Genomic DNA, 50221 nt, shown 5'->3' on the forward strand with positions numbered 1-50221 from the left:
TCGGTAATCTTTGGTGTCTGTTCTGCCCTCATCAAGGGCCGGGCCCATGATATGGTTTCCCTCTGTCCGCACAGCCTCAAGGATGTCCAATGCCGCACGCAAACCCACTCCTTCCGGGATTCATGGTGGTCCACGGCAATCGCCTGGACGAACTGCGCAGCCTGGTGGTGAGCTGGATGCGCCTGCATCCTCTGGCACCTCTGGAAAATGAAATAGTCCTGGTGCAAAGCAACGGCATCGCCCAATGGCTCAAACTGGCCCTGGCCGAAGACCCTGAAGACGACGACCAGGGTGGTTGTGGCATTGCCGCTGCTATCGAGGTGCAACTGCCCGGCAGCTTCATGTGGCAGTTGTACCGGCGTGTGCTGGGACGCGACGAAATCCCGGAAGTGTCCCTGCTCGACAAGGCCCCGCTGACCTGGCGCTTGATGCGCTTGCTCCCCGAAGTCATCGACAAACCTCACTTCGAGCCCCTGCAGCGCTTTCTCACCGACGACACCGACCTGCGCAAGCGCTACCAGCTGGCCGAGCGCCTGGCCGACCTGTTTGACCAATACCAGGTCTACCGTGCCGACTGGCTCAAGGACTGGGCTGCCGGACGCCATGTATTGAACACCGCCCGCGGCGACGCCAAGCCGTTGCCCCCGGCCAATTGCTGGCAAGCCGAATTGTGGCGTGCGCTGTTGCTGGATGTCGGTGAGGAAGGCATGGCCCAGAGTCGTGCCGGGGTGCATCAGCGTTTTATCGAGCGGATCAACAGCCTCGAGCAGGCACCTGCCGGGCTCCCTTCCCGGGTGATCGTCTTCGGTATTTCTTCCTTGCCTGCCCAGGCGCTGGAAGCTCTGGCCGGCCTGGCCCGTTTTAGCCAGGTACTGCTCTGTGTGCACAACCCCTGCCGTCATCACTGGGCGGATATCGTTGCCGACAAGGACCTGCTGCGCCACCAGTACAAGCGCCAGCAACGCAAGCAAGGCATGCCCAGTTTGATCGATGCGCAATCCCTGCATCAGCACGCGCACCCGCTGTTGGCTGCCTGGGGCAAGCAGGGCCGTGACTACATCAACCTGCTCGACAGTTACGATGATCCCGGTAGTTACCGCACAGCGTTCACCGACGGGCGCATTGACCTGTTCAGCGAAAGTCAGCCGCAAAACCTGCTCAATCAACTGCAGGACGACATTCTTGAATTGCGTCCGCTGGCCGAGACCCGCGAATTGTGGCCGGCAGTCGACCCGGGCAAGGATCGCTCGGTACGCTTCCATGTCGCCCACAGCCCGCAGCGCGAAGTGGAGATCCTGCACGACCAGTTGCTCGCCCGCTTCAGCGCCGATCCACACCTGCGCCCGCGGGACGTGATTGTCATGCTCCCGGACATCAACACCTACGCCCCGCATATACGCGCGGTGTTTGGCCAGTTGGGCCGCGATGACCCACGCTTCATTCCCTTCACCCTGACCGACCAAGGCCAGCGTGGCCGCGATCCGCTGCTGATTGCTCTGGAGCATCTGCTGAAATTGCCGGACAGCCGTTTCGCGGTCAGCGAGATTCTCGACCTGCTCGATGTGCCGGCCTTGCGCGCCCGCTTCGCCATCAAGGAAAGCGACCTGCCGACCCTGCACCGCTGGATCGAAGGTGCCGGTATCCGCTGGGGCCTGAACGCCGAACAGCGCGCGAGCCTGGGCTTGCCGGCTGATCTGGAACAGAACAGCTGGCGATTTGGCCTGCGGCGCATGCTGCTTGGCTATGCCGTGGGTGTCGGCGAAGGTTGCGACGGGATCGAGCCGTTCGACGAAATCGGCGGCCTGGACGCCGCATTGATCGGTCCGCTGGTGGCCTTGCTCGACGCCTTGGAAGTCGCCTATCAACAGCTGTCCAGGGCGGCGACCGCCGCGCAATGGGGCGAGCGTCTGCATGCGCTGCTGCAGGTGTTCTTCCTCGCCGAAACCGAGCACGACGACTACCTGCTGGTACAGCTGCAGACCTTGCGCGAGACCTGGTTGCAGACCTGTGAGTCGGTCGCGCTCGAAGATCTGCTGCCGCTGACCGTGGTCCGTGAAGCCTGGCTGGCCGGGCTCGATCAAGGACGTCTGTCGCAACGGTTCCTGGCCGGCTCGGTGAATTTCTGCACCCTGATGCCCATGCGTGCGATCCCCTTCAAGGTGGTCTGCCTGCTGGGCATGAACGATGGCGATTACCCGCGCGCGCAACCGCCGCTGGATTTCGACCTTATGGGCAGCGACTACCGCCCCGGTGATCGCTCACGTCGCGAGGATGATCGCTACCTGCTGCTTGAAGCGTTGCTCTCGGCGCGCGACCAGTTGTATGTCAGCTGGGTCGGCCGCAGCATTCGTGACAACAGCGAACGTCCTGCCTCGGTGCTGGTCGGGCAGTTACGTGATCATCTCGCCGGCGGTTGGCGGCTGGCGGCTGCCAAGGAGCGTGACAAGCTCGATGCCGGCGAACAGTTGCTGCGTGCCCTGACCGTTGAACACCCGTTGCAGCCCTTCAGTGCCCGCTACTTCCACAAGGGCAGCAGCCTGTTCAGCTACGCCCGCGAATGGCGAACGCTGCACCTGCCAGCCGAGGCGCAAGCCAAGGCCGAGGATGACCTGCCGCCTTACAGCAGCGATGAAGCCTTGAGTCTGACCTTGCTGCAGGATTTCCTCCGCCATCCGGTGCGGCACTTCTTCAGTCAGCGTCTGAAGGTGTTCTTCGAGGCGGTGCAAGCGCCGCTGGCCGATGAAGAACCCTTCGTGCTCGACGCCTTGCAGCGCTACAGCCTCAGTGAAAGCCTGTTGTCTGCGGCGCTGGCAAGCCCCGACGATGCCAGCCAGGCACTTGGCACTCAGGCGCGGCGTCTGCAGGGCAGCGGCATGTTGCCATTGGCGGGGTTCGGCCAATGCCTGCAAGCTGAGTTGATCGAGCCATTACCGGATCTGCTGCAGCGCCATCAACAGTTGCTGCGCCAGTGGCCCAACGCCCTGGACAGTGCGTTACCGATCCGCTTCGAATACCGCCAGCTCAAACTTGAAGGCTGGCTAGGCCGGGTCTATCAGCGTGATGATCAATCCCTGCTGAGTATTACCACCTTGCCTAACGGCATCAGCAGCGGTCGCTCGCTGAAATGGCAGCGGCTGACCTCGACCTGGGTCATGCACCTGGCCGCCTGTGCCGTCGGCCTGCCGTTGCACAGTGCGGTGGTGGCCACGGATATCACCCTGTTGCTCGCTCCGATCGAGCAAGCGCGTGCCGCGGACATGCTCGGTGACCTGCTCCTGGCCCGTCAGGCAGGCATGAGTGCACCGCTGCCTGTGGCGACCAAGACCGCCTTCGCCTGGCTGGCCCAGAACGACCCCGATAAAGCGTTGGCTGCCGCGGCCAAGGCTTATGAAGGCGATGGCCAGAACAGTTTTGGCGAACGTAGCGAAAGCACCGCGCTGGCACGGCAGTTCAGCGATTTCGCGGCGTTGACGGCCAGTGAAGAGTTCGAGGGCTGGTGTGAAGCCTTGTACCGCCCGATGTTCGATGCGCCCTGGCAGACCTTGGGCAATGAAGAGGACGCCCAATGAGTTCCAATGCACCGCTGGCACTGACTTTTCCGCTGCACGGCAGTCAGTTGATCGAAGCCAGTGCCGGTACCGGCAAGACCTTCACCATCTCCGCCCTGTACCTGCGTCTGGTGCTTGGTCATGGCGGCGAGCAGGGCTTCGGCCGCGAACTGCTGCCACCTCAGGTGCTGGTGGTGACCTTCACCGATGCCGCCACCAAGGAGCTGCGTGAGCGCATCCGTACCCGCCTGGCGGAAGCGGCACGCTTCTTCCGTGGTGAACTGGATGACGCCGACCCGTTACTGCAGCAGCTGCGCGACGACTATCAACAAGACCTGTGGCCAGCGTGCGCCAATCGCCTGGATGTGGCCGCGCAATGGATGGACGAGGCGGCCGTCTCGACCATTCACAGCTGGTGTCAGCGCATGTTGCGCGAGCATGCGTTCGACAGTGGCAGCCTGTTTACCCAGACCCTGGAAACCGACCACAGTGAGTTGCTCGGTCAGGTCATGCGCGATTACTGGCGGCGCTTTTGCTACAGCATGCACGGCGATGCTCTGGCCTGGGTGCGCAGTCATTGGGTCAGCCCTGATGCACTACTGCCTCGGGTACGCGCGCTGTTTGGGCGGCAATATATCGAGAACAGCGCAGAAGAGCCGCAGGCACTGATCGATTCAGTGTTGCAACAGCGCGCCGAGCAGTTGCGCACGATCAAGGCGCCCTGGGCCCAGTGGTCCGGCGAACTGCTGCAGATCTGCCGTGAAGGGCTGGCTGCCAAGCAAGTGGACGGACGCAAGATGCAGGCGCGTTACTTCGAGCCCTGGTGTGAGAAGCTGGCCGTCTGGGCCGCAGATGAACTGGCGCTGGAACTTGATCTGGGCACCGGCTTCACCCGTCTGACCCGTGCCGGTATGGCTGAAGCCTGGAAAGGTGAACCACCGAGCCACCCGGCACTGCAGGCGATGGAAGGCCTGCAGGATCAACTGAAAGCCTTGCCGACACCTGATGCCTGCTTGCTGGAACACGCCGCCGCCTGGGTGGGGGCACGCTTTGAACAGGAAAAGCGCCGGCGGGCGGAAATGGGCTTTGACGACATGCTCCTGCGCCTCGATCATGCCCTGCACGGCGATGCCGGCGAGCGTCTGGCAGGCTTGATCCGTGAGCAGTTCCCGGTCGCCCTGATCGATGAATTCCAGGACACCGACCCGGTCCAGTACCGGATCTTTCAGCGCATCTACCGCATTGAAGAGAATGTTCAGGACACCGGCCTGTTCATGATCGGTGACCCCAAACAGGCGATCTATGCGTTCCGCGGCGCCGATATCTTTACGTACCTGGGCGCCCGTCGCGCCACCGCCGGGCGCCTGCACAGCCTGGACACCAACTACCGCTCCAGCCAGGCCATGGTCAGCGCGGTCAATCATGTATTCATGCAGGCCGAACTGCGTGAGCAGGGACGTGGCGCCTTCCTGTTTCGCGACGGTGATGACAACCCGGTGCCCTTTGTCGAGGTCAAAGCCAAAGACCGTAGTGAGCAGTTTCAGGTCGACGGACAGGCGCTCGCTGCCCTGAATCTGTGGCAGTTGCACAGCGACGAACCGGTCTCCACGGCGGTTTACCGTCAGCAGCTGGCCGCCAGCTGTGCCAGTCAGATTGTCGCGCTGCTCAATGGCGGAAAACAGGGCCGCAGCGGCTTTCTCCAGGCGGATCAGACGCTGCGTGGCTGTCTGCCTTCGGACATCGCCATCCTGGTGCGCGATGGTCGTGAAGCCCAATTGATTCGCGCCGAACTGGCGGCCCGCGATGTCCGCAGTGTGTACCTGTCCGACAAGGACTCGGTGTTTGCCGCCCAGGAAGCTCAGGACCTGCTGGCCTGGCTCAAGGCCTGTGCCGAGCCGGATGTCGAGCGTCTGCTGAAGGCGGCACTGGCGAGTATCACCCTGAACCTGCCGCTGTCGGCGCTGGAGCAGTTGAACCAGAACGAACGGGTGTGGGAACGCTGGGTCATGCAGTTCCGCCAGTACCGGCTGATCTGGCGCAGCCAGGGGGTGTTGCCGATGCTGCGCCGCTTGCTCCATGACTTTGACCTGCCGCAGGTGTTGATGACCCGCAGTGATGGTGAGCGCGTGCTGACCAACCTGTTGCACCTGGCCGAATTGCTGCAGCAGGCGGCCACCGAACTCGATGGCGAGCAAGCGCTGATCCGCCACCTCGGCGAGCATCTGGCCAGCGCCGGTCAGGCCGGTGAAGAGCAGATCCTGCGCCTGGAAAGCGATGAGCAACTGGTCAAGGTAGTGACCATCCACAAGTCCAAAGGCCTGGAATACCCGCTGGTGTTCCTGCCGTTCATCTGCACCAGCAAACCGGTGGATGGCCAGCGCTTGCCACTGGGCTGGCACGACAGCGATGGTCAGGCGCACCTGACCCTGACCCCGGATGCCGGGCAGATTGCGATGGCCGACGATGAGCGTCTGGCCGAAGATCTGCGTCTGCTCTACGTTGCCCTGACCCGCGCCCAGCACGCTTGCTGGCTGGGGGTTGCCGACCTCAAGCGTGGCACTGGCAAGACGTCGCTGCTGCACCGTTCGGCGCTGGGCTACCTGCTCGGCGGCGGCACGCCTTTAGCGGCTTCCAGTCAGTTGAGTGACTGGCTGCAGGCTTTGCAAGCGGGTTGCCCGGCGATTGCCAGCAACGCCATGCCTGAGGCCAACGAACAAAGCTATAGCGCACCCGCTAATCAGGCCGAGCTGCTGCCTGCGCGCCAGCCCAAACGCCGTGCGGCCGAGAACTGGTGGATCGCTTCCTACAGTGCACTGCGCATTGGCGAGGAGTCGCTGACCCTGGATGCTGACAGCTCACAAGCCCAGCAACTGCTCGATGACGAGCGCCCCGATCCGCAACAGCTGCGCGAAGTGATGCCTGGCAGCGGCGATATCCATCGTTTCCCTCGCGGTCCGAACCCTGGGACCTTCCTCCACGGCCTGCTCGAATGGGCGGGGCTTGAAGGTTTTGCCCAGGTGACGGTGAACGACGAAGCACTCAAGCGCACGGTTGGCCAGCGCTGCAACCGCCGCGACTGGACCGGCTGGATCGACACACTGAGCCACTGGTTGCAGCAGTTGCTGGTGCAACCCATGGCCCTGGCGCCGGACAGTCCACCCCTGGTCTTGAATCAGCTGAGTCAGTATCAGATCGAAATGGAGTTCTGGTTTGCCAGCCACAAGGTCGATGTCGGCCAGCTTGATCGCCTGGTGGCAGAACACACCCATCAAGGCGCTGCACGGGTTGCCGCCCAACCGGCTCAGCTCAACGGCATGTTCAAGGGCTTTATCGACCTTGCCTTTGAACATGACGGGCGCTACTACGTGGCCGACTACAAATCCAACTGGCTCGGCCCTGACGATCTGGCCTACAGCGAACTGGCCATGGAATCGGCGATCCTCAGTCACCGCTACGACCTGCAGTACGTGCTCTACCTGCTGGCCCTGCATCGCCAGCTCCGCGCACGGCTGGCGGATTACGACTACGACCAGCATGTCGGCGGCGCCGTGTTCATCTTTTTACGCGGTGTGCATTCGGCGTCCGGCGGTGTGTATTTCGTCAAGCCACCACGGGAATTGATCGAGCGCCTTGACGCACTGTTCCGTGGCTTCAGTGCACCGCAGCAACACGACCTGTTCCTGGGAGATACACCATGAGCCGTACCCTCGACGACCTGCTGCCGACGCCACTGGATGCCGGGCATCTGGCCGCACTTGAGCCCTTGAGTGACAGTGCCGACCTGCTGGCGTTGCTCGATCGTTGGGTCGAGCGTGGCTGGCTGCGCGCCCTGGACCGGGCCTTCGTCGGCTTTCTCGAAGAGCGCGACCCGGGAGGCGACCCATTGGTGCTACTGGCCGCAGCATTGGCCAGCCACCAGTTGGGTCATGGTCATGTCTGCCTGGATCTGGGTGAAACCCTGGCCGAACCTGACTTTGCCCTGTCGTTGCCGCCTGAGGGCGATGCCCTGGCGGGCCCTTTGTTGCTACCGTCGCAACTGCTTGAGCAACTGGCATTGAGTACCTGGTTACAGCGCCTGGCCAGCAGTCGCCTGGTCGCCAATGGTGCTTGCGTCGAAGAGGCTTCGCGGCCTTTGGTGCTCAGTGCTCGGCGTTTGTACTTGCGCCGTTACTGGGCCTATGAGCGGCAGATCGACAGTGCCTTGCGTCTACGTCTGGAGCAGGCCGAACCGGCCCCGACAGACCTGGCGGCGCGCCTGGCGCAACTGTTCGATGGAGGCAGCCAAGCGGGGCAGGTGGACTGGCAAAAGCTGGCTTGTGCCCTGGCTACCCGTGGCGCTTTCAGCATCATTACCGGCGGCCCAGGCACCGGCAAGACCACCACGGTGGTGCGCTTGCTGGCCTTGCTCCAGGCACCCGCCGTCGAGGCCGGGCGTCCATTGCGCATTCGCCTGGCGGCGCCTACTGGCAAGGCGGCGGCACGCTTGACCGAATCCATCGGTCAACAGGTTGAGCGCTTGGCGGTCGAAGCCCAGGTGCGCGAAAACATTCCCACCGATGTCTCGACGGTGCACCGTCTGCTGGGCAGCCGTCCGGGCTCGCGGCATTTTCGTCACCATGCGGGCAACCCCTTGCCCCTGGATGTGCTGGTGGTCGACGAAGCTTCGATGATTGACCTGGAAATGATGGCCAACTTGCTCGCCGCGCTACCGCCTCACGCCCGTCTGGTGTTGCTCGGAGACAAGGATCAACTGGCCTCGGTGGAGGCCGGCGCGGTGCTCGGTGACTTGTGCCGGGACGCCGAGGCTGGCCGTTATAGCGCCCAGACCCAGGCCTGGCTGGAGCAGGTCAGCGGTGAAACCCTGGCGGGTAGCGAACTGCTGGCGGGCACTGCCGAGCAGTATCCTCTGGCGCAGCAAGTGGTGATGCTGCGCTTTTCCCGGCGCTTCGGCGAGACCAGCGGCATTGGCCGGCTGGCGCGCCTGGTCAACCTGCAGGATGCCGAACAGGCACGGGCCCTGTTGCAACAGACACAGGATGACGTGTTCGGCCTGACCCTGCGCGGTGAGCAGGATCGTGCCCTCGACCGTTTGCTGCTCGATGGCCTTGGCCGTGGTAACGAGGGGCCTCAGGGGTATCGCAGCTATCTGCAGATCATCGGTCGGCAGCGTCCACCATTGACCACTGCGGTTGATGATCCACGCTGGGAAGCCTGGGCCATGGCGGTGTTACAGGGTTTTGAAACCTTCCAGCTGCTTTGCGCCGTACGTAAAGGCCCATGGGGCGTTGAAGGGCTGAACCAACGGGTCGGCCGGGTGTTGGGCGCTGCTGGCCTGATCGATGTCGAGCAACCTTGGTATGAGGGCCGGCCAGTCCTGATGACCCGCAACGACTACGGCCTGGGTCTGATGAACGGTGACATCGGCATTGCCTTGCGCCTGCCCGATGAGCAGCAACCCGGCCAGCAGGTGTTGCGGGTGGCCTTTGCTCGCAACGATGGCCGGGGCGGCGTGCGTTTTGTATTGCCCAGCCGTCTCAACGAGGTGGAAACCGTGTACGCCATGACCGTGCACAAATCCCAGGGCTCGGAGTTCACCCATACTGCCCTGGTGTTGCCCGATGCCTTGAACCCGGTGTTGACCAAGGAGTTGATCTACACCGGCATCACCCGGGCGAAAAGCTGCTTCACTTTGATCGAACCGCGCCACGGAGTGTTCGAAGACGCGGTGCGGCGCAAGGTCAAACGGATTTCCGGATTGATGCTGGAGCAGGTATGAAGGCGGCGATTCGGCCTTTCACCGGATGGGCAGCGGCCTGCTCCCTCGCTGGGAAATCGGCCACTGTGCTATCGTTGCGACATTATCCCGCTAGTTTGTAAGAGATTTCCTTGATGACAGTGGCCGCCCCGACATCGGGACGTATGACGCGTCGGGGGCGCTCGCTGATGGCTGCGTTGCCGCTGCTGTTCGGCGCGCTGGCCTCTGCCGAAACCAAACCGACCCCGACCCTGGCCGAGCAGCGGGCCACTGCCGTGACGCAGGTGGTCCAGGGTATTCTCAGCTACGCCCGCTGGCCGGTGGAGCCGGCGCAGTTGCGTTTGTGTCTGGTCGGTCCCACCGAATACGCCGATGATCTGGTCAAAGGCACCACGCAAGCCACTGGCCGGCCGGTAGTGGTGCGGCGCTTGCTGGCCGGTGACCCGCGTATCGCCAATGAGTGCGACGCGATCTATCTGGGCCAGTTGAACCCGGACGAACGCAATCAGTTGTTCAGCGCTGTCAGTGGTCATCCGATATTGAGCATCAGCGAAGCCGGCGACCCCTGCACAGTGGGCAGTGTGTTTTGCCTGCGGGTCAGTGACCGTCAGGTGGCGTTCGAGGTCAACCTTGATTCGGTAGCCCGCAGCGGCGTGCGCATCCATCCCTCGGTGCTGCAGTTGTCGCGGCGACGGGCGACACAGCCATGATCGGCTTTGGCTGGGGGCGTCAGCGTCCGACCCTGCGCGCAGTGCTGGGGCGTCGCCACTTGAGCGTGGCCTTGCTGGCGGTGGGCCTGGCCGGTGTTGCCCTGACCGTGCTGGGCGTGCTGGCGCTGCGGGTTTATGCCAATCACAACCTGCACCTGATCGCCCGCTCGATCAACTACACCGTTGAAGCTGCCGTGGTCTTCAACGACAGCAGCGCAGCCAATGAGGCCCTGGCCCTGATTGCCTCCACCGAAGAGGTGGCCGACGTCAAAGTGTTCGACGACAGCAACCAGTTGCTCGCCCGTTGGCAGCGCAGTAATGACAGCTTGCTCGCACAGATGGAGCAGCAGATGGCTCGCAGCCTGTTGGCGGAGCCGATCGTCATGCCGGTGCTGCATCAGGGCCAGCAGGTTGGTCATATCGAGTTGGTGGGGCAGGGCGGCAGCCTGGTGCGCTTTCTGCTCAGTGGCCTGGCGGGCATCCTCCTCTGTACCGTGCTCAGCGCCGTCGGCGCCTTGTACCTGTCGCGGCGGATGTTCGGTGATATCGTCGGCCCGTTGCGCAGCCTGGCCGCAGTGGCTCACGCCGCGCGGCGTGAACGCAGCTTCGACCGCCGTGTGCCTGAGGCGCAGATCGCCGAGCTCAACGAGCTGGGCAATGACTTCAATGCCTTGCTCGACGAACTGGAAAGTTGGCAAAGCCATCTGCAGAGCGAGAACGAAAGCCTCGCCCATCAGGCCAGTCATGACAGTCTGACCGGCTTACCCAATCGGGCCTTTTTCGAAGGCAGGCTCAGCCGCACGCTGCGTAATGCCAGCAAGTATCGGGAACACATGGCGCTGCTGTTTCTTGACAGTGACAATTTCAAGGACATCAACGACAGCCATGGCCATGCGGCCGGCGATGAAGTACTGGTCAGTGTCGCCACCCGCGTGCGCGCGCAGCTGCGCGAGCATGACCTGGTAGCGCGCCTGGGTGGTGACGAATTTGCCGTGTTGCTCACCCCTCTGCACAGCCGCGAGGATGCCCAGCGCATTGCCGAGAAAATCATTGCCAGCATGCGTCTGCCTGTTCGTCTGGGGCAAGGGCAGAGCGTCGTCACGTCGCTGAGTGTCGGTATCGCGTTCTTCCCGGATGACGGTCTGACGCCGTCGGATTTGTTGAGTGCCGCTGATGCGGCGATGTACCAGGCCAAGCGCAATACCCGTGGCCAGTGGCAAACGGCAGAGACGGAACGCTCTGCCAATCATGTAAAAAACAGGAGCTGAACCGTGACACACCTGAGTCGATACCTGCGTTTTCACTTTGCCTGGCTGGCGCTGATGCTGCTGGCCCTGAGCGGTTGCCAAAGCGTGCCGCCCAAAGGCCTGACGGCTGAACAGATTGCCCTGCTCAAGCAGGAAGGTTTCCGTTTGACCGACGAAGGCTGGGAGTTCGGCCTGTCGGGCAAGGTGCTGTTCGGCAGTGACCTGGACGCGCTCAACAGTGAAAGTCAGGCGATTGTCGAGCGGGTCGGCAAGTCACTGCTGTCGGTGGATATCCAGCGGGTGCGGGTGGACGGGCATACCGATGCTTCGGGCAGAGTCGCCTATAACGAGCAGCTGTCGCTGCGCCGGGCCAAGAGCGTGGCCAACGCCCTGACCGCCGTCGGCATGCGCCCGGAGAACGTCGAAACCCGCGGGCTGGGCAGCCGCGAGCCGGTGGCCAGCAATGACACCCGCGCCGGGCGCATGGAAAACCGCCGGGTGGCTATCGTGGTCGCGTCCGACTGATCGGCGAAGCCCATCGTGCGTGATTCACTCATCAACAGGGGCGAGTTGCGCTCGGTTAAATCCAAATCTGAGGCGCTCTCTCTAACGGTGGAACCAGGGCAGGGCTAATTCTACAAATCTAGTTTTGTGGAGCAGCCCCTAGAAGGTATTTAGCTAGGCGCACCGTACCATTCCCCAGTTTTTGATGGCATCGCTTACTCGCCTTTGAAACCGGGCAAGCCATTAGCAGCGCGCCATTCTTTCACTGTCTGGGTGATGCCTTCGTTTGAGTTGTCCGCACCATCCTCAGGATAGTAAATGAGGTCAGAACCCGCTGGATGCTCCGTGATGCGTTCGAACTCCTCCAGTAGCGGATCAAGAACTTCATCAGACGCGTGTTTATTTGCCTCCCGTATCTCTCGCATGAACTGGATGAACTCGGCTTCTGTGTAGTCAGAGAAGTGGTTTTTCATGGATTTATGTTCCGGTGAAGATCAATACGGTTTTTTGAAGTGTTTACTCGGAGCATAGGCCGGGGATGTCTACCTTTCCGGGGGCAGTCCAGTCACATCTGCTCCCTGGCACTGGTCATCAGTCACCTTTGAATCCCGGCAAGCCATTAGCAGCGCGCCATTCTTTTACAATCTGCGTCACGCCCTCAGGGGAGCTATCTGCTCCCTGCTCTGGGTAGTAGATCAAGTCTGACCCTGCCGGGTGTTCGCTTACCTTCTCGAAGTGCAACAAAAGCAAGTCTGCACGATCATCGTTTTCGGCTTGTTCGTCTTCCTTGGCGAGTTCTTGCAGCAGCTTGATGAACTCCGCTTCGGTGTACTCAGAGAAGCTGTTTTTCAGTAGTGTATCCGTCATGTTTGGCCTATTCGTTCCGGTGAAGATCGATGTGGTTTTTCGGTGTGTTAACTCGCAGGTTATCCACGTCGTACACGCCACCGCCTTCTGATACTTTTTCGAGGTGGTGAAGCTCGTAAGACAATCTGCCTCCGACTCTATCGGCTTTTCGAACACGCGGAGCCCGACCTGTACGCATACGACCAACACTTTGTTTGACGAACTGATCCGCTGCTGCTGATCCTGAGACAGCTTTCCAAAGTGCGGCTCTGAATGTGTCGAAGCTTTTGAATTCACGTCCCCTCAATGCGTCCGCCACGTCCATAGGTATCGGAACTCCCACTCCCGAACTCGCCCCGACAAGCCAGATACCAACCACATCCTCGCCTTGACCTGTTACTGTTCCGGGGGTCTTGCGAACATTCATCACGATGTACAACGGCTGCACACCGGAGTCGGCCGGGAACACAAGGATGAAGTCCTTGTACTCAGGCGGATAGATCGGGTTGACGATGATGTTATCAGCCTGCTCCGTAGGCGGATAAATCCAGATATGCGGGGCTTGTGGAGCACCTTCTAGCGGTGGAATTCCCGACGTGCTGGAAGGGCCAGCGGCAGGCGTCCATATCAAGGTTACGCCGTCGCCAAAGTCAGCCACTTGCTGGGAGCCTTGAGCAGCGAACTTCACTACGGGGATCATTTCCCAGTCGCGGTGCTTCTGGGTGTTGTACCCGTATCCCTTCAAGGTGCCGTCTGCCTGCTGTTCGACATGTATACGAACACGTGTGCGGGCTTTTTCAAGTGATTGAAGCTGCTCCTCTGTGTACAGGCTGCTATCGCCCAGACTAGAAGGCCACAGCAATGCAACAAAGCCAGTCAAAGCACCAGCAGCTACGCCAGCAGTGAGCACTCCAGCAGAAGCACCCGCACCCGTTGCAGCACTCCCACTGGCAGCAGCAACGCCAGCAGTGCACAAACCACCGCAAGACGCTCCAGCCGTCGCAGCAGCTCCACCCAATACAAGCGTTCCCAGCGTTGCCGGTATTGCACCGCTGACTTTCTTAAGGGGAATGTTCCCTTGTACATCCGTTTCACGGCCACCAAGAATGGCGAACTCGCCGTAGTTCCGCACCATCTCGACCGGGACAAATCCGCCTGGTTTCTGGTGATCGATTATGCCGTCAGGAAGATCGCAGCTCTTGGCGAAGACGCATCCGGTTAGCCTGATTTCCTCCCGCTTCTTGATAGCCCTGCTACGTGCCTCGGCTGCCTGCTCGTTCCTTTCGTTCGCCGCCACTGCTCTATCCCAAGCCGCCTGTGCTGCCTTTACCGCCTCGGCATGTAGCTTATTGTCATCTTGCCCACTTACCCCCAGATAATTTGGGAAAAGGTTTTTAATCGGCATAACATCCCCTGTACAAACTGACGATCCATGTTTCGCGATCTAAGTGTGACAGGACGCTACCTCATGCTCGCCTGGCATGCTTGTAGGACAATTCTCAAATACCATACTGAATGTTCATTTGTTGTGGCTGGCATTTGCCCGCTCAGTAGCGGTGCGGGTTTGAAAGTAGGTGTCACAAGTTGGGTGTCCAGCGCTGGAGCTGCTGACCTCGTTAGGATTCCCCTACCTGATGCCTTGAAGAACTGTCAGTCGGAGAACAGCATTTTCCGACTGCCACCCATCAACAAGTGCTGATTCAGCTCGGTGACCTCGCGGATGTAATCCCACAACAAGGTAATCCGCTTCAACTTGCGCAAATCCTCGCGGCAGTACATCCAGAACTGCCGGGTAATCTCCACCTCTTCAGGCAGAATCGCCACCAGGCGCGGATCCTGCGCGGCCAGAAAGCACGGCAGAATCGCCAGCCCGCGACCCTGCTGAGCCGCCACGTACTGGGCGATCACACTGGTACTGCGCAAGTTGGCGCTGGCCGCCGGGATCAGGTTGGCCAGGTACAGCAGCTCTGAACTGAAGGCCAGGTCGTCGACATAACTGATGAACTGATGACGCGCCAGGTCGCTGCTGCGGGTGATCGGTTCGTGGCTGTCCAGGTACTCCTGGGTGGCGTACAGGCGCAGGCGGTAGTCGCACAGTTTGCAGCACACGTACGGGCCATGTTCCGGGCGCTCCAGGGCGATGACGATGTCCGCTTCGCGCTTGGACAGGCTGATGAAGTGCGGCAGCGGCAGGATGTCCACGGAGATGGCCGGATAGGCATCGACAAAGCGGCTCAGCTGCGGGGTGATGAAGAAGCTGCCAAAGCCCTCGGTGCAGCCCATGCGCACATGCCCGGAAAGCGCCACGCCGGAGCCTGAAACCTGCTCGCAGGCCATGTGCAGGGTGCTTTCGATCGACTCGGCATAACTGAGCAGGCGCTGGCCTTCGGCGGTCAGGATAAAGCCGTTGGTCCGCGACTTTTCGAACAGCAAGGTGCCCAGCGCCAGCTCCAGCGAGCTGATCCGCCGCGACACCGTGGTGTAGTCCACCCCCAGGCGTTTGGCCGCGCTGCTGGCCTTGCGGGTACGGGCCACCTCAAGAAAAAACTTCAGGTCATCCCAGTTCAATGCGCCCAGCGAGGTGATGTTTTTTTGCATGTTGGTCCGGCTTTTATGTGCGTTTTTATTGGATCTTTGCACATCTATACTCCAAAACAAGCCCTAGACCCAAGCGTCCGTCGAGGCTACCCCGGCGACGTCGATCTCTCCCTAACAACAATTTCAGGAGAACGCACATGAACGCATCCCTTACTCCCGGCCAGACCAAGGTCGAGCAGGTCAAGCTGCTGATTGACGGCCAGTGGGTCGAATCGAAAACCAGCGAATGGCGCGACGTGGTCAACCCGGCCACCCAGGAAGTACTCGCCCGCGTGCCGTTCGCTACAGCTGAAGAAGTTGATGCGGCCATTGCCGCCGGTCAACGTGCCTTCGCAACCTGGCGCGACACCCCGATCGGCGCGCGCATGCGCATCATGCTCAAGCTGCAAGCGCTGATCCGTGAACACTCCAAGCGCATCGCCGTGGTCCTCAGCGCCGAGCAGGGCAAGACCATTGCCGACGCCGAAGGCGATATCTTCCGCGGCCTGGAAGTGGTCGAGCATGCGTGCAGCATCGGCAGCCTGAAGATGGGCGAGTTCGCCGAGAACGTCGCCAGTGGTGTCGATACCTACACCCTGCGCCAACCAATCGGCGTCTGCGCCGGTATCACTCCGTTCAACTTCCCGGCGATGATCCCGCTGTGGATGTTCCCGATGGCCATCGTCTGCGGCAACACCTTCGTGCTCAAGCCGTCCGAGCAGGATCCGCTGTCGACCATGATGCTGGTGGAGCTGGCGCTGGAAGCCGGTGTGCCGGCCGGTGTACTGAACGTCGTACACGGTGGCAAGCAGGTGGTCGATGCCCTGTGCACGCACCCGGACATCAAGGCGATTTCCTTTGTCGGTTCCACCGAAGTCGGCACCCACGTCTACAACCTCGCCGGTCAGCATGGCAAGCGCGTGCAGTCGATGATGGGCGCCAAGAACCATGCGGTGGTGCTGCCGGATGCCAACCGTACCCAGACCCTCAATGCCCTGGTCGGTGCCGGCTTCGGCGCGGCTGGTCAGCGTTGCATGGCCACTTCGGTGGCGGTGCTGGTGGGCAAGGCGCGCGAGTGGCTGCCGGAGCTCAAAGCGCTGGCGGCCAACCTCAAGGTCAACGCCGGTAATGAGCCGGGCACCGATGTCGGCCCGCTGATTTCCAAGCGCGCCAAGGAGCGTGTGCTGGGCCTGATCGAAAGCGGGATCAAGGAAGGCGCCAAGCTTGAACTCGATGGCCGCGATGTCAGCGTGCCAGGCTACGAGCAAGGCAACTTCGTTGGCCCGACCCTGTTCTCCGGGGTGACCACCGACATGCAGATCTACACCCAGGAAATTTTCGGCCCGGTGCTGGTGGTGCTGGAAGTCGATACTCTTGACGAGGCCATCGCCCTGGTCAACCGCAACCCCTTCGGTAACGGCACCGGCCTGTTCACCCAGAGTGGCGCTGCGGCGCGCAAGTTCCAGAACGAAATCGATGTCGGTCAGGTCGGCATCAACATTCCGATTCCGGTACCGGTTCCGTTCTTCAGCTTCACCGGTTCCCGTGGCTCCAAGCTCGGTGATCTGGGCCCGTACGGCAAGCAAGTGGTGCAGTTCTACACGCAGACCAAGACCGTCACCAGCCGCTGGTTCGATGACGACAGCGTCAACGACGGTGTGAACACCACCATCAGCCTGCGCTAAGGAGTTGATCATGCGTATTGCATTTATCGGTCTGGGCAACATGGGCGCGCCGATGGCGCGCAACCTGATCAAGGCCGGGCATCAACTGAGTCTGTTCGACCTGAATAAAACCGTACTGGCCGAGCTGGCCGAACTCGGTGGGCAGATCAGCACTTCACCGCGCGATGCGGCGCAGAACAGCGACATGGTCATCACCATGCTGCCGGCTGCCGCCCATGTGCGCGGTGTGTACCTGAACGAAGACGGTGTGCTGGCGGGTGTGCGCGCTGGTACGCCAGTGGTCGACTGCAGCACGATTGATCCGCAGACCGCCCGTGAGGTCTCGGCAGCGGCGGCGAAGCAAGGCGTGGACCTGGCCGATGCGCCAGTGTCCGGCGGCACCGGGGGGGCGGCGGCGGGCACCCTGACGTTCATGGTCGGCGCCAGCGATGAACTGTTCGCCACATTGCAGCCAGTGCTGGCGCAGATGGGCCGCAACATCGTGCATTGCGGTGCGGTGGGCACCGGGCAGATTGCCAAGATCTGCAACAACCTGCTGCTGGGCATCTCGATGATCGGTGTGTCGGAAGCCATGGCCCTGGGCAATGCCCTGGGCATCGACACCAAAGTGCTGGCAGGCGTCATCAACAGCTCCACCGGGCGTTGCTGGAGTTCGGATACCTACAACCCGTGGCCGGGCATCATCGAAACCGCTCCGGCCTCGCGGGGCTACACCGGCGGCTTTGGTGCCGAACTGATGCTCAAGGACCTGGGCCTGGCAACCGAGGCGGCGCGTCAGGCGCACCAGCCGGTGATCCTCGGTGCCGTGGCGCAACAGCTGTACCAGGCGATGAGCCTGCGCGGTGACGGTGGCAAGGATTTCTCGGCGATTGTCGAAGGCTATCGCAAGCCCGAGTAAACGTGCATCGCCAGCAAGGCTGGCTCCCACAGGTACTGCGCACACCTGATTCTGTGGGAGCTGGCCTTGCCAGCGATAAGCTGCGACGCAGGTCAGGCAAAAACGAAGTACTTGCGCACCGTCTCCACCACCTCCCAGGTGCCCTTCATCCCCGGTTCGATGACGAACACGTCACCCGCTTTCAGATGCACCGGCTGCTCACCTTCAGGGGTGATCACGCAGTAGCCGTCGAGGAAATGGCAGTACTCCCATTTCTCGTAATTCACTTCGAACTTGCCCGGAGTACAGATCCAGGTGCCCATGATCTTGCTGCCATCCTCGGACAGGTAGGCATTGAGGTTCACCGTGTGCGGGTCGCCGCCGATTCGCTTCCACTTGGTTGCGTTCAGCACGGGAGTAGGGCAGGTGTCGCGTAGAACGGTGATGAAGTCGGACATGTCAGCTCCAGATGATCGGATCAGAGGTCCGTCACCATAGGTCCGATCTAAGCGGGGGAGTTGTCTGGGGTCGACGTCGAGCGCTCGATCTGCGCCTCCTGCAGATAGCGCACCAGCGCCTGAGCATGCCCCGGCAAGCGCGTGAAGTCGCGGGAGCACAGCAGCAACTGGCGCTGCGCCCAGGGTTCCTCCAGCTTCATGCTGTGCAAGGCCAGCACGCCCTGCCAACGCCGGACGGCTGCCAGTGGCACCACACCCAGCCCGGCACCGTGGGCGACCATGCGAATCACCCCGTCAAAGCTTTCGGCCCGGACCCGCGTCTGCATCCGCTGCCCCAGGTGCAGGGCTTGTTCTTCCAGATGCAGGGCCAGGGCGCTGTCGCTCGACAAGCCGACGAAGCCATGCGTGAGTGCGTCGGCAAAGCGCATGGCGGATGTTGTCGCCAGGGGATGAGCGGGTGGCATGATCAGCACCAGGGGATCGTCGCGAAACGGCAGGGTTTGCAGGTGCTCGCTACTGACCGCGGTGGAGACGATGCCGATATCCGCCGCACCCTGGGTGATCGCCTGGACGATGCGCAGGCTCGGCAGTTCCTGGATGTCGAGGGTGATCTCCCGGTAGTCGGCGAGAAAGCCGGCGAGCAATTCCGGCAGGTATTCGCTCAGCGCCGCAGTGTTGCACAGCAGGCGTACCTGACCTTGCAAGCCTTGGGCGTATTGGCCCAGGTCGTACTGCAGGCGCTCGACCTGCTGGCTGATCAGGCGCGCATGTTGCAGCAGAGCCTGGCCGGCGGGCGTCGCTTGCACGCCACGGCGATTGCGCTCCAGCAAGGGCGTACCGAGAGAGGCTTCCATGGCGCGGATCCGCGCACTGGCGGCCGGTAGCGACAGGTGGCTGCGCTGGGCCCCCGCCGTGATGTTGCCGCACTCCAGGGTGTGCTGGAACAGCCGCAGGTCGATCAGATCAAAATGCATGAGCCTCTGCCTGAGCAATAGTCTGGCTCAGTATATGGCAGATTTTCAGGCGCCCGTCGCGCAGGCAGCATGGATGCATGACGACTCTATTTGGTTTTTATCAGGAAATCGGTCCGGCGCTGTCGCTGCTGGTGGTGTTCACCTTTCTGCTCGCGGGGGCGGTGAAAGGTGTCATCGGTCTGGGCTTGCCGACCATTGCCATGGGCCTGCTCGGGCTGGCTATGTCACCGGCGCAGGCTGCGGCCTTGCTGATCGTGCCCTCTACCCTGACCAATCTCTGGCAGTTGGCGGCGGGCGGGCATCTGCCGGCCTTGCTGCGGCGGCTGTGGCCGATGCTGGCGATGATCTTCATCGGCACGCTGCTGGGCAGTGCCTGGCTGGGCATCAACAGCGGCGAGTGGGCGGCACACGCACTGGGCGGCGCATTGCTGGTCTATGCGCTGTACGGATTGTTCGGGCGTGGTTTCAGTGTGCCGTTGGCGTGGGAGCGCTGGTTGGGGCCCCTATGCGGACTGCTGACCGGTCTGATCACCGCTGCCACCGGTGTCTTTGTCCTTCCAGCGGTGCCCTACTTGCAGGGGCTGGGCCTGAACCGCGACGAGATGGTCCAGGCACTCGGCCTGTCCTTCACCATTTCGACTCTGGCCCTGGCGCTGGGCCTGGCCGGCCAGGACGCGCTCGGCGCCGAGGCGTTGGGCGCGTCGCTGCTGGTGCTGGCGCCAGCGCTGCTGGGCATGCTTTGCGGTCAGTGGCTGCGCCAGCGCATCAGTGCGGCTCTGTTCAAGCGCTGCTTTTTTGCCGGCCTGGCAGTGCTAGGCGTGCACTTGTTGCTCAACGGCTAGCGGACGACGGGCTGAGCATTTCGATCAGTTGAATGTCGAAGTCACGCTCCAGGTAGTCCATGCGCTTTTCGAAGAACGCTTGCATGTGCGGCAGGGCCGAGTGCACGTCCAGCGCGGCCTTGCTGGCCCAGATCTCATAGAACACGAACAGGCTTGGGTCTTCCTTGTCGCGCAACATGTGGTACTCGATGCAGCCAGGCTCGGCGCGGCTTGGTTCGACATAGGCGCGAAACAGCGCTTCGAAGGCTTCGGCTTGTTCCGGGCGGGTTTTGGCTTTGAGAATGAAGCCGTAGGGTTCGCTCATGAGGTCGACCTCTGGTGGGGGAGAGCCTGATTTTATTTCAATAATGTAGGTTTGATTCGTGCTTTTCAGTCAAAAGTATTTTGCCCCGACGACGGTTTTTCCAGCGCTGTGCATGCCCTAATCTGCCGCCATCCAAATTCAACCGGTCCCGGGCCGTCGCAGACAGCACAGCGGATCGTACGACAGATGAGGCAAGTGATGAAAAAAGTCCTGTTGCTCAACGGCGGTAAAAAATTCGCCCACTCCGATGGCCGCCTGAACGAGACCCTGCACGAAGCCGCCCTGGCATTTCTCGATCGCGCCGGTTTCGACATCAAGACCACCTACATCGATGGCGGTTACGACAATGCCGAAGAAGTGCAGAAATTCCTCTGGGCCGACGTGATCATCTATCAGATGCCGGGCTGGTGGATGGGCGCACCCTGGACCGTCAAGCAGTACCTGGATGAAGTCTTCACCGCCGGTCACGGTAGCCTTTACGCCAACGACGGCCGCACCCGCTCCGATGCGTCGCAGAAGTACGGCAGCGGCGGTCTGATCCACGGCAAGCAATACATGCTGTCGCTGACCTGGAACGCACCGCAGCAGGCGTTTGATGACCCGAGCGATTTCTTCGAAGGCAAAGGTGTGGATGCGGTGTACTTCCCGTTCCACAAGGCCAACCAGTTCCTCGGCATGAGCGGTCTGCCCACCTACCTGGCCGTGGATGTGATGAAACGTCCGAATGTCGAAGCCGCAGTGGCCGCCTACGAGCAGCACCTGGCCCGGGTTTTCCAGATCCAGGCCTGATGAAACCTTGCGCTGGCCGCGCCAAGCGGCTATCTATCACGGCTGTTGCTCACCCCGGGGTACAGCCGTGAAAGCCAGGTCCGATGAATTGCAGGTGTTCGTCTCGGTGATCGAGTGCGGCTCGATTTCCGCCGCCGCCGAGCAGAGCGAGCAGACGCCTTCGGCGATCAGCCGGACCCTGTCGCGCCTGGAGGCCAAGCTCGGCACGACGCTGATCAACCGTACCACCCGGCGCATGGACCTGACCGAAGAAGGGCGGTTCTTCTTCGAACGGGCCAAGGCGATCCTGCAACAGATGGATGAGCTGGAAGAGCACCTGTCGGTGCATCACCAGACGCCTTCCGGACGCCTGCGCATCAATGCCGCCTTGCCCTTCATGCTGCATGCCATCGTGCCCTGGGTCGGCGAGTTTCGTGCGTTGTACCCACAGATTCAGCTTGAACTCAACACCAGCGACCTGATCATCGACCTGATCGAACAGAGCACTGATGTCGCCATTCGCATCGGCGAGCTGGCCGACTCCAGCCTGCATGCCCGTTCCCTCGGCTGCAGCCCGTTGAATGTACTGGCCAGTCCCGAGTACCTGGCGCGCCATGGCACACCGGAGCGGGTTGAAGACCTGCAGGCACATTCGCTGCTCGGTTTTACCCAGACCGAAACCCTCAACCATTGGCCATTGCGCCATGTCGAAGGTGATCGCCTGCTGATCCGCCCGAGCCTGTCGGCTTCCAGCGGCGAAACCTTGCGTGAGCTGGCCCTGGCTGGCGAGGGTATCGCCTGCCTGTCGCACTTCATGACTCACGAAGATATTCGTGCCGGCCGTCTGCAGGTGATTTTGCCCGAGCACAATAGCGGCTATCGGCAACCGATCAACGCGGTGTATTACCGCAACTCGCAGCTGGCCCTGCGCATTCAGTGCTTCCTCGATTTCATCCAGCACAAGCTGGCGGTCTATGCCTGCTGATCGCTCCCGGTGCGACAAAGCCTTCCTGCGCGCGGCGATTTTTTCTGCGGTGTTTGATTAGTTTTCTGACATCAGCCTTAATGGCTGTTCAACGAAAACAACACCAAGGAAGCTCTCATGCGCGTTGTGATGTTCCGAACCCTGGGCCTGAGTGCCGCGATACTCGCCAGTTCATCGGCTTACGCTGTGACGTTGGAAGGCGGCGCGGTGGCCGCACCCGATCAATATGGTGCACAGGTGGCCGCCGAAGTTCTCAAGAAGGGTGGTAACGCGGTAGACGCCGCAGTCGCCACCGCCTTCACCCTGGCCGTGACCTACCCCGAAGCCGGCAACATCGGCGGCGGTGGTTTCATGACCCTGTACATGGACGGCAAACCCTACTTCCTCGACTACCGCGAAGTGGCGCCCAAGGCTGCCAGCCGCAACATGTACCTGGACGAAAAGGGCGAGATCATCGAGAACCTGAGCCTGGTCGGTGCCCGCGCCGCTGGCGTGCCGGGTACGGTGATGGGCTTGTGGGAGGCGCATCAGAAGTTCGGCAAGCTGCCTTGGGCGGAACTGATCACCCCGGCAGTGGGCTACGCGAAGAACGGTTTCAAGATTGCTGCCAAGCAGTATCAATACCGCGAAGATGCGCTGGGCCTGTTCAAGGACAGCACCAACTTCAACGACTACTTCGGCAGCATGAAAGTCGGCGAGACCTTCAAGCAGCCGGAGCTGGCGCAAACCCTGGAACGCATTGCCGACAAAGGCGTCAGCGAGTTCTACCAGGGCAAGACCGCCGACCTGCTGGTCGCGCAGATGCAGGCCGACAACGGCCTGATCAGCAAAGACGACCTCAAGGATTACAAAGCGGTTTGGCGTGAGCCGATGGGCATCGAGTGGCGCGGCAATATGGTGTATACCGCGCCGCTGCCAAGCTCTGGCGGTGTCGCTCTGGCGCAGTTGCTGGGCATCAAGGAAAACCGTGCGGCGGACTTCAAGGGTGTCGAGCTGAACTCGGCGCGCTATATCCACCTGCTGGCGGAAATCGAGAAGCGCGTGTTCGCTGACCGTGCCGACTACCTGGGCGACCCGGATTTTTCCAAGGTGCCGGTCGATAAGCTGATCGCCAAAGATTACATCGCCAAGCGGGCCCAGGAGGTCAATCCGAGCGCCATCTCCGACACCGAGAAAGTCCGTCCGGGCCTGGAGCCGCATCAGACCACGCACTTCTCCATTGTCGACAAGCAGGGTAACGCGGTCAGCAACACTTACACCCTGAACTGGGACTACGGCAGTGGTGTGGTGGTCAAAGGCGCAGGCTTCCTGCTCAACGACGAGATGGACGACTTCAGTTCCAAGCCGGGTGTGGCCAACGCCTTCGGCGTGGTCGGCGGTGATGCCAACGCCATCGAGCCGGGCAAGCGTATGCTTTCGTCCATGGCGCCGACCCTGGTTACCCGTGACGGCCAGGTTACCCTGGTGCTGGGCACGCCGGGCGGATCGCGGATCTTTACCTCGATCTTCCAGGTGCTGAACAACCTGTATGACTACAACCTGCCGCTGGAAAAGGCTGTAGCCGCGCAGCGCGTGCATCACCAGTTGCTGCCTAAGGACACCATTTACTTTGACGCTTATGCGCCGCTGACCGGCAAGGTTGCGGATGAGCTGAAGAAGATGGGCTACACCCTGGAAGATCAGGGTTGGGAGATGGGCGATATCCAGGCGATCCGTGTGAACGGTGCAGCGCTGGAGACTGCTTCCGATCCGCGTGGGCGTGGGGTAGGGCAGGTCGTTAAGTAAGCGAAGCTTGGTTAACCTGTGGAAGCCGGCATTGCCGGCGATGGGGCGCTTGGCGCCCCTGGTCCGGCTACGTCGGGAATCGCCGGCAAGGCCGGCTCCCACAGGGATTTGACTACCTCAAGCAACAGTCAGACGCGGAAGTGGCTGACCATGGTCTGCAACTGATTACCCAGACGCGCCAGCTCAACACTGGAGGCCGCGGTTTCATCGCTGGCCGCCGCCGTCTGTTCCGACACATCGCGCACATTGATGATGCTGCGGCTGATCTGTTCGGCCACCGCACTCTGCTGCTCGGCCGCCGCGGCGATCTGCTGGTTCATCGACTGGATGTTCGACACCGTGCGGGTGATGCTTTCCAGCGAGGCACCCGCCTTGCGGGTCAGCTCGACGCTGCTGTCGGTCAGGTTGCGGCTGCCGAGCATCACATTGGCCACCTGCTGAGTACCGCTCTGCAGGCCGGCGACCAGCTCTTCGATCTCTTCGGTGGACTTCTGTGTGCGCTGGGCCAGGCCGCGAACTTCGTCGGCAACCACGGCAAAACCACGTCCGGCTTCACCGGCACGGGCCGCTTCGATGGCGGCGTTGAGCGCCAGCAGGTTGGTCTGTTCAGCCACCGACTTGATAACGTCCATGACGCTGCCGATCTTCTGGCTTTCCTGCTGCAGCAGGCCCATGGCTTCAGTGGAGCGGTGCACTTCTTCGGCCAGGCGTTCGATCTGGCTGATCGCCTCGGCAACTACCTGGTCACCGGCTCGCGCTTGCGCATCGGCGTCGGTTGCAGCAGATGAAGCGTGTTCGGCGTTACGCGCGACTTCCTGCACGGTGGCGGCCATTTCGTGCATGGCGGTGGCGACCTGGTCGGTCTCGACTTTCTGGCTGTTGACCCCGGCGCTGGTTTCTTCGGTCACCGCCGACAGCTCTTCGGCGGCGCTGGCGATCTGGGTGACACCATCACGGATGCCGCTGATCAGGTCGCGCAGGGTCGAACCCATGCGCTGGATGCCCTGTTGCAGCACGCCAAGCTCGTCGCGACGGGTGACGCGCAGGTTGTGGGTAAGGTCGCCGGCGGCGATCTTTTCCACCACGGCCAGGGTTTCGCGCAGCGGGCGGGTGATCTGGCGGGTGATGATCACTGCGGCCAGCACACCGACCAGCAACGCCAGCAACGTAGCGGTGAGCTGCAGGGTACGGGCCTGGGCACTTTCGTTGTCACGGCGTTCGAGCTGGATCTTGTACAGCGCATCGCTGATCTTGACGATGGTCGCGCCTTGTACGGTCATTTCCTGGCGGGCGACGGCAACATCGGCAGTGGCATCGCGGAACTGACGCACGGCGTCACGGTAGGCCAGCACTGCGCTTTCGAACTGCTGAATGCGTGCGGCTTCGTTCGGCATCTGACGGTTCAGGCTGGCGATCTCGGCCAGGGCACCATCGAGCTGGCGCAGCGCCAGTTGCTCGGTTTCGCTGCTGATGTCGGCGATATAGCTGCGCACGGCCAGGCGTACCTGGAACAACTGTTCCTTGGCCTGGGTGATGGTGCGGAACTGCTCCAGGCGGCTGGCGTCACCTTCAGGCAGGGCGAGGATGTCGCGGTTGATCGCCTCGACCAGCTCGATGGCGCGCGCAGCGGCCAGGTTCATCGCATCCCGCGCAGCCAGGCTGGTTTTGTAGCCGGCGCGCATCTTGTTGATCGAGATCTGATACGCGCTGATGGTCTGGCCCAGTTCCTGGAGCAACTTGACGTTTTCCGGGCTTTTGAAGGTCTTGAGCAGTTTTTGCTGCTGTTCGCTGAAGGCATTCAACTTGACCTGGACAGCGCCGGCAGCGGCATCGTCGCCGTTGGTCAGCATGTACTGCAGGCGGGTGATACGCAGGTCGGTCAGGTCACCGTTGAGCTGGGTGATGTCGCTCATCCAGTTACTGCGATCGATCAGCCCACCCATGCTGTTCCAGCCGGTCAGGGCCAGCAGGCTGGTGAGCAGCAGCACCAGGCCGAAGCCCAGGCCGAGTTTCAGGTTGACGCTGATGTTGGCAAACCAGCTATTCATACGATCCCTCCAGGAATGTTGTGCTTCTTGATCCATATCGCTGGAAGGTTGTTGTTTTTGAAGGCCAGCCGATCTTCTGAGCAGGGTATATCGGCGGCTAGCGCCGGAGCTGAAACGCTTTTTCAGCAAAAAAGATCAGTGGTCGTAACCGGGTTTTTCCGCGGCAGTCGATTGGGGCTGCCGCGGATCAGCAGGAAGGGGTTAAAGCGAGCGAATGGTGAAGGTGTCGCACTGATTGATGTCGCCCTTGGCAAAGCCGGTCTTGAACCAGCGCACACGCTGTTGCGAGGTGCCATGGGTGAAGGAATCCGGCACCACCCGGCCCTGGCCTTTCTGTTGCAGGCGGTCGTCGCCAATGGCATTGGCGGCGTTCAGCGCTTCTTCGATGTCGCCGGGTTCGAGCCAGTTCAGGCGTTGCTGGGCCTGGAACGCCCAGACGCCGGCCAGGCAGTCGGCTTGCAGTTCCTGACGCACCAGCAGGCCGTTGTCGCCCTCCATCCGCTCACCCCGCTGACGCGCGGCTTGAACTTTGGCCGACACGCCCAGTAGGGTCTGCACATGGTGGCCGACTTCGTGGGCGATGACATAGGCCTGGGCGAAATCGCCGGCCGCCGCGAAGCGCTGTTCCATTTCGCGGAAGAAGCTCATGTCGAGGTAGACCTTCTGGTCGGCCGGGCAATAGAACGGGCCGACCGCCGAGGAGGCGAAGCCGCAGGCCGAATTGATCTGGCCGCTGAACAGGGTCAGGGTCGGGTCTTTGTACTGGCGACCGGCCTGGGCGAAGATTGCCCGCCAGGTGTCTTCGGTGTCACCGAGGATCGAGGCGACGAATTCGGCCTGTTCGTCGTTGGCTGGTGGTGCCTTGCCGGTGTCGGTGCTGACCGGTGCAGTTTGCTGGCCCATCTGCCCGGTCAACTGGCCAAGGATCTGCAGCGGGTCCTGCCCGGTTATCCAGCCGATGCCGACGATCAGCAGGATCGCACCGATGCTCAGGCCCTTGCCTCCGCCGAAGCGCATGCCGCCGCCACCCTCGCCACGGGCATCGACGACATTGTCGCTACGCCTGCCTTTTCGCCATTGCATGAGTGCTCTCCCGCGCTTGGAAACATGAGCACAAAGATTAGTTCACCGCGTGTCGCTCTGTCAGATTCCTGATAGAGACATAACCATTTGGTTATGCATGTTAGGGTTATTTTCAATATTCCTCTGGCCGAACATACCGGAAACTGCAAGCTCGCCGGCCACGTCCAGGCGTTCCAATAATTCCAAGACAGGAGAACGGCATGTCTGCGCAAGACAATAGTCGCTTCGCAATCCGTGATCGCAACTGGCACCCGAAGGCCCTTACTCCGGATTACAAAACCTCCATTGCCCGTTCGCCGCGTCAGGCCCTGGTGAGCATTCCACAGTCGATCAGCGAAAGCACAGGCCCGGACTTTTCCCACCTGAAATTCGGCCAGCATGACCATGATCTGCTGCTCAACTTCAACAACGGCGGGCTGCCCATTGGCGAGCGGATCATTCTTGCCGGGCGGGTCTGCGACCAGTACGGCAAACCGGTCCCGCATACCCTGGTGGAAATCTGGCAGGCCAACGCCGGTGGCCGCTACCGTCACAAGAACGACCGCTATCTGGCGCCGCTGGACCCCAACTTCGGTGGTGTCGGCCGCGCCCTGACTGACAGCGAGGGTTACTACAGCTTCCGCACCATCAAGCCGGGTCCGTACCCTTGGCGTAATGGCCCCAATGACTGGCGTCCGGCGCATATCCATGTGTCGATCAGTGGCCCGTCGATTGCCACTCGTTTGATTACCCAGCTGTATTTCGAAGGTGATCCGTTGATCCCGATGTGCCCGATCGTCAAGTCGATCGCCAATCCTGACGCGGTACAGAGCCTGATCGCGCGGCTGGACATGAGCAACGCCAACCCGATGGATTGCCTGGCCTATCGCTTCGACATCGTTCTGCGCGGCCAGCGCAAAACCCACTTCGAAAACCGCTGAGGAGGTTTCCCATGCCTATTCAATTGCTGCCGGAAACCCCTTCGCAGACGGCCGGCCCGTATGTGCACATTGGTTTGGCCCTGGAGGCCGCCGGCAACCCGGCTCGCGACCAGGAGATCTGGAACCGCATGGCCCGGACCGATGCGCCGGGTGAGCATATCCTGGTGTTCGGCAACGTTTATGACGGTAACGGTCATCTGGTCAGGGATTCGTTCCTGGAGTTCTGGCAGGCCGATCACAATGGCCAGTACCAGGGCGATTTCAATCTGGAGCAAGCGTTCAACAGTTTCGGTCGCACCGCCACCACGTTCGATGCCGGTGAGTGGACCCTGCACACCATCAAACCCGGTGTAGTACGCAATGCCGCCGGTGTACCGATGGCGCCGCACATCAACGTCAGCCTGTTTGCCCGCGGGATCAACATCCATCTGCAGACGCGTCTGTACTTCGATGACGAGGCCCAGGCCAACGCCCAGTGCCCGGTGCTCAACCTGATCGAGCAGCCGCAACGGCGCGAGACCCTGGTGGCGACCCGCTGTGAGGTGGATGGCAAGTTGGCCTATCGCTTTGACATCCGCATTCAGGGTGAAGGTGAGACGGTGTTCTTCGACTTCTGATGTGTGCGTTCCGATCGCGGGGCTTACCCCGCGATTGCGCCTGTCCCTTTAAATTTGCGCTTTCGCCGTGGCTCTTTAAAATCGGCACAAATTTCAGGGACCATGACCATGGCCGGCAGTCAGATCGAACGCGCGTTCAGTCTTCTCGAACGCCTTACCAGCGAACCGCGCGGGTTGCCCCTGCAGACCCTGGCCGAAGAGCTGGACATTCCCAAGAGTGCCACCCATCGCATGCTCGCCGAGTTGATGCGTCTGGGCTATGTGCGCCAGAACCTGGAGAGCAGCCGCTATCACCTGAGCACTCGCCTGGTGGCCATGGGCTTTCGTTACCTGGCCAGCAGCGGCGCCGACATCGTTCAACCGATTCTTGATGAGCTGGCCCACAACACCGGTGAGCTAGTGCGCCTGGGTGTGGTCGACGGTGATCGCCAGACCTGGATCGCCAAGGCCCAGGGCGCGCGTTCGGGGCTGCGCTATGACCCGGACATGGGCCGTGATGCGCCGCTGTTCTACACCGCTTCCGGACACGCCTGGCTGTCCAGCCTGACTGATGATGAGGCCTTACAGCTGGTCGAACGTCAGGGCATTGCCAGGCGCGAGGAGTTCGGCCCCAACGCTCCTGCCTCCACTGCTGAACTGCTCGAGCGCCTGCGCCTTGCCCGTGAGCATGGCTACGCCTGGGTGGTCGAGAGTTCGGCGGTGGGCACCTCGGCATTGGCCGCCGTGGTCCGCCATCCCGTGGATGGCCATACGGTGGGGGTGCTCAGCGTCGCCGGGCCCAGCGCGCGGATGAGTGAAGCACGAATGCACGCGTTGGCGCCGGTACTGCTGGCGGCGGCGGCGGAGTTGTCGGCGGCCAGTCCTGCGTCCGAATTGTTTGTTTGATTCATCGCGGGGCAAGCCCGCTCCCACCAGGGTGTCACTATGCCGGTGGGAGCGGGCTTGCCCCGCGATGATTGTGCTTGCAATAAAACTGGAACTCAGTTCTAAATAACTGAAATTTCAGTTCCCCGAGATTGCACCCCATGCCCCGTCCCACTGCGCTCAGCGATGCCAGACAGCCACTGCGGGGCATTTTGCTGGTGGTGCTGGCGATGTTCCTGTTTGCCAGTCATGACGCTCTGTCCAAGTACCTGGCCGGGTTCTATCCGATCCTCTGGGTGGTCTGGGCCCGCTATCTGGTGCACACCCTGCTGATGATGGCGATCTTCCTGCCGCAGTCCGGGTTGCGCGTGTTGCGCACGCGGCGGCCGGGGCTGCAGGCCTTGCGCGCCTTGTGTCTGCTCGGCACCAGTCTGCTGTTTACCACCGCCTTGCAGTACATCCCGCTTGCCGAAGCGACGGCGGTCAACTTCCTCGCGCCCTTGCTGGTGACGGCACTGTCCCTGCCGTTGCTGGGCGAGAAGGTGACCCGTGGCCAGTGGGTGGCGGTGCTGGTGAGTTTTGTCGGGGTGACGGTGATCATCCACCCCGGCGGTGCGCTGTTCACCCCGGCCGTGCTGCTGCCTTTCGGTTCGGCGCTGTGTTTCTGTTTCTACCAGTTGCTGACCCGCAAGCTCAGCGGCATCGACAGCCCGACCACCAGCAACTTTTTTGCCGGGGTGCTCAATACGTTGGTGATGAGTGCCATCGTGCCGATGTTCTGGCAAACGCCGAGCCTGATCCACGGGGTGATGGCGGTGGCGCTGGGCACCTGCGGGATGACTGCGCACCTGTTTCTGACCCAGGCCTTCCGCCTCGCGCCACCGGCCATGCTGGCACCGTTCAGTTACTGTCAGATCGTTTTCGCCGGGATACTCGGCCTGGTGCTGTTCGGACACAGCCCGGACCTGGCCGGGCTGGTCGGTATCGCGCTGATCTGCCTCAGCGGGCTGGGCGCTGCCTGGTTGCAGCGCAAGCCTTAGGCTTCGACCTTCGGCACCTTGCGCGGGGCCAACAGGTACATCCAGGCCAGGGCAATGAAGTACATGGCCGGGATCATGGTGAACAGCAAGGTGTAGTTATTGTTGGTGGTGGTCAGGATGTAGCCCACCAGCTGGGTCATGAACATCCCGCCGATGGCCGCGCACATGCCACCGAAACCAAACACCGTGCTCATCATGTGCTTGGGCGTGTAGTCCATCACCAGGCTCCAGATATTGGCGGTCCAGGCCTGGTGTGCGGCGATGGCCAGGGAGATGGCCAGTACCGCCACCCACAAACTGCTGGCGCCGGCGGCGAAAATCACGCCGATGATGGTGATCGCGAACAGCAGCATCGACAGCAGGCGAGCCTTGACCGGCGCCATGCCACGGCCAATCAGGAACGACGAAAGAATGCCGCCGCCAACGCTGCCGAAGTCGGCGCTGATGTAGATGACGATCAGTGGGATACCCATCTGCGTCACACTGATGCCCAGGTTGTACTGCTGGTTGAGGAACGGCGGCAGCCAGTACAGGTAGAACCAGAACACCGGCGCGGTCATCGAGTAGGCCAGGGCGAAGGCCCAGGTGCCACGCATGCGCAGGATCCGCGAGAAGGGCACGCGGGCCTGTTCCGGTTCACTTTCGCTCACGTAAGCCAGTTCTTCCTTGCTGACCGTTGGGTGGTCTTCCGGGTTGAAGTACTTCAGGCCCCAGAACAGCACCCACACCAGGCCCAGTGCGGCCATGCCCATGAATGCGGCCTGCCAGCCCCAGACGGTGAGAATCAGCGGCAACAGCATCGGGGTGAACATCGCCCCGACGTTGGTCCCGGCGTTGAAAATGCCGGTGGCCACCGCCCGTTCGCCGGCCGGAAACCACAGGCGGGTGGTCTTGACGCAGGCGGGGTAATTGGCGGCTTCAGTCAGGCCGAGAATGAAGCGGCAGACCATAAAGCCCAGCGCCGAAGTGGCCAGGCCGTGGGCGCCGGTGGCCAGGCTCCAGAGCAGCACCGCGCAGAAGAACACGCGCTTGACGCCGATGCGGTCGATCAACCGCCCCTGGAGGACGAAGCCGATGGCGTAACCGACCTGGAACCAGAAGTTGATGTTGGCGTAATCCATCGCCGTCCAGCTCATTTCCTTGGCCAGGATCGGCTGCATGACGCCCAGGGCGGCGCGGTCGATGTAGTTCAGGGTGGTGGCGAAGAACACCAGGGCAAGCATGGCCCAACGGGTCGTGCCGACCGCCATGGCGCCACGGATCTTGTCGCCGATGCCGGCGTGCGGGGTGCTGGCCAGCGGCTGGGCTATGCGGGAACTGTGCGAATGGATCATGGGAGGGTTACCCGTATTTTTATGTTTATGGGTCAAGCCTTGGTCACGCAACGCTACGGACGCCAGGGTGCTCGGCGGTCGTTTGAAACGGCAGGGGTCGAGGCGCTTTTGGCGCGTCGAGCATCGCTGCCCGGTGTCGAAATGGTGCGCCTGTGGTCAAAAAAGGGTCAATTCGTTGAACGCTATTATGGGCGATAATCGAACACAAAACTAACTGGTTAGTACGTTTTCAATTGAGCAAAAAGTGTGCAGCGCCAATAATCGCAGCATCCGGGTTTTGCCTGCCCATCGGAGCCATAAAAAATGCAGCGTTCAATTGCCACCGTGTCCTTGAGCGGTACCTTGCCGGAAAAACTCGACGCCATTGCCGCCGCGGGCTTTGACGGGGTCGAGATCTTCGAAAATGACTTGCTCTACTACGCCGGCAGCCCGCGGGAAATCCGCCAGCGCTGTGCTGACCTGGGCCTGGCAATTACCCTGTTTCAGCCGTTTCGTGACTTCGAAGGCTGCCGTCGTGAGCGCCTGGCGCGCAACCTGGACCGCGCTGAACGCAAGTTCGACCTGATGCAGGAACTGGGGACCGATCTGGTCTTGGTGTGCAGCAACGTGGCTGCTGATTCACTGGGCGAGCGCCAGGTGTTGGTCGACGATTTGCGCCTGCTGGCCGAGCGTGCCGGGGCCCGCGATCTGCGCATCGGTTACGAAGCCTTGGCCTGGGGCCGGCATGTGAACACCTGGCAGCAGGTCTGGGACATCGTCCAGGCCGCAGACCATGCCAGCCTGGGGATGATTCTCGACAGTTTTCATACCTTGTCGCTCAAGGGCGACCCGCGGGCGATCGCCCAGGTCCCCGGTGACAAGATCTTCTTCGTGCAGATGGCCGATGCACCGCTGCTGGCGATGGATGTGCTGGAGTGGAGCCGGCATTTTCGCTGCTTCCCGGGGCAGGGTGAGTTCGACCTGGCGGGCTTTCTGGCGCCGATTCTGGCCAGCGGTTATCGCGGGCCGTTGTCGCTGGAAATCTTCAATGACGGTTTCCGCGCCGCACCGCCGCGGGCCAATGCCGCCGACGGTCTGCGTTCGCTGCTGTATCTGGAGGAAAAGACCCGCCAGCGTCTTGAGCAACAGACCGCGCAAGCGCAGGACGAGCGCCTGTTCGCACCACCGCCAGCCAGTGCCTACGACGGCATCGAGTTTCTGGAGTTTGCCGTTGACGATGCCCTCGGCGCCAAACTGGGTAACTGGCTGCAACGCCTGGGCTTCAGCCGTGCCGGTAGCCACCGCTCGAAGAATGTCAGTTTGCTGCGCCAGGGCGATATCAACCTGATCCTCAACGCCGAGCCCTATTCGTTTGCCCACAACTTTTTCGAAAGCCATGGCCCGTCCTTGTGCGCCACGGCAATCCGGGTCAAGGACAGCGCCCAGGCGCTGGCCCGTGCGGTGGCTTTCCATGGCCAGCCGTACCGTGGCCTGGTCGGGCCGAACGAGCGTGAGCTGGCGGCAGTGCGTGCGCCAGATGGCAGCCTGATCTACCTGGTCGATCAGGACGCCGAAGGGCGGACCATCTACGATACCGATTTCAGCCTGATGCCAAGCTCGGGTAACAGCCTCGGCCTCAAGCGCATCGATCACATGGCCCTGGCCTTGCCGGCCGATGGCCTGGACAGTTGGGCGCTGTTCTACAAAAGCCTGCTGGACTTCAGCGCCGATGATGAAGTGGTGCTGCCTGATCCCTATGGCCTGGTAAAAAGCCGAGCGCTGCGCAGCCAATGCAGTTCGATCCGCTTGCCATTGAACATCTCGGAAAACCGCAACACGGCCATTGCCCATGCGCTGTCGCATTATCGCGGCTCGGGCGTGCACCACATCGCCTTCGACTGCGACGACATCTTTGCTGCGGTCAAGCAAGCCAAGGAGGCCGGCGTGGCGTTGCTCGACATCCCGCTCAACTATTACGACGACCTGGCGGCGCGCTTTGATTTCGACGACGAATTCCTCAGCGAGCTGGCCTACTACAACGTGCTCTATGACCGTGACGCCCAGGGCGGCGAGCTGTTTCACGTGTACACCGAAGCGTTCGAGGAGCGCTTTTTCTTCGAAGTCCTGCAGCGGCGCAATGGTTACAGTGGTTACGGCGCAGCCAACGTTGCCGTGCGTCTGGCGGCCATGGCCAAGGCCCGTGCGGGCGCCCCGGCACAGGCCCGCTTGTAGGGCGGGGCCGGCAGGCTTTCTTCCTTATCCCCCGGGGCTCATAATCACCGGGTTAACCGTTGGCCACGAGTCCCGTATGACCACTACTCCAGCACGCTGCGACGCCCCGGAATCCGTGGCGCGCAAGGGGCGCAAGAACAATCCGGAAAAGACCCGCGAGAACATTCTCCAGGCGGCGATCAGCGAGTTCGTCCAGCAAGGGCTGGCTGGCGCCCGGGTCGATGCCATCGCCGAGCGCACCCAGACCTCCAAGCGCATGATCTACTACTACTTCAACAGCAAGGAACAGTTGTACGTCGAGGTACTGGAGAAGCTCTACGGCGATATCCGCAACACCGAGAGCAGTCTGCATCTGGCGGAACTGGAGCCGCGTCAGGGCATTCGCCGACTGGTGGAGTTCACCTTTGACCACCATGATCGCAACGTCGATTTCGTGCGTATCGTCTGCAACGAGAACCTGCATCACGGCGAGTATGTGAAGCGCTCTTCGGCCATTCGCTCGATGAACAAGACCGTGCTCAATGCGCTGGACGAAATCCTCCACCGCGGGGCCGCCGAGGGGGTTTTCCGTCAGGGCCTGGAGGCGCTGGATGTGCATTTGTTGATCAGTTCGTTCTGCTTCTATCGGGTGTCGAACCGCAACACCGTTGGCGAGATCTTCCAGGTCGATTTCGAGGATGCGGCGCTCAAGGCGCGGCATCGCGAGATGATTTGCGAGTCGGTGCTGAAGTTTTTGCAGGCCTGACCGAATCGCGGGGCAAGCCCGCTCCCACCGAATGAACAGCACCTGTGGGAGCGGGCTTGCCCCGCGATGCTTTTCAGCCGCCCATGCTATTGAAGTGCTCGATCATCCGCGCCGCATCCGGCTGCAAGCCGCTGAACAGCTCAAACGCCTTCACTGCCTGAAACACTGCCATGTTCGACCCATCCAGGGTGCGACAACCCAAGGCCCGGGCCTCGCGCAGCAGCTCGGTTTCCAGCGGGAAATAGACGATCTCCGCCACCCACAGATCAGCCCTTAGCAGTGCCTTGGGCACCGGCATGCCCGGCAGTTTGGCCATGCCCATCGGCGTGGTGTTGACCAGCCCATCGGCTTCGCTCAGCGCGTTGCTCAGCTCATGCCCGACGCGGGCGCGGCTGCCGTTGAAATGCGCATTGAGGTTATCCACCAGCGCCTGAGCCCGAGCCACTTCGACATCGAACACGGTCAACTGCCCGACCCCTTCGGCCAGCAGCGCATGGGCTACCGCAGCCCCGGCGCCACCCGCGCCGATCTGCACCACCTGACGGCGTGGCGCGTCGCTCAGGCCGCGGCGAAAACCTTCGGCGAACCCAAGGCAGTCGGTGTTGTGGCCGATACGCTTGCCGTCCTTGAGCACCACGGTATTGACCGCACCAATGCCGAGGGCCTCGGCGGAGAGTTCGTCGAGCAACGGCAGGATGGCCTGCTTGCACGGGAAGGTGATGTTCAGGCCGGTGTAGCCCATGGCTTCGGCGGCGCTGAGCAGTTGCTCCAGAGCGCTGCTGTCGAGTTTCAACTGGTCCAGGTCGATCAACCGGTACAGGTAGTTAAGACCCAGGGCGTGGCCTTCGTGCTCATGCAGTGCCGGAGTGCGTGAGGCCTGGATACCTGCACCGATCAGGCCGGCGAGGATGCCAGGAGAGGGGGCCGGATTCATGAGAAAACTCCATTGTTGTTCTTGGGAAGTGGCTGGCTCTGAAAATGTACCGTTTGGTTAATTTGGTCAATCGATGAACGCGGCCGAGGGCGTTTTTCTGTGCGCTGATCGCACAGCCTGTGCTACACCTGTTGATTCGTACCGGACCACGGAGGGAGACATGGCAATGCCGTTCAACGACTCGCAGTTGCTGGGTGAAACCTGGCCGGGCCTGGCCAACCTGACCCAGTCGATCTTCGCCGCCCTCGGTGGTCAGGGCTTTCGCAACAGCTTTCGCCTGGATCGCTCGCAGGCGACCTGCTTGCTGTTGATCGACGGCCTGGGCTGGAACCTGCTCCAGGCACATGCCCGGCACGCGCCATTTCTCGCCTCATTGATGCAGGCGGATGCGCATTTTCGCGTGGGCTTCCCGGCGACCACCGCCACCAGCCTGGCCTCGGTGACCTCGGGGCTTGGCAGCGGCGCGCATGGCATTGTCGGCTGCAGCTTCGCGCTGGATCAGCAGACCGAATTGTCGCCCTTGTCGTGGACCACGGCTGCACTGCAAACCGAAGCACCGCCAGGCGCGGCACCGGCGCCGGAATCGTTCATCGTGCCGCCGGATGCCTGGAGCCAGGCCAGCGCGCAGGGCATTGCCATCAGCACAGTCATGCTTGGCCGCTATGCCAGCTCGGCGTTCAGCCAGGCGATCTACAAGGCCGGACGGATACTCCCGGCCCCGGCTTATGACGCCTACCCGGAACTGATCAATGCAGCGCTGGCGACTGAAGAGCCGGCCTTCTGTTTTGCTTATTTCGGCGACCTGGATTTTGCCGGGCACCTGTTCGGTCCGGGCTCCGAGGGCTGGCTCAAGCAACTGCAAATCGCCGACCAGCTGGCTCAGGCCATCGCCCGCAAGCTACCGGAGCGGGTGCAACTGATGGTCATTGCCGACCATGGCATGCTGGCGCTGGACAGTGACCAGGTGCGTGACTTCGACCTCGACCCGGTGTTGCAGGAGGGCGTGCGCGCCATCGCCGGTGATATCCGCGCGCGCTACCTGTACGTGCCGACCCAGCAGGACCGTGTGCACCAGCGCTGGCAGAATCGCCTGGGCGAGGATTACCGGGTGTTGTCCAAGGCCCAGGCGATTGCCGCAGGCTTGTTCGGCGATGTGCTGCTCAGTCAGGCCGAGGCACGGATTGGCGATCTGATCGTGGTGCCGACCGGGGCGGGCGGGATTATTCGCAGCGAAGTGGAGAAGCACGCCAGTCAATGGCGAGGGCACCATGGGGCGCTGACGGATGAAGACCAGCAGGTGCCCTTGTTGATGTGCTCGGGGCTGGGCTGACGGAACGGACTCAGCCTTTCACCGGTACCAGGTCGAAACTGTCGGCCTGGTACTGGAACAGCAGGCAATCAGCCGCGGCGGTACAGCCGCTTTCATGCACCAGGCTGGCCGGCAGTTTGTAGTACGAACCCGTTGGATACTCGGTGCGCACCTTGTCGATCACGGCGTAGAAAGTGCCTTTCAGGACCACGGTTGGCAGGCTTTGGCTGTGGCGGTGCAGACCGTTGTCGGTGCCCGCCTTGAAGGTGACAAAGGCCGAGTAGTCGCCCTTGCCGAAAATATCCCCTTCCGTATTGGCGTAAGTGACTGCGCCGTTGGTGTTGGGGACTGCCTGCCACTGCAGCGCGGCGTTGGGCACCGAGATCAGTGTTTCTGCTTTGATCTCGCTCTGGGCAAACACGGTAGCGGCAGAGGCAGCCAGGATCAGGCCGGACAGCGAGGCTTTCAGGGCTTTCATTGGGGATAACCTTCGTTGAGTGGAGTGCGCGAAGGTTACTGGAGCGCTTTATGCAGAAATACGCACACAATGACGCATGACTTGTGCGTTCTTTGCACCAATCACTTCCGCCAGCGTGGTGCCTGATAGTAGGTCTGCAGGTAATCCAGCAGCGCGCGAACCTTGGGCGCCAGGTAACGGCTTTGCGGGTAGAGCGCATACAGGGTGCGTGCGGGTTGTTGCCAGTCCGGAAGCAGTTGCACCAGGCGGCCATCCTGCAAGGCGTCGTGGACGATGAAACGGTCAAAGCTGGCGATGCCCAGGCCACCGATGGCGGCGGCCCGTAACGCCATCGGCGAGTTGGCGCTGACACGACTGGGCATCACCACTTCGCGTTGGCTGCCCGATGGCCCGACCAGGCGCAGGCGCTGCGGTTGCGCGAGGCGGTTGTAGCCGAGCAGCGGATGTTCGCCCAGGTTGTCGGCCGTGATGGCAGTTGGCAGGCGCTTGAGGTAGGACGGTGCAGCGACCAGTATCACTTCACTCGGCGCCAGCGTGCGTGCCACCAGGCTGGAGTCCGGCAAGTGATCGGTGACCCGCAGGCACAGGTCGATGCCCTCATCGAGCATATCGACGAAGCGGTCGGTACAACTCAGTTCAATCTGCAATTCGGCAAAGCGTTCGACGAAGGCCGGTAACCAGTGCCCCAGTTCCAGTTCGCCAAACGCACTGGACACGCTCAGGCGCAAGGTGCCGGAGGGTTGCTGCTGGTGCTCGGAAAGCTCCAGCGTCATGGCCTCCATCTGATCGAGAATCTGTACGCAGTGGCGGTAGAACAGCGCGCCCGCTTCGGTCAGTTGCAGGCGTCGGGTGGTGCGGTTGAGCAGCTGACTGCCGAGTTGTCGTTCGAGGTTCTTCACCTGCCGCGACAGCACCGTATGGGATTGGCCCGCCAGCGCGGCAGCGGCGCTGAAGCTGCCGTGCTCGACCACGCGGCGAAAGGACTGCATGGCGCTGAACTGGTCCATCAGAGGGCGATGCTCCTTGAGGTCTGCGGCCCGTTGCAGGCGCTGGCAGAGCCGGCGCCTGCAATGCCGGGGTCAACGGCGAACCAGCAACACCCCACTTTCCATGTGATGGGTATACGGGAACTGGTCAAACAACGCACAACGCTCGATGCGGTGGGTGTCGTGCAACTGGGCGATGTTTGCCGCCAGGGTTTCCGGGTTGCAGGAGATGTACAGGATATTGTCGAAGCGCCGGGTCAGCTCGCAGGTGTCCGGGTCCATGCCGGCACGCGGCGGGTCGACGAACACGCTGCCGAACTGGTAGCTCTTCAGGTCGATGCCTTCCAGACGGCGGAATGGACGTACTTCGTTCAGTGCTTCGGTCAGCTCTTCGGCCGACAGGCGCACCAGACGCACGTTATCCACAGCGTTGTCGTCGAGGTTATGCAGCGCGGCATTGACCGAGGTCTTGCTGATTTCGGTGGCCAGCACCTTGCGCACCCGGGTCGCCAGCGGCAGGGTGAAGTTGCCGTTGCCGCAGTACAGCTCCAGCAGGTCGTCCTGGCGCTCGCCGAGGGCCTCGTAGGCCCAGTTGAGCATCTTCTGGTTCACTGCGCCGTTAGGCTGGGTGAAGGCGCCTTCCGGCTGGCGATAGCGGAAGCTGCGTCCGGCGATCTGCAGTTCTTCAACCGCGTAATCGCGACCGATCACTACACGTTTGCCCTTGGAACGGCCGATGATGCTGACATCCAGGTCTTTGGCCAACTGCTGCGCGGCGGCCTCCCAGTGCTCGTCCAGCGGACGGTGGTAGCACAGGGTGATCATGGCGTCGCCGGCCAGGGTGGTGAGGAACTCGACCTGGAACAGCTTGAAGCTCAGCGCCGAGCTGGCCTGCCAGGCGGCCTTGAGCCGTGGCATCAGTTCATTGATGCGCAGGCTGGCGATCGGGAAGTCTTCGATCAGGATCGGCGTGTGCTTCTCACCCGGCGCGAACATTGCGTAGAAGCGTTGCTCGTTCTCGCGCCACAGACGGAATTCGGCGCGCAGGCGATAGTGCTCGCGGGGCGAGTCGAATACCGCAGGTTCCGGGGCATCGAAAGGCGCCAGCAGCTCGCGCAGGCGCGTGGCCTTGGCGTCAAGCTGCTGGGTGTAGGTCGAAGGATCGAAGACAGCACTCATGCGTTGAACCAGCCCAGCTTGATGACGAACAGGATCGAGAGGATCACCAGCGCCGGGTTCAGGTCGCGGCGACGGCCGGAGAGCAACTTGATCGCAGTCCAGGAAATGAAACCGAAGGCGATGCCGTTGGCGATCGAGTAGGTCAGCGGCATGGCCAGGGCGGTGATCACCACGGGTGCGGCTTCGGTAACGTCGTCCCAGTTTATTTCAGCCAGGCCCGACGCCATCAACACGGCGACGAACAACAGCGCCGGCGCGGTGGCGAAGGGCGGCACGCTACCGGCCAGCGGGGCGAAGAACAGTGCCAGCAGGAACAGGATGGCGACCACGATGGCGGTCAGGCCGGTGCGTCCGCCAGCACTCACGCCGGCAGCCGACTCGATGTAGCTGGTGGTGGTCGAGGTGCCGAGCAGGGAACCGGCCATGGCTGCGGTACTGTCGGCGATCAGGGCGCGGCCCATCTTCGGCATGTGACCGTCTTTGCGCATCAGGCCGGCACGTTTGGCCACACCGATAAGGGTGCCGGAGTTGTCGAACAGGTCAACGAACAGGAAGGCGAAGATCACGCTGATCAGGCCGACATCCAGGGCACCCTTGATGTCCAGCTGCAGGAACGTCGGGGCCAGCGAAGGCGGCATCGAGACCACGCCGGCGAACGGGGTGACGCCCAGGCCGATCGAGGCCAGGGTTACCGCCAGGATGCCGATCAGTACTGCACCACGAACCTTCAGGGCTTCGAGGGCGACAATCAGGAAGAAGCCCAGGGTGGCGAGGATCGGCGCCGGTTGCTTGAGGTCGCCCAGGCCCACCAGGGTCGCCTGGTTATCGACGACGATACCGGCGTTGTGCAGGGCGATCAGCGCCAGGAACAGGCCGATACCAGCAGCAATGGCCGAACGCAGTGGTAGCGGAATGCTGTTGACGATCCACTCACGGATACGAAAGATCGACAACAGGAAGAACAGCACCGCCGAAATGAATACCGCACCCAGGGCCACCTGCCAGGTGTGGCCCATGTGCAGGACCACGGTGTAGGTGAAGAAGGCGTTCAGGCCCATGCCCGGCGCCAGGGCGATCGGGTAGTTGGCGATCAGGCCCATGGTGGTCGAGCCGATGGCGGCGGCCAGACAGGTGGCAACGAACAGCGCGCCCTTGTCCATGCCGGTCTCGCCGAGAATGCTCGGGTTGACGAACAGGATATAGGCCATGGCCAGGAAGGTGGTCACGCCCGCGAGAATTTCGGTGCGGACATTGGTGTCGTGTGCTTTTAGTTGAAACAGCCTTTCCAGCATGCCTGCTCCCCGTGGCGCGCCCCGGCGCCGTGAATGTATCGACCCCATCAGCAAAGCACAGACCGTACCGGACGGTTTGCGGAATTTGATTGGGCCGGAAAAAAGCCGCGCATCATACCAGCATGCTTGGCCAGCGGTAATTATTGTCGCGATACACTGCAGATATCTGCAGGTTCTGCGCCGATTCCCCCACATCCCCCTCATGAGAGCCCGCTGTGCAACTGATTGATTACCGCGACCTGAGCCAGGCCCAGCGCGACCAGCTGACCGGCATCCAGGTGCACCCCGAGCAACAGCGCTATTGCGGCGATATGGCCAGTGCGCTGTACCTCCTGCTGAGTACTGAAAGCGCTGACAGGCGCGGTGTGGTGCTGTTGCTCGATGCCGTGCCAAGGGCCTTTCTGTTACTCCAGCGCGGGGCGTTCCTGCCGCCCTGGGCCGCGGCCGATGCGGCCACGATCACTGCCTTGCAGGTGGATCGACGCTTGCAGGGGCGCGGTCTGGGACGATTTTGTATGCAGGCATTACCCGATTGGGTTCGCGCCTGCTGGCCGGATGTTCGCCGCCTGCAATTGTCGGTGGAACCCGCTAATCACGCCGCTCTGGCGTTGTACCGGGGCACTGGCTGGATTGACAGCGGTGATGGCTACCGCGCCCGCCAGGGCTACGAGCGCCAACTGACCCTGATGCTGTGAGCGACTACGCTTTGTTCATACCCCCGGTGGAGTGCAGTGATGAGCCACAGAGCCCTGATCGTAATTGCTGAAGGTGTGGATGACCTGCAGAGCGTGACCCTGATCGACGTGTTGCGCCGCGCCGAAGTGGAAGTGGTGGTGGCCAGCATCGAAGGCCGGCGCATGCTGACCTGCGCCCGTGGCACGCGCCTGACCGCCGACGGCATGCTGGTGGATCTGCTCGCCCAGCCGTTCGACCTGATCGTGTTGCCCGGGGGCGAGAAAGGGGTGCAGCACATGGCGGTGCACCAACCGCTGACACAGCGGGTAGTGGAGCAGGCCAAAGCCGGGAAGTTTTTTGCCGCGATTGGCGAAGGGCCCTTGGCATTGCAGGCTTTCGGGGTGCTGCGTCAGCGCCGTATGACCTGTCATCCGGATGTCAGCCAGCAGTTGTCCGGGTGCAGTTTCGTCGATCAGCCAGTGGTGGTGGATGGCAATTGCATTACCGCCCAGGGCTCGGGAGCGGCGCTGGCGTTTGCCTTGACGCTGGTCGAGCAATTGGTGAGCAGGGCGGTTCGTAACCGCATTGCGGGACTGATGCAGGTGTGACTGGTCTGGCTTCATCGCGGGGCAAGCCCGCTCCTACCGAATGACGGCGCCGCAAAGCACGCTCAGTTTGTAACGGCAAGTTACAGGAAGGTCGTGCGTTGCGCCCGTTCGTGCACTGTTTTGGGGCGCGCAAAACCGTGCACAACTGATCTGCGGCAATGAACCACACAACCGCGCGAGCCTTTCAGGACTATCCTTTCAGGCAGCCGTTGATCTGGATCAATAGTTTCATTTGCAACGGTGGGCCAGAACGGCCGAATTCCCTGCGTTGTGAAGTTTTCAGAACAATTCCAACTAGCCACACTCAACTACCGTGGGGGCAGTTGGCGCCAAGGCCTATCGCCTGACGCCGGATTACCTGACAGAGGAAGCACTATGTTCGGATTAGAGGCCCTAGATCTCGCCCGAATTCAGTTCGCGTTTACCGTGTCTTTTCACATCCTGTTTCCGGCCATCACCATCGGCCTGGCGAGTTACCTGGCGGTGCTTGAAGGCTTGTGGCTGAAGACCAACAACAGTGTCTACCGTGACCTTTACCACTTCTGGTCGAAAATCTTTGCCGTCAACTTCGGTATGGGTGTGGTCTCCGGCCTGGTCATGGCCTACCAATTCGGCACCAACTGGAGCAAGTTCTCCGACTTTGCCGGTTCCATCACCGGGCCGCTGCTGACCTATGAAGTGCTCACCGCCTTCTTCCTCGAGGCCGGTTTCCTTGGTGTCATGCTGTTTGGCTGGAACCGTGTCGGCCGCGGCCTGCACTTCTTTGCCACGGTCATGGTGGCCATCGGTACGATCATTTCCACCTTCTGGATTCTGGCTTCCAACAGCTGGATGCAGACCCCGCAGGGTTACGAAATCGTCAACGGCGTCGTGATTCCGGTGGACTGGTTCGCGGTGATCTTCAACCCGTCGTTCCCTTATCGCCTGCTGCACATGGCCACCGCTGCCTTCGTTGCCACAGCGTTCTTCGTCGGCGCTTCGGCGGCCTGGCACCTGCTGCGTGGGCGTGACAACCCGGCGATCCGCAAAATGCTCTCGATGGCGATGTGGATGGCCCTGATCGTGGCGCCGATTCAGGCCGTGATCGGTGACTTCCATGGCTTGAATACCCTCAAGCACCAGCCAGTGAAAATCGCCGCGATCGAGGGGCACTGGGAGAATGTCGGTGACGAACCGACCCCGCTGATTCTCTTCGGCATTCCCGACATGGAGGCCGAGACCACCCGCTTCAAACTGGAAATCCCGGCCCTGGGCAGCCTGATCCTGACCCACAGCCTGGACAAGCAAGTGCCGGCGATGAAGGAGTTCCCGAAGGAAGACCGGCCTAACTCCACCGTGGTGTTCTGGTCGTTCCGCATCATGGTCGGCCTGGGCATGCTGATGATCTTCGTCGGTCTGTGGAGCCTGTGGCTGCGCAAGCGCGACAAGATCTACAGCTCGCGGCCGTTCCTCTACCTGACCTTGTGGATGGGCCCGTCCGGCCTGATCGCGATTCTCGCCGGCTGGTTCACTACCGAAGTTGGCCGTCAGCCCTGGGTGGTCTATGGCGTGATGCGCACTGCCGACGGTGTTTCGAACCACAGCTATACCCAGCTGGGCGTGACCCTGGTGATGTTCGTGGTGGTGTACTTCGCCCTGTTCGGTGCGGGTTTGGGCTACATGATGCGTCTGGTGCGCAAAGGGCCGAAAACCGGCGAAGGCGAAGAGCCGATCAAAGGTGGACCTGGCCAGAAACGTACCCCCGCGCGGCCGCTGTCTGCTGCCGATGACACTGACGATCATGACAATGGCGAACACGCCAGCCTGAACAAGGGGAACTGAGTCATGGGTATTGATCTTCCACTGATCTGGGCCGTGATCATTATCTTCGGCATCATGATGTACGTGGTCATGGACGGCTTCGACCTGGGGATCGGCATTCTCTTCCCCTTCGTCAAAGGCGAGCAGGACCGTGACGTGATGATGAACACCGTTGCGCCAGTCTGGGACGGTAACGAAACCTGGCTGGTCCTTGGCGGCGCGGCGCTGTTCGGCGCCTTCCCGCTGGCCTACGCGGTGGTGCTTTCGGCACTCTACCTGCCGCTGATGCTGATGCTGGTCGGCTTGATCTTCCGCGGTGTGGCGTTCGAGTTCCGCTTCAAGGCCACGGCTGAAAAGCGTCACCTCTGGGACAAGGCGTTCATCGGCGGCTCGCTCGCTGCGACCTTCTTCCAGGGCGTGGCCCTGGGGGCCTTCATCGAAGGCTTCAAGGTGGTCGACCGCAGCTATGTCGGTGGCGCCTTCGACTGGCTGACCCCGTTCAGTCTGTTCTGCGGGCTGGGGCTGATCGTCGCCTACGCCTTGCTCGGCTGCACCTGGCTGATCATGAAAACCGAAGGCAAGCTGCAACTGCAGATGCATGACCTGGCGCGTCCTTTGGCCCTGGTGCTGCTGGCAGTGACCGGTATCGTCAGTATCTGGACGCCGCTGGCGCACCCGGAGATCGCCTCGCGCTGGTTCACCCTGCCTAACCTGTTCTGGTTCCTGCCGGTGCCGATCCTGGTGCTGGTGACCCTCTACGGCTTGCTCAAGGCGGTGGCACGCAATGCGCACTACACCCCGTTCCTGCTGACCCTGGCGTTGATCTTCCTTGGCTACAGTGGTCTGGGCATCAGCTTGTGGCCGAACATCATTCCACCATCGGTTTCGATCTGGGACGCTGCCGCACCCCCGCAGAGCCAGGGCTTCATGCTGGTGGGGGCGCTGTTCATCATTCCGTTCATCCTGGGTTACACCTTCTGGAGCTACTACGTGTTCCGCGGCAAGGTGACCCACGAGGATGGCTACCACTAGGAGGGCCCGGCGATGACTGGCAAACACACCTTCGATGAAGAGAAAAAGCCGCTCTGGCAACGGCTGGGCTGGCTGGCGGTGATCTGGGCCGGCAGCGTGCTGGCCCTGGGGATTGTTGCCTGGCTGATGCGCATGTTTATGGCTGCAGCGGGTTTAAGCACCCACTAAAGCGCATTTCCCATCCCGCCTTGCGGCGGATTTACCACCCTTCACAGTGTGAGCTGTGAAGGGTTTTTTTTGCCTACTGCATCTACTTACGCGCTTTGAGCACCACGAACTTCGGCGTCGCCGCCACTTGCTCAACGCCACGGAACAGGCGTGCCAGCTTGCTGTGGTAGCCCAGGTGGCGGTTGCCGACGATGTACAGCGCACCGCCGACCACCAGCGCTTCGCGCGCCTGTTGGAACATGCGCCAGGCGAGGAAGTCGCCGACCACCTGCTGCTGGTGGAAGGGCGGGTTGCACAACACGACGTCCAGTGACTGTGCCGGCTGGCCCGCCAGGCCATCGTCGGCGCGCACGCTGACTTCACGCTGACCCAGCGCCGCCTGCCAGTTTTCCAGTGCCGACTGGGTGGCCATGTAGGACTCATCGACCAGGGTGTAGTGGGCTTGCGGGTTGCTCAAGGCGCTGACGATCGCCAGCACGCCATTGCCGCAACCGAGGTCGGCGACCCGGGCTGAGCCGAGGTTGTGGGGCAGGTGAGGCAGGAACGCGCGGGTGCCGATGTCCAGGCCTTCACGGCAGAACACATTGGCATGGTTGAGCAGTTCCAGGCGTGGCGCATCCAGTTGGTAGCGCGTTGGGTAGGGGGAGGTGAATGCGCCTTTGTCCTCGACCGTGGCAATCAGCAGGCGGGCTTTCTTCTGCGCCAGCGACGCCTGTACCGGGCCGATGTATTTTTCCAGCAGATCACCGGCCGCGCGTGGCAGGTGTTTGATCATCGCACCGGCAATGACCTGGGCACCGGGTGCCAGATGCCCCTGCAAGCGGATCAGTTGCTCTTCGAGCAGCGCGAGGGTCTTGGGCACGCGCACCAGCACCCGGTCGAACGGGCCTTGCCAGTGGGCGTTTGCCGCTATGAATGGCAGCGCGTCGAAAGCCTGGCCATTACGCACCAGGTTTTTCTCCAGCGCCAGGCGGGCCAGGTACGAATCACCGCTGCTGGCGACCTGCAGATGGCGGCTCAGGCTGATGGCCAAGGCCCCGAAGCTGTCATTGAGAACCAGCACGCGGCTGCTGGCATCTGGCTGTTGCTTGGCCAGATGCTGCAGCAGGTACTCGTCGGCAGCATCGAAAGCTTGCAGGGGATCGTTGGCTTGCTCGGGCTGGCGAAGCAGGTCGAGCTCGGCGAAGGGGCTGGTCAACAAGGGCATGGCTTTAAGGCTCTGAGACATGGTCGCGCGACGCAGTCGGCCGCGTTTTACAGGGGCATGATTCTACAGGGCTTTGGATGGCAGGGGGTTATCCCAATAGGCCGCTCATGGCAGCAGTCGCAATGGCGCCAGTTTTGTTACTGCAGTTCAGCTTGGTGATGATGCTGCGGATATGGAAGTTTACCGTGCTTTGCGACAGCGAGAGGATGCAGGAGATGTCGGCAGCGGTCTTGCCGGCAGCTGACCATTTCAGCACTTCGGTTTCCCGGGTGGAGAGTTTGGGTTTGCTTGATGGGTGGTCAAATATCAGCGTGTGCATCAGGTTACACAACCACATGGTCTTCCCGGCCATTTCGTAGTATTCGCTTCTGTCGACCGGTGTATGACTGCGGATCACGCTTAACAGGCTTACGTTACGATGCAGGTCGTGTGCAGATTGGCTCCAGCCGTAACGCAGTCCATATTGTCGGGCCTGCTCCCAAAGTTCGGGGGTCTCTCGAAAGGCATCATCGTCCCAGAGAATAGGCAGCAACGAATCATGGCAATAGGCGACGATCGGGTCGATGCTCTGGTAGTTGCAGCGCTGATAGCACTCGTTCCAGGCCTTGGGAAAGTTACTATAAGTCTTGAACTGCGGGTGCAGGGAAGGGTTTGCCGGGGTCGGGGTGAAGGCAAAATACTCCATGCCCAGCTGTGCCGCCAGAGACGCCGCCAAGTCGAATCTCCGATGTTCCTCTGTTTCACTGAGCAGTTGTTTCAGCTGAACTTCCTGTCGGTATGGCATGGCTACTGCCTCGTGCAATTTGGATCCAAATTTCACTTTATAGAAAAACAGTGTAGGAATTACCTGACTCTTTTGCTGAGTTTTTTTCGTTACAAGCAAGTGCTTTTTTATCAGTTTGGGTCTTGGACCGACATGAAATCTGCGTGTCGACCGTGGCCGTGGCGATGCCACTACAATCCAGCGGTGTTTATCCTGGCGCGATTGCGCGACACTGGGCGCATCTGTTTTTTGGAGTAAGTCATGACTGCCAGTGCTGAAAAGTTCACCCGCCAGACGTTGCTCGACGTCCAGCCGCTGACCCCAAGCCTGTTCAGCCTGCGCACTACGCGTGATCAGGGATTCCGCTTCCGCTCCGGCCAGTTCGCCCGCCTGGGGGTGACCAAGGCCGATGGCAGTGTGGTCTGGCGCGCTTATTCAATGGTCTCGTCGCCGTTTGACGAGCACCTGGATTTCTTTTCCATCGTGGTGCCGGGAGGGGAATTCACCAGCGAGCTGAGTCGTCTGCAGGAAGGCGACAGCTTGTTGATCGATCGTCAGGCCTTTGGCTTTCTGACCCTGGACCGTTTTGTCGATGGCCGTGATCTGTGGTTGCTGGCCACAGGCACCGGCATCGCACCGTTCGTCTCGATCCTGCAGGACTTTGAAGTCTGGGAGCGTTTCGAGTCGATCAAACTGGTGTATTCGGTGCGAGAAGCCAAGGAGCTGGCGTACCTGGACCTGATCGCCGGTCTGGAGCAGCGTGACTATCTGGCCGAGTTTGCCGGCAAGTTGCAGTTCATTCCGGTGGTCACGCGCGAACAGCATCCCGGTGCTCTCAATGAGCGCATCACCACCCTGATCGAGAACGGAGAGCTTGAGCGCGCTGCGGGCCTGGCGCTGACGCCGGAGCATTCGCGGGTAATGCTCTGCGGCAATCCGCAGATGATCGACGACACCCGCCAGGTGCTCAAGCAGCGTGGCCTGAACCTGAGCCTGAGCCGCCGCCCCGGGCAGGTTGCGGTAGAGAACTACTGGTAGGAGCTGGCGACAGCCTGCGATGGGCCGCAAAGCGGCCCCGGGGCTGGATCAGGGCTGCCGATTCTGCGTCTTGAGCAGGTCGCGGATCTCGGTAAGCAGCTCTTCTTCCTTGGTTGGTACCGGTGGCAGGCTTGGCGCTTCGGCTTCTTCGCGTTTCAGGCGGTTGATCGCCTTGACGCCCATGAAGATCGCGAAGGCGACGATGATGAAGTCGAGAATGGTCTGGATGAATTTGCCATAGGCCAGCACCACTGCCGGTACATCGCCTTCGGCGGCTTTGAGGGTGACGGCAAGATCACTGAAGTCGACACCGCCGATCAGCAAACCAATCGGTGGCATGATCACATCACCCACAAAGGATGAAACGATTTTGCCAAAGGCGGCGCCGATGATGATACCGACGGCCATGTCGACCACATTCCCTTTGACCGCAAAGGCCTTGAATTCACTGAGCACGCCCATGGTTTATTCCTTGTAACAGATGAGTTGGTAAACGCAGTGTAATTCAGCTACACGCTTCATGCTCCGCGCTGCTGTTACAGACTGCAGTTATATCGAATAGTTTTGTCGTTTTATGTGGCCGCCCAGGTCACGTAGGTCGGCTATCATGGTTCCTTTTTCCGAGGACCGTCCCCCATGGCCAAGGCCAAGCGCATGTACGGCTGCACTGAGTGCGGCGCGACCTTTCCGAAATGGGCCGGACAGTGCGGTGAGTGCGGGGCCTGGAACACCCTGGTCGAGACCGTGCTGGAAAGCGGCGCTGCAGCAGCGCCCAGTGGCCGCACCGGCTGGGCCGGGCAGCAGGCGCAGATCAAGACCCTGGCCGAAGTCAGCGTCGAAGAGATTCCGCGCTTCAGCACCGCCAGCGCCGAGCTCGACCGGGTGCTGGGCGGTGGCCTGGTCGACGGCTCGGTGGTGCTGATTGGCGGCGACCCGGGTATCGGCAAATCGACCATTCTTCTGCAAACCCTGTGCGCCATCGCTACGCGCATGCCGGCGCTGTATGTCACCGGTGAAGAGTCCCAGCAGCAGGTGGCGATGCGTGCCCGGCGCCTGGGATTGCCCCAGGATCAGTTGCGGGTGATGACCGAAACCTGCATCGAAGCGATCATTGCCACCGCCCGGGTGGAAAAGCCCAAGGTCATGGTGATCGATTCGATCCAGACCATTTTCACCGAGCAGTTGCAGTCGGCGCCTGGCGGTGTCTCCCAGGTGCGTGAGAGCGCCGCATTGCTGGTGCGTTACGCCAAGCAGAGCGGCACGGCGATCTTCCTGGTTGGTCATGTCACCAAGGAAGGCGCGCTGGCAGGTCCCCGGGTGCTGGAGCACATGGTCGATACCGTGCTGTATTTCGAAGGCGAGTCCGACGGCCGCCTGCGTTTGCTGCGGGCGGTGAAGAACCGTTTCGGTGCAGTCAATGAGCTGGGCGTGTTCGGTATGACCGACCGCGGTTTGAAGGAGGTCTCCAACCCGTCGGCGATCTTCCTCACCCGTGCCCAGGAGGAAGTCCCCGGCAGTGTGGTCATGGCCACCTGGGAAGGTACCCGGCCGATGCTGGTGGAAGTCCAGGCGCTGGTCGATGACAGTCACCTGTCGAACCCGCGCCGGGTCACCCTGGGCCTGGACCAGAACCGTCTGGCCATGCTCCTGGCGGTGCTGCATCGCCACGGCGGTATTCCGACCCATGACCAGGATGTGTTCCTCAACGTGGTCGGTGGGGTCAAGGTGCTGGAGACGGCGTCCGACCTGGCATTGATGGCGGCGATCATGTCCAGCCTGCGCAACCGTCCGCTGGATAACAGCCTGCTGGTGTTTGGCGAGGTTGGCCTGTCGGGTGAAGTGCGCCCGGTTCCCAGTGGCCAGGAGCGCCTGAAAGAAGCAGCCAAGCATGGCTTCAAACGCGCCATCGTGCCCAAGGGCAATGCGCCCAAGGAAGCGCCGCCAGGATTACAGGTGATTGCCGTCACTCGTCTGGAGCAGGCGCTGGATGCGTTGTTCGAGTAGCAGGTGGTGGGAGCTGGCTTG

At 61.7% G+C, this 50221-nt stretch carries 44 protein-coding genes; 26 read left to right on the forward strand and 18 right to left on the reverse strand.

The genetic code is table 11. From position 1 onward, the window contains the following. Positions 1–89 precede the first annotated feature (89 nt). From recC to NPS47_RS22755, 6 genes are all read left to right on the forward strand, one after another. Positions 90–3569 carry an exodeoxyribonuclease V subunit gamma gene (recC, locus tag NPS47_RS22730; RefSeq protein ID WP_274297005.1) on the forward strand — a complete coding sequence of 1160 codons (3480 nt, stop codon included), beginning with the start codon at positions 90–92 and terminating at the stop codon, positions 3567–3569. Next, positions 3566–7246 carry an exodeoxyribonuclease V subunit beta gene (recB, locus tag NPS47_RS22735; protein WP_274297006.1) on the forward strand — a complete coding sequence of 1227 codons (3681 nt, stop codon included), beginning with the start codon at positions 3566–3568 and terminating at the stop codon, positions 7244–7246. Before recC ends, recB begins: the two co-directional genes overlap by 4 nt. Further along, positions 7243–9324 (forward strand): exodeoxyribonuclease V subunit alpha, encoded by a 2082-nt coding sequence (gene recD / locus NPS47_RS22740; RefSeq protein WP_274297007.1) that lies wholly within the window; start codon positions 7243–7245, stop codon positions 9322–9324. The genes recB and recD overlap by 4 nt, the downstream gene beginning before the upstream one ends. Positions 9325–9437: 113 nt before the next feature. After that, complete coding sequence (locus tag NPS47_RS22745) at positions 9438–10013, forward strand: YfiR family protein (RefSeq protein WP_425313545.1); 576 nt, start codon at positions 9438–9440, stop codon at positions 10011–10013. Further along, on the forward strand, positions 10010–11281 hold the full coding sequence (locus tag NPS47_RS22750) for a diguanylate cyclase domain-containing protein (protein ID WP_274297009.1): 1272 nt from the start codon (positions 10010–10012) through the stop codon (positions 11279–11281). Before NPS47_RS22745 ends, NPS47_RS22750 begins: the two co-directional genes overlap by 4 nt. Before the next feature lie 54 nt (positions 11282–11335). Continuing rightward, positions 11336–11785, forward strand: coding sequence for an OmpA family protein (locus NPS47_RS22755; protein WP_274297044.1), 450 nt, complete (start codon positions 11336–11338; stop codon positions 11783–11785). Positions 11786–11979: 194 nt separating this feature from the next. On the opposite strand, the gene NPS47_RS22760 is transcribed toward NPS47_RS22755, so the two are convergent. The 4 genes from NPS47_RS22760 to NPS47_RS22775 all read right to left on the reverse strand — a co-directional run bounded on the left by NPS47_RS22760 (position 11980) and on the right by NPS47_RS22775 (position 15208). Beyond that, a complete protein-coding gene (locus tag NPS47_RS22760; protein ID WP_274297010.1) occupies positions 11980–12237 on the reverse strand; it encodes a bacteriocin immunity protein in 258 nt (85 codons plus the stop codon). Between the two features lie 118 nt (positions 12238–12355). Beyond that, positions 12356–12631, reverse strand: a complete 276-nt coding sequence (locus NPS47_RS22765) for a bacteriocin immunity protein (protein WP_274297011.1) — start codon at positions 12629–12631, stop codon at positions 12356–12358. A gap of 7 nt (positions 12632–12638) precedes the next feature. Next, complete coding sequence (locus NPS47_RS22770; protein ID WP_274297012.1) at positions 12639–14015, reverse strand: S-type pyocin domain-containing protein; 1377 nt, start codon at positions 14013–14015, stop codon at positions 12639–12641. Between the two features lie 245 nt (positions 14016–14260). Then, positions 14261–15208 (reverse strand): LysR family transcriptional regulator, encoded by a 948-nt coding sequence (locus NPS47_RS22775; protein WP_274297013.1) that lies wholly within the window; start codon positions 15206–15208, stop codon positions 14261–14263. 137 nt (positions 15209–15345) lie between these two features. On the opposite strand from NPS47_RS22775, the gene NPS47_RS22780 reads away from it, so the two are divergent. Beyond that, complete coding sequence (locus NPS47_RS22780) at positions 15346–16872, forward strand: CoA-acylating methylmalonate-semialdehyde dehydrogenase (protein ID WP_274297014.1); 1527 nt, start codon at positions 15346–15348, stop codon at positions 16870–16872. A gap of 10 nt (positions 16873–16882) precedes the next feature. Then, positions 16883–17770 (forward strand): 3-hydroxyisobutyrate dehydrogenase, encoded by an 888-nt coding sequence (mmsB, locus tag NPS47_RS22785; RefSeq protein WP_274297015.1) that lies wholly within the window; start codon positions 16883–16885, stop codon positions 17768–17770. 92 nt (positions 17771–17862) lie between these two features. Here mmsB and NPS47_RS22790 read toward each other — a convergent pair whose 3' ends face one another. Further along, positions 17863–18207, reverse strand: a complete 345-nt coding sequence (locus tag NPS47_RS22790; protein WP_038614945.1) for a cupin domain-containing protein — start codon at positions 18205–18207, stop codon at positions 17863–17865. A gap of 47 nt (positions 18208–18254) precedes the next feature. Next, positions 18255–19181 (reverse strand): LysR family transcriptional regulator, encoded by a 927-nt coding sequence (locus NPS47_RS22795; protein ID WP_274297016.1) that lies wholly within the window; start codon positions 19179–19181, stop codon positions 18255–18257. Positions 19182–19258: 77 nt separating this feature from the next. Between NPS47_RS22795 and NPS47_RS22800 the strand changes: the two genes are divergently transcribed. Then, on the forward strand, positions 19259–20023 hold the full coding sequence (locus tag NPS47_RS22800; protein WP_274297017.1) for a sulfite exporter TauE/SafE family protein: 765 nt from the start codon (positions 19259–19261) through the stop codon (positions 20021–20023). Here the strand turns inward: NPS47_RS22800 and NPS47_RS22805 are convergent. Next, positions 20013–20327: a putative quinol monooxygenase gene (locus tag NPS47_RS22805; protein WP_157194327.1), complete on the reverse strand. Its 315-nt coding sequence runs from the start codon at positions 20325–20327 to the stop codon at positions 20013–20015. The genes NPS47_RS22800 and NPS47_RS22805 overlap by 11 nt on opposite strands. 198 nt (positions 20328–20525) lie before the next feature. Here NPS47_RS22805 and NPS47_RS22810 point away from each other — a divergent pair, with 198 nt between their 5' ends. The 3 genes from NPS47_RS22810 to ggt all read left to right on the forward strand — a co-directional run bounded on the left by NPS47_RS22810 (position 20526) and on the right by ggt (position 23865). Continuing rightward, positions 20526–21116: an NAD(P)H-dependent oxidoreductase gene (locus tag NPS47_RS22810; RefSeq protein WP_274297018.1), complete on the forward strand. Its 591-nt coding sequence runs from the start codon at positions 20526–20528 to the stop codon at positions 21114–21116. A gap of 67 nt (positions 21117–21183) precedes the next feature. Next, positions 21184–22080, forward strand: coding sequence for a LysR family transcriptional regulator (locus NPS47_RS22815; RefSeq protein ID WP_274297019.1), 897 nt, complete (start codon positions 21184–21186; stop codon positions 22078–22080). A gap of 117 nt (positions 22081–22197) precedes the next feature. Further along, positions 22198–23865: a gamma-glutamyltransferase gene (gene ggt / locus NPS47_RS22820; protein WP_274297020.1), complete on the forward strand. Its 1668-nt coding sequence runs from the start codon at positions 22198–22200 to the stop codon at positions 23863–23865. Between the two features lie 128 nt (positions 23866–23993). On the opposite strand, the gene NPS47_RS22825 is transcribed toward ggt, so the two are convergent. Then, positions 23994–25913: a methyl-accepting chemotaxis protein gene (locus tag NPS47_RS22825; protein WP_274297021.1), complete on the reverse strand. Its 1920-nt coding sequence runs from the start codon at positions 25911–25913 to the stop codon at positions 23994–23996. Between the two features lie 201 nt (positions 25914–26114). After that, entirely contained in the window at positions 26115–26996 is an 882-nt protein-coding gene (ypfJ, locus tag NPS47_RS22830) for a KPN_02809 family neutral zinc metallopeptidase (protein WP_274297022.1), read from the reverse strand. A 200-nt stretch (positions 26997–27196) separates the two neighbouring features. Between ypfJ and pcaH the strand changes: the two genes are divergently transcribed. From pcaH to NPS47_RS22850, 4 genes are all read left to right on the forward strand, one after another. After that, positions 27197–27916 (forward strand): protocatechuate 3,4-dioxygenase subunit beta, encoded by a 720-nt coding sequence (gene pcaH / locus NPS47_RS22835; RefSeq protein WP_274297023.1) that lies wholly within the window; start codon positions 27197–27199, stop codon positions 27914–27916. An 11-nt stretch (positions 27917–27927) separates the two neighbouring features. Continuing rightward, positions 27928–28533: a protocatechuate 3,4-dioxygenase subunit alpha gene (gene pcaG / locus NPS47_RS22840; RefSeq protein WP_274297024.1), complete on the forward strand. Its 606-nt coding sequence runs from the start codon at positions 27928–27930 to the stop codon at positions 28531–28533. Positions 28534–28641: 108 nt separating this feature from the next. Next, positions 28642–29418, forward strand: coding sequence for an IclR family transcriptional regulator (locus NPS47_RS22845; RefSeq protein ID WP_274297025.1), 777 nt, complete (start codon positions 28642–28644; stop codon positions 29416–29418). A 140-nt stretch (positions 29419–29558) separates the two neighbouring features. Continuing rightward, on the forward strand, positions 29559–30437 hold the full coding sequence (locus tag NPS47_RS22850; RefSeq protein ID WP_274297026.1) for a DMT family transporter: 879 nt from the start codon (positions 29559–29561) through the stop codon (positions 30435–30437). Here NPS47_RS22850 and NPS47_RS22855 read toward each other — a convergent pair. Next, positions 30434–31771: an MFS transporter gene (locus NPS47_RS22855; RefSeq protein ID WP_274297027.1), complete on the reverse strand. Its 1338-nt coding sequence runs from the start codon at positions 31769–31771 to the stop codon at positions 30434–30436. The two genes, NPS47_RS22850 and NPS47_RS22855, sit on opposite strands and share 4 nt — an antisense overlap. A 303-nt stretch (positions 31772–32074) precedes the next feature. Here NPS47_RS22855 and quiC point away from each other — a divergent pair, with 303 nt between their 5' ends. After that, a complete protein-coding gene (gene quiC / locus NPS47_RS22860; protein ID WP_274297028.1) occupies positions 32075–33982 on the forward strand; it encodes a 3-dehydroshikimate dehydratase QuiC in 1908 nt (635 codons plus the stop codon). Positions 33983–34058: 76 nt separating this feature from the next. Beyond that, a complete protein-coding gene (locus NPS47_RS22865) occupies positions 34059–34727 on the forward strand; it encodes a TetR/AcrR family transcriptional regulator (RefSeq protein ID WP_274297029.1) in 669 nt (222 codons plus the stop codon). A 73-nt stretch (positions 34728–34800) separates the two neighbouring features. On the opposite strand, the gene NPS47_RS22870 is transcribed toward NPS47_RS22865, so the two are convergent. Continuing rightward, positions 34801–35661: a shikimate dehydrogenase gene (locus NPS47_RS22870; protein WP_274297030.1), complete on the reverse strand. Its 861-nt coding sequence runs from the start codon at positions 35659–35661 to the stop codon at positions 34801–34803. 160 nt (positions 35662–35821) lie between these two features. Between NPS47_RS22870 and NPS47_RS22875 the strand changes: the two genes are divergently transcribed. Continuing rightward, a complete protein-coding gene (locus NPS47_RS22875; RefSeq protein WP_274297031.1) occupies positions 35822–36991 on the forward strand; it encodes an alkaline phosphatase family protein in 1170 nt (389 codons plus the stop codon). 10 nt (positions 36992–37001) lie between these two features. Here NPS47_RS22875 and NPS47_RS22880 read toward each other — a convergent pair whose 3' ends face one another. From NPS47_RS22880 to NPS47_RS22895, 4 genes are all read right to left on the reverse strand, one after another. Continuing rightward, complete coding sequence (locus NPS47_RS22880) at positions 37002–37448, reverse strand: cupin domain-containing protein (protein WP_274297032.1); 447 nt, start codon at positions 37446–37448, stop codon at positions 37002–37004. Between the two features lie 101 nt (positions 37449–37549). After that, entirely contained in the window at positions 37550–38455 is a 906-nt protein-coding gene (locus NPS47_RS22885; RefSeq protein WP_274297033.1) for a LysR family transcriptional regulator, read from the reverse strand. 72 nt (positions 38456–38527) lie between these two features. Beyond that, the gene (gene trmA / locus NPS47_RS22890; protein WP_274297034.1) at positions 38528–39613 is read right to left on the reverse strand and encodes a tRNA (uridine(54)-C5)-methyltransferase TrmA; all 1086 of its coding nucleotides are present in this window, start codon (positions 39611–39613) and stop codon (positions 38528–38530) included. Further along, positions 39610–40905, reverse strand: coding sequence for an NCS2 family permease (locus NPS47_RS22895; RefSeq protein ID WP_274297035.1), 1296 nt, complete (start codon positions 40903–40905; stop codon positions 39610–39612). Before NPS47_RS22895 ends, trmA begins: the two co-directional genes overlap by 4 nt. A gap of 215 nt (positions 40906–41120) precedes the next feature. Here NPS47_RS22895 and NPS47_RS22900 point away from each other — a divergent pair, with 215 nt between their 5' ends. The 5 genes from NPS47_RS22900 (at position 41121) to NPS47_RS22920 (ending at position 45188) form a co-directional block, all read left to right on the forward strand. Beyond that, positions 41121–41600: a GNAT family N-acetyltransferase gene (locus NPS47_RS22900; RefSeq protein WP_274297036.1), complete on the forward strand. Its 480-nt coding sequence runs from the start codon at positions 41121–41123 to the stop codon at positions 41598–41600. A gap of 39 nt (positions 41601–41639) precedes the next feature. Beyond that, on the forward strand, positions 41640–42188 hold the full coding sequence (locus NPS47_RS22905) for a DJ-1 family glyoxalase III (protein ID WP_274297037.1): 549 nt from the start codon (positions 41640–41642) through the stop codon (positions 42186–42188). Positions 42189–42563: 375 nt separating this feature from the next. After that, the gene (locus NPS47_RS22910; protein ID WP_274297038.1) at positions 42564–44009 is read left to right on the forward strand and encodes a cytochrome ubiquinol oxidase subunit I; all 1446 of its coding nucleotides are present in this window, start codon (positions 42564–42566) and stop codon (positions 44007–44009) included. Positions 44010–44012: 3 nt separating this feature from the next. Then, positions 44013–45020, forward strand: coding sequence for a cytochrome d ubiquinol oxidase subunit II (gene cydB, locus NPS47_RS22915; RefSeq protein ID WP_274297039.1), 1008 nt, complete (start codon positions 44013–44015; stop codon positions 45018–45020). 12 nt (positions 45021–45032) lie between these two features. Further along, positions 45033–45188, forward strand: coding sequence for a DUF2474 domain-containing protein (locus NPS47_RS22920; protein WP_274297040.1), 156 nt, complete (start codon positions 45033–45035; stop codon positions 45186–45188). Positions 45189–45270: 82 nt separating this feature from the next. Here the strand turns inward: NPS47_RS22920 and NPS47_RS22925 are convergent, their stop codons facing one another. After that, positions 45271–46395: a methyltransferase gene (locus NPS47_RS22925; protein ID WP_274297041.1), complete on the reverse strand. Its 1125-nt coding sequence runs from the start codon at positions 46393–46395 to the stop codon at positions 45271–45273. Between the two features lie 88 nt (positions 46396–46483). Beyond that, positions 46484–47179, reverse strand: coding sequence for an autoinducer binding domain-containing protein (locus NPS47_RS22930; RefSeq protein WP_274297042.1), 696 nt, complete (start codon positions 47177–47179; stop codon positions 46484–46486). Between the two features lie 240 nt (positions 47180–47419). Here NPS47_RS22930 and NPS47_RS22935 point away from each other — a divergent pair, with 240 nt between their 5' ends. After that, a complete protein-coding gene (locus NPS47_RS22935; protein WP_038614861.1) occupies positions 47420–48196 on the forward strand; it encodes a ferredoxin--NADP reductase in 777 nt (258 codons plus the stop codon). A gap of 48 nt (positions 48197–48244) precedes the next feature. On the opposite strand, the gene mscL is transcribed toward NPS47_RS22935, so the two are convergent. After that, positions 48245–48658, reverse strand: a complete 414-nt coding sequence (mscL, locus tag NPS47_RS22940; RefSeq protein WP_274297043.1) for a large-conductance mechanosensitive channel protein MscL — start codon at positions 48656–48658, stop codon at positions 48245–48247. Between the two features lie 174 nt (positions 48659–48832). Here mscL and radA point away from each other — a divergent pair, with 174 nt between their 5' ends. Beyond that, positions 48833–50200 carry a DNA repair protein RadA gene (radA, locus tag NPS47_RS22945; RefSeq protein ID WP_038614855.1) on the forward strand — a complete coding sequence of 456 codons (1368 nt, stop codon included), beginning with the start codon at positions 48833–48835 and terminating at the stop codon, positions 50198–50200. Positions 50201–50221 lie beyond the last annotated feature (21 nt).

Source organism: Pseudomonas putida, assembly GCF_028682475.1.
GTDB classification, from domain to species: Bacteria; Pseudomonadota; Gammaproteobacteria; order Pseudomonadales; family Pseudomonadaceae; genus Aquipseudomonas; species Aquipseudomonas putida_AG.

Excerpts from the sequence above, each read along its gene's own strand:
- recB (WP_274297006.1), top strand. The coding sequence starts at position 3,566 with ATGAGTTCCAATGCACCGCTGGCACTGACTTTTCCGCTGCACGGCAGT.
- NPS47_RS22770 (WP_274297012.1), bottom strand. The coding sequence starts at position 14,015 with ATGCCGATTAAAAACCTTTTCCCAAATTATCTGGGGGTAAGTGGGCAA.
- cydB (WP_274297039.1), top strand. The coding sequence starts at position 44,013 with ATGGGTATTGATCTTCCACTGATCTGGGCCGTGATCATTATCTTCGGC.
- NPS47_RS22905 (WP_274297037.1), top strand. The coding sequence starts at position 41,640 with ATGAGCCACAGAGCCCTGATCGTAATTGCTGAAGGTGTGGATGACCTG.
- NPS47_RS22825 (WP_274297021.1), bottom strand. The coding sequence starts at position 25,913 with ATGAATAGCTGGTTTGCCAACATCAGCGTCAACCTGAAACTCGGCCTG.
- NPS47_RS22880 (WP_274297032.1), bottom strand. The coding sequence starts at position 37,448 with ATGAAAGCCCTGAAAGCCTCGCTGTCCGGCCTGATCCTGGCTGCCTCT.
- pcaG (WP_274297024.1), top strand. The coding sequence starts at position 27,928 with ATGCCTATTCAATTGCTGCCGGAAACCCCTTCGCAGACGGCCGGCCCG.
- NPS47_RS22805 (WP_157194327.1), bottom strand. The coding sequence starts at position 20,327 with ATGAGCGAACCCTACGGCTTCATTCTCAAAGCCAAAACCCGCCCGGAA.
- NPS47_RS22795 (WP_274297016.1), bottom strand. The coding sequence starts at position 19,181 with ATGCATTTTGATCTGATCGACCTGCGGCTGTTCCAGCACACCCTGGAG.
- NPS47_RS22750 (WP_274297009.1), top strand. The coding sequence starts at position 10,010 with ATGATCGGCTTTGGCTGGGGGCGTCAGCGTCCGACCCTGCGCGCAGTG.
- NPS47_RS22865 (WP_274297029.1), top strand. The coding sequence starts at position 34,059 with ATGACCACTACTCCAGCACGCTGCGACGCCCCGGAATCCGTGGCGCGC.
- quiC (WP_274297028.1), top strand. The coding sequence starts at position 32,075 with ATGCAGCGTTCAATTGCCACCGTGTCCTTGAGCGGTACCTTGCCGGAA.
- NPS47_RS22775 (WP_274297013.1), bottom strand. The coding sequence starts at position 15,208 with ATGCAAAAAAACATCACCTCGCTGGGCGCATTGAACTGGGATGACCTG.
- NPS47_RS22760 (WP_274297010.1), bottom strand. The coding sequence starts at position 12,237 with ATGAAAAACCACTTCTCTGACTACACAGAAGCCGAGTTCATCCAGTTC.
- NPS47_RS22875 (WP_274297031.1), top strand. The coding sequence starts at position 35,822 with ATGGCAATGCCGTTCAACGACTCGCAGTTGCTGGGTGAAACCTGGCCG.
- NPS47_RS22780 (WP_274297014.1), top strand. The coding sequence starts at position 15,346 with ATGAACGCATCCCTTACTCCCGGCCAGACCAAGGTCGAGCAGGTCAAG.
- NPS47_RS22935 (WP_038614861.1), top strand. The coding sequence starts at position 47,420 with ATGACTGCCAGTGCTGAAAAGTTCACCCGCCAGACGTTGCTCGACGTC.
- NPS47_RS22870 (WP_274297030.1), bottom strand. The coding sequence starts at position 35,661 with ATGAATCCGGCCCCCTCTCCTGGCATCCTCGCCGGCCTGATCGGTGCA.
- trmA (WP_274297034.1), bottom strand. The coding sequence starts at position 39,613 with ATGAGTGCTGTCTTCGATCCTTCGACCTACACCCAGCAGCTTGACGCC.
- NPS47_RS22930 (WP_274297042.1), bottom strand. The coding sequence starts at position 47,179 with ATGCCATACCGACAGGAAGTTCAGCTGAAACAACTGCTCAGTGAAACA.
- NPS47_RS22885 (WP_274297033.1), bottom strand. The coding sequence starts at position 38,455 with ATGGACCAGTTCAGCGCCATGCAGTCCTTTCGCCGCGTGGTCGAGCAC.
- mscL (WP_274297043.1), bottom strand. The coding sequence starts at position 48,658 with ATGGGCGTGCTCAGTGAATTCAAGGCCTTTGCGGTCAAAGGGAATGTG.
- mmsB (WP_274297015.1), top strand. The coding sequence starts at position 16,883 with ATGCGTATTGCATTTATCGGTCTGGGCAACATGGGCGCGCCGATGGCG.
- pcaH (WP_274297023.1), top strand. The coding sequence starts at position 27,197 with ATGTCTGCGCAAGACAATAGTCGCTTCGCAATCCGTGATCGCAACTGG.
- NPS47_RS22755 (WP_274297044.1), top strand. The coding sequence starts at position 11,336 with ATGCTGCTGGCCCTGAGCGGTTGCCAAAGCGTGCCGCCCAAAGGCCTG.
- recD (WP_274297007.1), top strand. The coding sequence starts at position 7,243 with ATGAGCCGTACCCTCGACGACCTGCTGCCGACGCCACTGGATGCCGGG.
- NPS47_RS22910 (WP_274297038.1), top strand. The coding sequence starts at position 42,564 with ATGTTCGGATTAGAGGCCCTAGATCTCGCCCGAATTCAGTTCGCGTTT.
- NPS47_RS22920 (WP_274297040.1), top strand. The coding sequence starts at position 45,033 with ATGACTGGCAAACACACCTTCGATGAAGAGAAAAAGCCGCTCTGGCAA.
- NPS47_RS22895 (WP_274297035.1), bottom strand. The coding sequence starts at position 40,905 with ATGCTGGAAAGGCTGTTTCAACTAAAAGCACACGACACCAATGTCCGC.
- NPS47_RS22800 (WP_274297017.1), top strand. The coding sequence starts at position 19,259 with ATGACGACTCTATTTGGTTTTTATCAGGAAATCGGTCCGGCGCTGTCG.
- ggt (WP_274297020.1), top strand. The coding sequence starts at position 22,198 with ATGCGCGTTGTGATGTTCCGAACCCTGGGCCTGAGTGCCGCGATACTC.
- ypfJ (WP_274297022.1), bottom strand. The coding sequence starts at position 26,996 with ATGCAATGGCGAAAAGGCAGGCGTAGCGACAATGTCGTCGATGCCCGT.
- NPS47_RS22845 (WP_274297025.1), top strand. The coding sequence starts at position 28,642 with ATGGCCGGCAGTCAGATCGAACGCGCGTTCAGTCTTCTCGAACGCCTT.
- NPS47_RS22925 (WP_274297041.1), bottom strand. The coding sequence starts at position 46,395 with ATGCCCTTGTTGACCAGCCCCTTCGCCGAGCTCGACCTGCTTCGCCAG.
- NPS47_RS22765 (WP_274297011.1), bottom strand. The coding sequence starts at position 12,631 with ATGACGGATACACTACTGAAAAACAGCTTCTCTGAGTACACCGAAGCG.
- radA (WP_038614855.1), top strand. The coding sequence starts at position 48,833 with ATGGCCAAGGCCAAGCGCATGTACGGCTGCACTGAGTGCGGCGCGACC.
- NPS47_RS22745 (WP_425313545.1), top strand. The coding sequence starts at position 9,438 with ATGACAGTGGCCGCCCCGACATCGGGACGTATGACGCGTCGGGGGCGC.
- NPS47_RS22810 (WP_274297018.1), top strand. The coding sequence starts at position 20,526 with ATGAAAAAAGTCCTGTTGCTCAACGGCGGTAAAAAATTCGCCCACTCC.
- NPS47_RS22855 (WP_274297027.1), bottom strand. The coding sequence starts at position 31,771 with ATGATCCATTCGCACAGTTCCCGCATAGCCCAGCCGCTGGCCAGCACC.
- NPS47_RS22790 (WP_038614945.1), bottom strand. The coding sequence starts at position 18,207 with ATGTCCGACTTCATCACCGTTCTACGCGACACCTGCCCTACTCCCGTG.
- recC (WP_274297005.1), top strand. The coding sequence starts at position 90 with ATGCCGCACGCAAACCCACTCCTTCCGGGATTCATGGTGGTCCACGGC.
- NPS47_RS22850 (WP_274297026.1), top strand. The coding sequence starts at position 29,559 with ATGCCCCGTCCCACTGCGCTCAGCGATGCCAGACAGCCACTGCGGGGC.